The organism is Streptomyces sp. NPDC059743, from assembly GCF_042732975.1.
Classification (GTDB): Bacteria; Actinomycetota; Actinomycetes; order Streptomycetales; family Streptomycetaceae; genus Streptomyces.
In genome coordinates, this window is sequence record NZ_JBHWGS010000003.1 from 1 (window position 1) to 48,114 (window position 48,114).

The 48,114-nt window shown below is 70.0% G+C and carries 39 protein-coding genes and 1 pseudogene; 26 read left to right on the top strand and 14 right to left on the bottom strand.

Translation table 11 applies throughout. The features are described from left to right. Positions 1-133: 133 nt before the first annotated feature. Entirely contained in the window at positions 134-1,432 is a 1,299-nt protein-coding gene (locus ACFV6H_RS05775) for an alpha/beta fold hydrolase (protein WP_385539005.1), read from the bottom strand. A 215-nt stretch (positions 1,433-1,647) separates the two neighbouring features. On the opposite strand from ACFV6H_RS05775, the gene ACFV6H_RS05780 reads away from it, so the two are divergent. After that, a complete protein-coding gene (locus ACFV6H_RS05780; RefSeq protein ID WP_385539007.1) occupies positions 1,648-2,811 on the top strand; it encodes a betaine/proline/choline family ABC transporter ATP-binding protein in 1,164 nt (387 codons plus the stop codon). Between the two features lie 24 nt (positions 2,812-2,835). Here ACFV6H_RS05780 and ACFV6H_RS05785 read toward each other — a convergent pair whose 3' ends face one another. The 5 genes from ACFV6H_RS05785 to ACFV6H_RS05805 form a co-directional block, all read right to left on the bottom strand. Further along, a complete protein-coding gene (locus ACFV6H_RS05785; protein ID WP_385539009.1) occupies positions 2,836-3,792 on the bottom strand; it encodes an ABC transporter substrate-binding protein in 957 nt (318 codons plus the stop codon). Then, entirely contained in the window at positions 3,789-4,463 is a 675-nt protein-coding gene (locus tag ACFV6H_RS05790) for an ABC transporter permease (RefSeq protein ID WP_384985848.1), read from the bottom strand. The genes ACFV6H_RS05785 and ACFV6H_RS05790 overlap by 4 nt, the downstream gene beginning before the upstream one ends. Continuing rightward, positions 4,460-5,140 carry an ABC transporter permease gene (locus ACFV6H_RS05795; RefSeq protein ID WP_384985846.1) on the bottom strand — a complete coding sequence of 227 codons (681 nt, stop codon included), beginning with the start codon at positions 5,138-5,140 and terminating at the stop codon, positions 4,460-4,462. Before ACFV6H_RS05795 ends, ACFV6H_RS05790 begins: the two co-directional genes overlap by 4 nt. A gap of 79 nt (positions 5,141-5,219) precedes the next feature. Next, a complete protein-coding gene (locus ACFV6H_RS05800; protein WP_385539012.1) occupies positions 5,220-6,422 on the bottom strand; it encodes a cytochrome P450 in 1,203 nt (400 codons plus the stop codon). Between the two features lie 70 nt (positions 6,423-6,492). Continuing rightward, entirely contained in the window at positions 6,493-7,539 is a 1,047-nt protein-coding gene (locus tag ACFV6H_RS05805) for a cation diffusion facilitator family transporter (RefSeq protein ID WP_385539014.1), read from the bottom strand. Positions 7,540-7,673: 134 nt separating this feature from the next. Between ACFV6H_RS05805 and ACFV6H_RS05810 the strand changes: the two genes are divergently transcribed. Further along, entirely contained in the window at positions 7,674-8,033 is a 360-nt protein-coding gene (locus tag ACFV6H_RS05810; RefSeq protein WP_384985839.1) for an ArsR/SmtB family transcription factor, read from the top strand. Between the two features lie 81 nt (positions 8,034-8,114). Here the strand turns inward: ACFV6H_RS05810 and ACFV6H_RS05815 are convergent, their stop codons facing one another. Beyond that, entirely contained in the window at positions 8,115-9,251 is a 1,137-nt protein-coding gene (locus ACFV6H_RS05815) for a glycoside hydrolase family 19 protein (RefSeq protein ID WP_385539017.1), read from the bottom strand. A 232-nt stretch (positions 9,252-9,483) separates the two neighbouring features. Here ACFV6H_RS05815 and ACFV6H_RS05820 point away from each other — a divergent pair, with 232 nt between their 5' ends. The 3 genes from ACFV6H_RS05820 (at position 9,484) to ACFV6H_RS05830 (ending at position 15,406) form a co-directional block, all read left to right on the top strand. After that, complete coding sequence (locus ACFV6H_RS05820; RefSeq protein WP_385539018.1) at positions 9,484-10,887, top strand: M20/M25/M40 family metallo-hydrolase; 1,404 nt, start codon at positions 9,484-9,486, stop codon at positions 10,885-10,887. 228 nt (positions 10,888-11,115) lie between these two features. Next, the gene (locus ACFV6H_RS05825) at positions 11,116-12,840 is read left to right on the top strand and encodes a ThuA domain-containing protein (RefSeq protein WP_385539749.1); all 1,725 of its coding nucleotides are present in this window, start codon (positions 11,116-11,118) and stop codon (positions 12,838-12,840) included. Positions 12,841-12,907: 67 nt separating this feature from the next. Further along, positions 12,908-15,406 carry a carbohydrate-binding protein gene (locus tag ACFV6H_RS05830; protein WP_385539020.1) on the top strand — a complete coding sequence of 833 codons (2,499 nt, stop codon included), beginning with the start codon at positions 12,908-12,910 and terminating at the stop codon, positions 15,404-15,406. Between the two features lie 65 nt (positions 15,407-15,471). Here ACFV6H_RS05830 and ACFV6H_RS05835 read toward each other — a convergent pair whose 3' ends face one another. Next, the gene (locus tag ACFV6H_RS05835) at positions 15,472-16,254 is read right to left on the bottom strand and encodes an SAM-dependent methyltransferase (protein WP_384985831.1); all 783 of its coding nucleotides are present in this window, start codon (positions 16,252-16,254) and stop codon (positions 15,472-15,474) included. Positions 16,255-16,448: 194 nt separating this feature from the next. Beyond that, positions 16,449-18,161: a PucR family transcriptional regulator gene (locus ACFV6H_RS05840; protein ID WP_385539022.1), complete on the bottom strand. Its 1,713-nt coding sequence runs from the start codon at positions 18,159-18,161 to the stop codon at positions 16,449-16,451. Positions 18,162-18,423: 262 nt separating this feature from the next. On the opposite strand from ACFV6H_RS05840, the gene dnaK reads away from it, so the two are divergent. From dnaK to ACFV6H_RS05900, 12 genes and pseudogenes are all read left to right on the top strand, one after another. Next, the gene (gene dnaK / locus ACFV6H_RS05845; RefSeq protein WP_385539024.1) at positions 18,424-20,328 is read left to right on the top strand and encodes a molecular chaperone DnaK; all 1,905 of its coding nucleotides are present in this window, start codon (positions 18,424-18,426) and stop codon (positions 20,326-20,328) included. Positions 20,329-20,337: 9 nt separating this feature from the next. Continuing rightward, the gene (locus ACFV6H_RS05850) at positions 20,338-20,817 is read left to right on the top strand and encodes a nucleotide exchange factor GrpE (protein ID WP_384783780.1); all 480 of its coding nucleotides are present in this window, start codon (positions 20,338-20,340) and stop codon (positions 20,815-20,817) included. A 6-nt stretch (positions 20,818-20,823) separates the two neighbouring features. Further along, positions 20,824-21,783: a DnaJ C-terminal domain-containing protein gene (locus ACFV6H_RS05855; RefSeq protein ID WP_385539027.1), complete on the top strand. Its 960-nt coding sequence runs from the start codon at positions 20,824-20,826 to the stop codon at positions 21,781-21,783. After that, a complete protein-coding gene (locus ACFV6H_RS05860) occupies positions 21,780-22,148 on the top strand; it encodes a chaperone modulator CbpM (RefSeq protein ID WP_385539029.1) in 369 nt (122 codons plus the stop codon). The genes ACFV6H_RS05855 and ACFV6H_RS05860 overlap by 4 nt, the downstream gene beginning before the upstream one ends. After that, positions 22,139-24,760 (top strand): ATP-dependent chaperone ClpB, encoded by a 2,622-nt coding sequence (clpB, locus tag ACFV6H_RS05865; protein WP_385539031.1) that lies wholly within the window; start codon positions 22,139-22,141, stop codon positions 24,758-24,760. The genes ACFV6H_RS05860 and clpB overlap by 10 nt, the downstream gene beginning before the upstream one ends. Before the next feature lie 131 nt (positions 24,761-24,891). After that, on the top strand, positions 24,892-25,509 hold the full coding sequence (locus tag ACFV6H_RS05870; protein ID WP_385539033.1) for a TetR/AcrR family transcriptional regulator: 618 nt from the start codon (positions 24,892-24,894) through the stop codon (positions 25,507-25,509). A 255-nt stretch (positions 25,510-25,764) separates the two neighbouring features. Next, complete coding sequence (locus ACFV6H_RS05875; protein WP_385539035.1) at positions 25,765-26,301, top strand: ParH-like protein; 537 nt, start codon at positions 25,765-25,767, stop codon at positions 26,299-26,301. Continuing rightward, positions 26,294-27,538, top strand: coding sequence for an MAB_1171c family putative transporter (locus ACFV6H_RS05880; protein ID WP_385539037.1), 1,245 nt, complete (start codon positions 26,294-26,296; stop codon positions 27,536-27,538). Before ACFV6H_RS05875 ends, ACFV6H_RS05880 begins: the two co-directional genes overlap by 8 nt. A gap of 146 nt (positions 27,539-27,684) precedes the next feature. Beyond that, positions 27,685-28,122, top strand: coding sequence for a helix-turn-helix domain-containing protein (locus tag ACFV6H_RS05885; protein ID WP_161230713.1), 438 nt, complete (start codon positions 27,685-27,687; stop codon positions 28,120-28,122). 314 nt (positions 28,123-28,436) lie between these two features. After that, positions 28,437-28,721 (top strand): recombinase zinc beta ribbon domain-containing protein, encoded by a 285-nt coding sequence (locus ACFV6H_RS05890; RefSeq protein WP_385539039.1) that lies wholly within the window; start codon positions 28,437-28,439, stop codon positions 28,719-28,721. 599 nt (positions 28,722-29,320) lie between these two features. Next, positions 29,321-29,899: pseudogene (locus tag ACFV6H_RS05895) on the top strand (transposase family protein); the annotation flags it as partial. 60 nt (positions 29,900-29,959) lie between these two features. Next, complete coding sequence (locus ACFV6H_RS05900) at positions 29,960-30,556, top strand: cadmium resistance transporter (RefSeq protein WP_384985933.1); 597 nt, start codon at positions 29,960-29,962, stop codon at positions 30,554-30,556. A 633-nt stretch (positions 30,557-31,189) separates the two neighbouring features. Here ACFV6H_RS05900 and ACFV6H_RS05905 read toward each other — a convergent pair. Next, positions 31,190-32,413, bottom strand: a complete 1,224-nt coding sequence (locus tag ACFV6H_RS05905; protein ID WP_385539041.1) for a helix-turn-helix transcriptional regulator — start codon at positions 32,411-32,413, stop codon at positions 31,190-31,192. A gap of 171 nt (positions 32,414-32,584) precedes the next feature. On the opposite strand from ACFV6H_RS05905, the gene ACFV6H_RS05910 reads away from it, so the two are divergent. Continuing rightward, a complete protein-coding gene (locus ACFV6H_RS05910; RefSeq protein ID WP_385539043.1) occupies positions 32,585-32,809 on the top strand; it encodes a hypothetical protein in 225 nt (74 codons plus the stop codon). 893 nt (positions 32,810-33,702) lie between these two features. Here the strand turns inward: ACFV6H_RS05910 and ACFV6H_RS05915 are convergent. From ACFV6H_RS05915 to ACFV6H_RS05930, 4 genes are all read right to left on the bottom strand, one after another. Continuing rightward, positions 33,703-35,010, bottom strand: a complete 1,308-nt coding sequence (locus ACFV6H_RS05915) for an MFS transporter (protein WP_385539045.1) — start codon at positions 35,008-35,010, stop codon at positions 33,703-33,705. Positions 35,011-35,019: 9 nt separating this feature from the next. Continuing rightward, on the bottom strand, positions 35,020-37,704 hold the full coding sequence (gene lanKC, locus ACFV6H_RS05920; protein WP_385539047.1) for a class III lanthionine synthetase LanKC: 2,685 nt from the start codon (positions 37,702-37,704) through the stop codon (positions 35,020-35,022). A gap of 108 nt (positions 37,705-37,812) precedes the next feature. Continuing rightward, positions 37,813-37,983 (bottom strand): hypothetical protein, encoded by a 171-nt coding sequence (locus ACFV6H_RS05925; RefSeq protein WP_385539049.1) that lies wholly within the window; start codon positions 37,981-37,983, stop codon positions 37,813-37,815. 96 nt (positions 37,984-38,079) lie between these two features. Further along, on the bottom strand, positions 38,080-38,244 hold the full coding sequence (locus tag ACFV6H_RS05930; RefSeq protein WP_161230492.1) for a hypothetical protein: 165 nt from the start codon (positions 38,242-38,244) through the stop codon (positions 38,080-38,082). A gap of 318 nt (positions 38,245-38,562) precedes the next feature. Between ACFV6H_RS05930 and ACFV6H_RS05935 the strand changes: the two genes are divergently transcribed. The 8 genes from ACFV6H_RS05935 (at position 38,563) to ACFV6H_RS05970 (ending at position 48,005) form a co-directional block, all read left to right on the top strand. Then, a complete protein-coding gene (locus ACFV6H_RS05935; protein WP_385539051.1) occupies positions 38,563-40,461 on the top strand; it encodes a BTAD domain-containing putative transcriptional regulator in 1,899 nt (632 codons plus the stop codon). 133 nt (positions 40,462-40,594) lie between these two features. Beyond that, positions 40,595-41,686 (top strand): radical SAM protein, encoded by a 1,092-nt coding sequence (locus ACFV6H_RS05940; protein ID WP_385539053.1) that lies wholly within the window; start codon positions 40,595-40,597, stop codon positions 41,684-41,686. Beyond that, complete coding sequence (locus ACFV6H_RS05945) at positions 41,683-42,444, top strand: iron-containing redox enzyme family protein (RefSeq protein ID WP_385539055.1); 762 nt, start codon at positions 41,683-41,685, stop codon at positions 42,442-42,444. The genes ACFV6H_RS05940 and ACFV6H_RS05945 overlap by 4 nt, the downstream gene beginning before the upstream one ends. Next, positions 42,441-42,686: an aroma-sacti cluster domain-containing protein gene (locus tag ACFV6H_RS05950; protein WP_385539057.1), complete on the top strand. Its 246-nt coding sequence runs from the start codon at positions 42,441-42,443 to the stop codon at positions 42,684-42,686. Before ACFV6H_RS05945 ends, ACFV6H_RS05950 begins: the two co-directional genes overlap by 4 nt. A gap of 74 nt (positions 42,687-42,760) precedes the next feature. Then, positions 42,761-46,174, top strand: a complete 3,414-nt coding sequence (locus ACFV6H_RS05955) for an adenylate/guanylate cyclase domain-containing protein (RefSeq protein ID WP_385539059.1) — start codon at positions 42,761-42,763, stop codon at positions 46,172-46,174. Further along, on the top strand, positions 46,171-47,088 hold the full coding sequence (locus ACFV6H_RS05960) for a S8 family serine peptidase (RefSeq protein ID WP_385539061.1): 918 nt from the start codon (positions 46,171-46,173) through the stop codon (positions 47,086-47,088). Before ACFV6H_RS05955 ends, ACFV6H_RS05960 begins: the two co-directional genes overlap by 4 nt. 38 nt (positions 47,089-47,126) lie before the next feature. Further along, positions 47,127-47,735: a GAF domain-containing protein gene (locus tag ACFV6H_RS05965; RefSeq protein WP_385539752.1), complete on the top strand. Its 609-nt coding sequence runs from the start codon at positions 47,127-47,129 to the stop codon at positions 47,733-47,735. A gap of 120 nt (positions 47,736-47,855) precedes the next feature. Further along, positions 47,856-48,005, top strand: a complete 150-nt coding sequence (locus tag ACFV6H_RS05970; protein ID WP_384985790.1) for a hypothetical protein — start codon at positions 47,856-47,858, stop codon at positions 48,003-48,005. The last annotated feature ends 109 nt before the right edge of the window (positions 48,006-48,114 follow it).

A 48,114-nucleotide genomic window follows, 5' to 3' on the forward strand; every position in this document is an offset into this window, starting at 1 on the left:
CTGGGCCCGAACAGTCCGGGCGGGCCGCCCGGCGGCCCGAACAGTCCGGGCGGGCCGCCCGGCGGCCCGAACAGTCCGGGCAGGCCGCCCGGCGGCCCGGAGCAGAGCGGGCGGAGAGCACAGCGGGCGGAACTCAGTCCTCGCCTCGCGCGAGCGCCAGGAGCCGGTCCAGCACGCGCGGCGCGCCCGCGCGCACTCCGTCGTGCTCGTACTCGTCCGTCACCCAGGTCCGCAGCCCGCGGATCGCCCGCGCGGTGCGCAGGGAGTGTTCCGTGTCGACATACATGTCGTCGTGGTAGACGACGGCGGCGACCGGCACCTCGTTGGCGGCGAGCCGGCCGGTGTCGTACAGCGCGGGCCAGTCGCCGCGGGCGGCGAGCAGTTCGGCGGTCTCGCGCAGCGGGCGCAGCGCCGGATCGGACTCGAAGTGCCACGGGTGGATGCTCTCGCCCGTGAAGTACAACGGGCCTTCGCCCGCGAGGGCCTTGGCCGCGTCGAAGCGGGTGAACTCGGCGCGCACGCGCTCGGCCGCCCAGTCGGTGGGCCGGCCGCCCTGGGCGTAGATCACCTCGTGGAGCACGGCGTACAGCGGATGTCCGGCGTACGAGAGGGCCGCCGCCACGCCCTCCTGGAACGCGTCGGAGAGCACCGGGCCGCCGGGCGCGGCGACGAAGGCGTTCTCCAGCAGATAGTGGAGCTGGTGGCTGCCGTCGCCGCTGCCGAGCAGGATACCGAGGGACTGGAACGCCTCGGGCGTCAGGACATAACCGCTCGGAAGTACGGGCCGGTGCTCGGCGACATGCTCGGCGATCCGGCGCGCCCTGCCGATGTCCTGCGGATAGCGGGCGTAGTGGGCCTCCACCTTGCGCGCGATCCGCGGATAGGCCGCGCGGTAGACCTCGTCGGCGGTGGCGTCCAGGGAGGGCAGTCCACCGGTGATCAGTACGGTACGCAGGCCCTCGGGCGCGGTGGAGAGATAGTGCGTGGCGCAGAAGCCGCCGAAGCTCTGGCCCAGCAGGGTCCAGGGCGCGCCGCCGGTCAGTCCGGGCCGGATGGTCTCGCAGTCGCGCACGATCGAGTCGGCGCGGAAGTGGGCGAGATAGTCGGCCTGCTCACGCGGACCGCCGCGCAGCGGCAGGCTCTGCCGGTTGGCCGGCGTGGACAGGCCCGTGCCGCGCTGGTCGAGGAGGAGCACCCGGAACTCCTGGAGGGCGCGGCCGAGCCAGGCCTGCCGTCCGGTGAAGCGGCGGACGCCGAAGCCGGGACCGCCCTCCAGATACACCAGCCAGGGCAGGTCCGCGTCCGCCTTGGCGCTCGCCACGACCTCGCGCGCGAAGAGTTCGATCCGCTCGCCCGACGGATCACCGTGGTCCAGCGGGACCGAGAAGTGGTGGTCGGTGAGGACGACGCCGGGCTGGCGGTAGCTGGTCACGGGTGCTCCTGTTCTCGCTCGTCCCTGCCGGGGACGGTCACGGCGGACAGTTCAGCACACCGGCCCACGGGCGCTCGCGTACGGGCCCTCGCGTACGGGCTCCTCACGTACGGTCCCTGCCACGGCTCCCGGAGCGGGCGCACGGCCGTGGCGCGCCCGACTCGGACAGTCCCGGTCCGTGTGCGCCGGGACGCGCCCGCTCCTAGCGTGAGGACATGATCCGGTTCGAGCAGGTCACCAAGGTCTATCCGGACGGGACGGCCGCGGTACGGGATCTCTCCTTCGAGGTGGCCGAGGGCGAGCTGGTGACTCTGGTGGGGCCCTCGGGATGCGGCAAGACGACCACGATGATGATGGTGAACCGGCTGATCGAGCCGACCTCGGGCCGTGTCCTGGTCGAGGGCCGTGATGTCGCGGGCGTCGATCCGGTCGCCCTGCGCCGCCGTATCGGCTATGTCATCCAGCAGGTCGGGCTGTTCCCGCACCGGACGGTCCTCGACAACACCGCGACCGTGCCCGCCCTGATCGGCTGGAAGCGGGCGAAGGCCCGCGCACGGGCCACCGAGCTGCTCGAACTGGTCGGGCTCGATCCCGCGATCCACGGTCCGCGCTATCCGGCGCAGTTGTCGGGCGGGCAGCGCCAGCGCGTGGGAGTGGCACGGGCCCTGGCCGCCGATCCTCCGGTGCTGCTGATGGACGAGCCGTTCGGCGCGGTGGATCCGGTGGTGCGCGAGCGGCTCCAGAACGAGTTCCTGCGGCTCCAGGCGACGATGCGCAAGACCGTGCTGCTGGTGACGCACGACATCGAGGAGGCGGTGCGGATGGGCGACCGTATCGCGGTGTACGGAGAAGGGCGCGTCGAGCAGTACGACACGCCGGCCGCGGTCCTCGGCGCTCCCGCCACCGCGTATGTGGCCCGCTTCGTCGGCGCGGACCGCGGGCTGAAGCGGCTGTCGGTCACCGCCGTCGAACCGGCCGATCTGGAGGAGCCTCCGGTGGCCAGGACCGATGAGCCGGCCCGGGACGCGGCGGCCCGGATGCGCGGACAGGGCGCCCGCTGGGCCGTGGTCCTGGGCGCGGGCGGCGAACTCCACGGCTGGGTCTCCGCGGACGCGCTGGCCGAGGCCGGTGAGCGCGGTTCCGTCGGCGATCTGGCCCGCCGTATGGAGGCCTGGGTGCCGCTCGGCTCCCCGCTGAAGCAGGCGTTCAGCGAGATGCTCCAGCACGACGCGGGCTGGGTGGCGGTCCTCGACGGCCCGCGCTTCCTCGGCGTACTGACTCCGGCGAAGCTCCATGAGGCCCTGCGCCGCTCGGTGGACGCGGACGCCCAGGGCATCGGACGCAGCGAGGTGGACTTCGACTCGGTGTCCGACGCGTAGGTCCCATCAGTGCGTACAGCCCGGTCAGCCCGAGGCGATCAGGCCCTTGGACTTGAGATACGCCGTGGCGACGTCCTCCGGCAGTCGGCGCCAGCTGTCCACCTGTTCGTTCATCGACGCCAGGTCCTTGGTCGTCAGTACGGTGTTCAGCTTGGACAGTGCGCCGGTCACACCGGTGGCACCGGCCCGGGAGCGGTTGACGACCGGGACGATGTAGTCGGCGTTCTGTAGATGCCTGTCGTCCTCAAGGATCACCAGACCGAACTGGTCGAGCGTGGCGTCGGTGGTCGTGGTCAGCACCATCTGGTCCTGGCCGTCCTGGACGGCCTTCTTGGCCGGTGTCGTGCCCACGCCCTTGGGATCGATGCCGGTGATGTCGATGCCGTATGTCTTCCGCAGCCCGGGCTCGCAGTACGGCCGCTCCACGCATTCGTCGCCCGCGGCCAGTCTGACGGGCAGCCCGGACGCGCCCAGATCGCTCAGCGTGCGCAGCCGGTGTTTCGCGGCGAAGGAGGCGGCGACGGCGAAGGCGTTCTGGTCGACGGCCCGGCCCGGATCGAGCACGGTGAGCCCGCGCGGCGCGGCCAGCGCGCGCAGCGCCCGCATGGTCGCGGCGAGATCGGGCGAGCCGACGGGCTTGGCGCCGGCGCCATGGGCCCTGGCGTTCAGCCAGTCCGCGAAGGTCGCCGCGTACTCCGGTACGACATCGATCTGGCCGCTCTCCAGGGCCGGTTCATAGATCTCCCGGTTGGTGACGGAGAGGATCCGGGTGTGGTAGCCCGCGCGGTTCAGCAGGAGCGCGTACATCTGGGCCAGCAGATCGCTCTCGGTGAAGCCCGCGGAGCCGATGGTCAGATGTCTGCTGTCGCCGGGCGGCGCGGTGATCTCGCCACGGTGCTCCAGGGACGGGCCCGTGGTGCAGGTGGTGACGGCCAGCAGCAGGAGGCCGGCGACGGCGACACGGATCCGGAAGCCTCTCATCCGGCGCCGTCCCTGGCCCATCGCGGTCCCAGCCGCCGCACCGTCTCGAACACCGCCTCCACCAGCAGCGCGAACACGGCCACGAGCACCGCGCCCGCGACCACCTGCGCCGTGTCGGCGAGATTGAAGCCGGCGGTGATGATCCGGCCGAGCCCGCCGCCGCCCACCAGGGCCGCGAGCGTGGCGGTCGCCACGAGCTGTACGGCGGCGATCTGTACACCGGTGAGGATCAGCGGCAGCGCGAGCGGCACCTCGACGCGCCGCAGGAGCTGACTCCCGGTCATTCCCATGCCACGCGCGGCCTGTACGACATCGCGGTCGACGCCTCGCATCCCTACGTAGGCGTTGGTGAGCAGCGGCGGGATCGCGAACAGGACCAGCGCGATGATCGTCGGCCAGTCTCCGTACGTACCGATCGGAGTGAGCAGCAGCAGTACGAGGACGGCGAAGGTGGGCACGGCCCGGCCGGCGTTGGAGATATTGACCGCGAGCGCGCCGCCCTTGCCGAGATGGCCCAGCACCAGGGCGACGGGCAGCGCGACGGCGCAGCTGAGGGCGAGACAGACAACAGTGAGGAAGAGATGTTCGCCGAGCCGGTGCCAGATGCCGTCAGGGCCCGACCAGTGCGCGGCGCTGGTGAGCCAGGACCAGGCGGCGGAGAGTGTGTTCACGCGCGCGCCGCCCTCGTCCAGGGAGTGAGCAGCCGCTGGAGTCCGAGCAGCAGCAGATCGGCGAGGACGGCGATGAGCACACAGAGGACGGAGGCGGTGAGCACCTGTGCCTTGAAGAAGGTGTTCATCCCGGCGTAGATGAGATTGCCGAGCCCGCCGTGGCCCACGATCGCTCCGACGGTGACGAGCGAGACGGCCGAGACGGTGGCGATCCGCAGCCCGGCCATGGCGGCGGGCAGGGCGAGCGGCACCTCGACGGCGAGCAGCAGCCGCAGCGGTCCGTATCCCAGACCGCGGGCGGCCTGCCGGGTCTCCTCGGGCACGGCGCGCAGTCCGGCGAGGATGTTCCGTACGAGCAGCGTCAGCGAGTACAGCACCAGCCCGGCGACGACGAGCGAGGCCGACAGCCCGTACAGCGGCAGCAGCAGGGAGAACATCGCGAGCGACGGGATGGTGTAGAGGACGGTGGTGATCCCGAGCACGGGCCCGCCGAGCCAGCTCCAGCGGCGGGCCGCCAGGGCGAGCGGAACGGCGATCAGCAGGCCCAGGAGCACGGCGAAGAAGGTCAGTTCGAGATGTTCGAGCACCGCGTTCCAGAGGATCTGGCGACGGCTGGTGAGGTAAGCGCCGCAGATCCATTCATTGCGCGCGAGGCAGTCGTCCGGAGGCGCGGTCACGCGTCCATTGCAGCCTCGTGGGACGGCTGACCGCGCGTCGTGTTGGACCGTACGGGGCGGCCGTGACCGTTCGTACCGCTCATACCGTGACGGGCAGTGCCGCCAGCCCTCGGATGACAAAGTTGGGCTTGCGCGCGGGCTCGCCCGCCGGGCTCAGTCCGGGCGCCAGATCGAGCAGCGCGGCCATGGACGCGGCCAGTTCGATACGGGCCAGCGGCGCGCCGATGCAGTAGTGGATGCCCGCGCTGAAGGAGATATGAGGATTGTCGCGGCGGGACAGGTCCAGGCCGTCGGGGACGGTGAAGACCGCCGGATCGTGGTTGGCGGAGCCGAAGAGGAGAGCGACCTCGGCGCCGCGCGGGATGGTGGTGCCGCCGATCTCCACCGGATCGAGCACCCAGCGTTCGAAGAGCTGGAGCGGCGTGTCGTAGCGCATCAGCTCCTCGACGGCGGTGGGCAGCAGGGCCCGGTCCGCGCGGAGGGCGGCGAGCTGCGCGGGATTCCGGAAGAGCGCGTGCCAGCCGTTGACGGTGGCGTTGACCGTCGCCTCGTGTCCGGCGTTCAGCAGCAGCGCGCAGGTGGCGACCATCTCGGCCTCGGTGAGCTTCTCGCCTTCGTCGTGGGCGGCGATGAGTCCCGAGATCAGATCTTCGCCGGGCTTCTCGCGCCGTACGGCGATCAGCTCGCGCAGATACGCGGAGAACTCCAGCGAGGCGGTGACCGCGCGGCGGGCCGTCTCCTCCGGCGGGTTCAGCTCGTACATCCCGCAGATCGCCGCCGACCAGGGCCGCAGCAGCGGGCGGTCCGTCGCGGGGACACCGAGCATCTCGGCTATGACGGCGACCGGCAGCGGCTCGGCGACGGAGGTCAGCAGATCGCCGCCGCCCTCGGCCACGAGCCGCTCGACCAGTCCGGCCGCGAGCGCGCGCACATACGGCTTGAGCCGGTCGACCGTACGCGGTGTGAACGCCTGCGAGACCAGGCGCCGGATACGGGTGTGGTCCGGCGGCTCCAGTTCCAGCATCCCGTGGTCGTTCAGCTCGTGGAAGGGCTCATGGCCGGAGGGCGGCGCGGTTCTGCCGAACTCCTCGTGGCTGAACCGGTGCCCGTAGGAACGGCCGAGCCGCCGGTCCCGCAGCAGCGCCGACACATCCGCGTGGTGCGGTACGAGCCACTGGTCGCTCGGCTCGTAGTAGTGCGCCCGGCCACGGGCCCGCAGCTCGGCGTAGACGGGATAGGGATCGGCGAGGAACGCGGGCGACGAGGGATCGAAGTCGGACATCCCAGGACGGTAACCGGCCCGTGGAGGAGGAACCAGAGGTCTCGTGTCCCGTGGGCGAGGAACCAGACGTTCACGCGGCTCGTGCCAGGTGGTGGGCCAGCTTCCGGTGCGGGTCCTCGGTGCCGGGCGTGGCGGCCGGATCGGTGTGGACCAGCGCGGCGGTGAGCCGGTGCACCGAGTGCAGCAGGGCGTGTTCGACCTCGACGGCGACCGCGTGCGCCTGCCGGACGCTCAGCGCGCCGTCGACCACGACGGTGACCTCGGCGCGCAGCCGGTGGCCGATCCAGCGCATCCGCAGATCCGTCACCGACAGCACGCCGGAGACCTCGCGCGCGGCGGCTTCGCCCGTATCGATCAGTACGGGATCCACGGAGTCCATCACGCGCCGGAAGACCTCCCGGCAGGCGTCCTTGAGCACCAGCAGAATGGCGGCGGTGATCAGCAGACCGACGACCGGATCGGCCCAGCGCAGACCGAGGGCCGCGCCGCCCGCGCCCAGCAGGACGGCCAGGGAGGTGAAGCCGTCGGTCCTGGCGTGCAGACCGTCGGCGACCAGCGCAGCCGAGCCGATCCTCTTCCCGACGCGGATGCGGTAGCGGGCCACCCACTCGTTGCCGATGAATCCGACGACCGCCGCGACGGCGACGATGCCGAGATGGGAGATGTCACGCGGATCGAGCAGCCGCGCGACGGCCTGGTACGCCGCGAACGCCGCCGACGCGGCGATGGTGAGCACGATGGCGAGGCCGGCCAGATCCTCGGCCCGGCCGTAGCCATAGGTGTACCGGCGTGTCGCCGCGCGCCGGCCGAGCACGAACGCCACGCCGAGCGGCAGTGCGGTCAGCGCGTCCGCGAAGTTGTGGACGGTGTCGCCGAGCAGGGCCACGGAGCCGGACATCACGACGACGACGGTCTGGAGGAGCGCGGTGACACCCAGAACGGCCAGAGAGATCCAGAGAGCCCGCATTCCCTCGGCCGAGGACTCCATGGCGGAGTCCACCTTGTCCGACGCCTCATGGGAGTGCGGCTTGACGAGGTGCGCCGCCCGATGCTTCAGCCGCGCCGTCCGACCCGAGCCGTGGTCGTGGTCATGAGGGTGCGCATGAGGAGCGTTCATATGTGGCTCTCCTGTCGGGAAGATCGCCGGGAGGGACAGTCACCGTGGAAGTGCGTCACTACTCATATGTATTTAAGCGCGCACCAATGCACCTGTCGAGTCGGCGGTCTCCGCCGTGGTCCTACGATGGGGAGATGCCAGCGAGCAATCCGCCCTCAGTTGCGCCCGAGTCGCAACGGCACACTCCAGGCGCCCCGCAGTTCGACGCGGCGGCCGGCGTCTTCGCCCTGCTCGCCGATCCCACCCGGCTCCACCTGGTGTGGTCCCTGACCCAGGGCGAGGCCGATGTGAACACGCTCACGGACAGCTGCGGCGCGGCCCGCCCGGCGGTCAGCCAGCATCTGGCGAAGCTGCGGCTCGCGGGACTGGTCCAGGTGCGCAAGGACGGGCGGCGTTCGATATACACGCTGCGGGACGGCCATCTGCGGAGGCTGGCGATCGAGGCCCTCAACCACGCCGACCATCTGGTGACGGGAACGCCGCCGCACGACTGACAGTGCAGCAATGCAACAGCGCAACAGCGCGGTGCGCGGTCCCGGAGGCTCCGGAACCGCGCACCTGGCGATGGCCCGCCGTCAGCAGTAGAGGTTGTTGCCCGGAGCGACGCCCAGGATCTGGGTGAAGCGCTGGTAGTTGGTCACCCGGCTCTGGACCTGCGCCGGGTTGCGCCCGTCGCACTCCAGCGAGCCGTTGATGGAACGGATGGTCTGGCCGAAGCCGGCCTGGTTCACCATCGCGTTGTGCGGCGTCATCGTGCCCGGACCGTTCTGGGTGTTCCAGTACCAGAGACCCGTCTTCCAAGCCACAGCCGACTCACGCTCGACACGCCACGGGTCGGCGAGGAGGTTGATACCGAGCGCGTCGCCGGCCGCCTTGTAGTTGAAGTTCCAGCTCAGCTGGATCGGACCACGACCGTAGTACGCGGCCTGACCGGCCGGGCAGCCATAAGGCTGGTTCGGGTCGCAGTAGTGCGGGTAGTTCGCAGTGTTCTGCTCCACCACATGCACCAGACCACCGGTCTCGTGACTCACATTGGCGAGGAAGGCCGCGGCCTCCTGCCGCTTCACCGTGTCACTACCGGTGTTCGCGAAACCCGGATACGCGCTCAGCGCCGCCGTCAGCCCACTGTACGTGTAGAACGGATTCCGGCCCGGGAACATCTGGTTGAACTGGGACTCGCTGACGACGAAGCCCGACGGTGACGGGTTGCCGCCGCCGCTGGTGCCGGCCGCCGTCCACTTCTGGTTCGTCTGTCCCGTACAGGTCCAGATCTGGAGCCGGGTTCCGTTGGCGGTGCTGCGGTCCCTGACGTCCAGACACTTGTTCGCCTGCGGATTGACGATGTCCCGGGCGGAGTTGACGACCCACTGCTGGTTCGCGCCGCCGCCGCAGTCCCAGAGCTGTACGGGCGCGCCGTCGGCGGTGCTGCGGTCGACGATGTCCAGGCACTTGCCCAGCGCACGCAGCGTGCCGTCACTGGCGACGGTCCAGTTCTGGGCGCTGCTGCCGTTGCAGTCGTAGAGCTGTACGGGAGTGCCGTTCGCGTTGCTCGCACCGGCGACATCCACGCACTTGCCGCCCAGACCGGTGATCCGGCCGACCGGATCGGCGGCGGAGGCGGGCACGGCGAACAGGGTGGCGAGAAGCGCGCCGACAGCGAGGACCACTGCGGAGCGCGCGAGCGAGAGACCTCTGAAGGTTTTTCCTGGCATCTGCGGTTGCTTTCCCCTCTTCGCGCCGACGGCGCCTCTGACGGTTTCGCTTGGATTGAAGGGGAAGGTCTAGACCTTGTCAAGTACCGCACAAACCGGGCCAGTTGCTGCCGCAGGGCGGCCCTAGGGCCTCCTTGTGCCATGGTTGGCCTGTCCATGACCATGGAGCGCCAGTGTCATATCACCGAAGCAGCCGTGGAAGGGACCCGTCATGCCCCAGCACCCCACAGGCATGCCCCGGAGAGCCGTCCTGTCCGCCACCGTCGCGACCGCCGTGGTCGGCGTGCCGGCGGTGGCCCAGGCCGCTCCCGTGGCGGCCCCGGCCGGGCGGGGAAAGGAAGACCGTGCCGCCACCGCCCAGGCTCCGGGCCGGGAGTTGCGGGAACTGCTCAAGGAGATCGACCGCGACCGGATCGAGGCGACCGTACGCCGGCTCGCCGCGTTCGGAACGCGCCACACGCTCTCCACCCAGGACGATCCCGAGCGCGGTATCGGTGCCGCCAGGGACTGGATATACGAGGAACTCAAGCGGTACGCGGCGGCCTCCGGCGGCCGGATGACCGTCGAACTCCAGTCGTACATACAGGAACCCGCCTCCCGGATCCCGGTGGCGACCCGTATCACCAATGTCGTCGCGACGCTCCGCGGCTCGGTCGATCCCGAGCGCGTCTATGTTGTCTCCGGCCACTACGACTCCCGTGCCAGCGATGTCATGGACGCCGTGAGCGACGCGCCGGGCGCCGACGACGACGCCTCCGGTGTCGCGGTGGCCATGGAGCTGGCCCGGGTCATGGCGCGCCGCCGCCCGGCCGCGACCATCGTCTTCGCGGCCGTCGCGGGCGAGGAGCAAGGGCTGTACGGAGCCGCCCATATGGCGGAGCAGTTCAAGGCCGCGGGTTCGAATGTCCTGGCCATGTTCACCAACGACATCGTCGGCAGCCCCAAGGCCGACGACGGCACTCGCGACCCGTACACCGTGCGGCTCTTCGCCGAGGGCGTGCCCACCGCCGAGACGCCGGCGGAGGCCAATGTCCGCCGCTCGGTCGGCGGCGAGAACGACTCACCGACGCGTCAACTCGCGCGGTTCGTCCGTGATGTCGCGAACAACGACGCCACGGGCATGAATGTCCGGGTGATCTACCGCCGCGACCGCTATCTGCGCGGCGGCGACCACATTCCTTTCCTCGAACGCGGTTACGCGGCGGCCCGGTTCACCGAGCCGACCGAGGACTTCGCCCATCAGCACCAGGACGTACGGGTGGAGGACGGCCGGCAGTACGGCGATCTGCCCGAGTTCTGCGACTTCGGCTATATCGCCCGGGTGGCACGCGTCAATGGCGCAGCCCTGTGGACACTCGCACAGGCTCCGGCCACTCCGCGCGGAGTGAAGATCGTCACCAGCTCACTGACCAACGCCACCGAACTGGTGTGGGACGCGGGCGCGGAGACCGATCTGACCGGGTACGAGGTGGTGTGGCGCGAGACGACGGCGCCGGAGTGGACCCATCTGGCCGAGGCCGACGGCGCGACGAGCCACACCGTGGATCTCTCCAAGGACAATCTCTTCTTCGGCGTACGCGCCGTGAACCGGGCCGGCCATCGCAGCCCGGTGGCGTTCCCCGTACCGCAGCGCTGACCGGCGCCCGATCCCGCCGCGCCCGGCCCCGTACAGGGCCGGGCGCGGCTTTGTCATGCCCGGCGCGAAACAAGGAGCGGCCAGAGCCCTTGACCCCTTGAAACCTCCGATGTTCACTACGTCTGACGCGGCCACTGTGCCGCCTCGTTCCGCCACGCACTCGTACCTCAGCCGGCGCCTCCGAGCGCTCCGAGAGAGGACTGGATCGTGCGCCTTGTGTCCCGCACCATGATCGCGCTCGTTCTGCTGGCCCTGTCGCTGGTCGCCGTACCGCACGCACCGGAGACCGTACCGGCGTCCGCCGCCACCCCCGCCACCCCCGCTTCCGCCGCCGCGCCGCTCTCCAAGGTGCTGGTGTTCTCCAAGACCGCCGGATTCCGGCACTCGTCGATCCCGGCCGGGATCGCCGCCGTTCAGCGCCTCGGCGCGGCCAACGGCTTCACCGTCACCGCCACGGAGGACGCGGGCGCGTTCACCACCGCCAATCTGGCCCAGTACCAGGCGGTGATCTGGCTCTCGACCACCGGTGATGTGCTCAACGCCGCGCAGCAGACCGCCTTCGAGTCGTACATCGGAGCGGGCGGCGGCTATGTCGGCGTCCACGCCGCCGCCGACACCGAGTACGACTGGCCCTGGTACGGCGGGCTCGTCGGCGCGTACTTCGCCTCGCATCCGGCCACACAGCAGGCCACCGTCAAGGTCGAGGACCGGTCCTCCGTCTCCACCGCGCATCTTCCGCAGCGCTGGACGAGGACCGACGAGTGGTACAACTACCGCGCCAATCCGCGCTCCGCGGTGAAGGTGCTCGCAAGCCTGGACGAGTCCTCTTACTCCGGCGGCAGCATGGGCGATCATCCGATCACCTGGTGCCAGAACTACCGCGGTGGCCGCGCCTGGTACACCGGTCTCGGCCACACCGAGGAGTCGTACGCGGATCCCGCGTTCACCACCATGCTGCTCGGCGGTATCCAGACCGCCTCGGGCGCGCGGGCCGCGGACTGCCGCCCGGAGAACGGTTACACCTCGCTGTTCGACGGTACGCAGGCGAGCCTGGACCGCTGGCGACAGGCCGGGCCCGGCGGATTCACGCTCGCCGACGGCACTCTCACCTCGGTCGGCGGCATGGGACTGCTCTGGTATCCGGTGACGCCCTTCAGCGACTACTCGCTGAAGGTGGACTGGATGATGCCGGGCGACGACAACGGCGGAGTGTTCATCGGCTTCCCCGATCCGCAGGGCGATCCATGGAAGCCCGTCGATCTCGGCCATGAGATCCAGATCGACGCGACCGACGCCGATCCGTCCCGGACGACCGGCAGCGTCTACAGCTTCCAGGCACCGGACACCGCGGCACGGGCCGCCGCGCTCAATCCGCCGGGAACGTGGAACAGTTACGAGATCGCGGTGCACGGCCGCCATGTCGAGATCCATCTCAACGGTGTGAAGATCAACGACTACACCAGCACCCGTGATATCGCGGTCGGGCATATCGGCGTCCAGAACGACGGCGCCGGTATGGACATCAACTACCGCAATATCAGGATCAAACAGGACGGGACTCCGGCCACCGATCTGGCACGCGGCCGTCCGGTCTCGGTCTCCAGCGTGGAGCCCGGCAGCCCGCATGTGGGCGCCAACGCCGTCGACGGCGACCTCGCCACGCGCTGGGGCAGCGCGTACTCCGATCCTCAGTCGATCACCGTCGACCTCGGCTCCGTCCGTACTCTCCAGCGCGTCCGGCTGAACTGGGAGACCGCCTACGGCAGGGCGTACACCGTCCAGACCTCACCGGACAACGCGACCTGGCGCACCGTCAACACCACGACGGCGGGCGACGGAGGCATCGACGACATCGCGGTGAGCGGCACCGCCCGGTATGTACGGGTCCAGGGCACGGAGCGAGCCACGCAGTGGGGCTACTCCCTGTGGGATCTCGCCGTGTTCGGAAGCTGAACGAGCACGTTCCGCACGTCCCGGCACGACATCTCCCACCCGCGCTCGGCCTCTGGAGGTACCTGCTGTGCTGTCCCGCGCCGTTTCCTTACTCGCCACACTCTTCACCCTGTCCGCCCTGCTGCTCGCGCCCGGAGCCGCCGCCGCGGCTCCACAGGCCGCCTCGCCACAGGCCGCCGCCTCGCCAAAGGCCGCCGCCGCTCCTCCGCCGACGAGCGGATTCGAGAAGGTCAAGCTCGACGGCGGGCTCCAGATGGGCGAGCCGATCGAACTCGCCGTACTGCCGGACCAGAAGGTCCTGTACATCAACCGCGGCACCAGTGCCTCGGGCGGTCAGGTACGGCTCTACAACCCCGCGACCGCGTCGACAACAGTGGCGCTCACCCTGCCGCTGGACGCCCGGTTCGAGGACGGGCTGATCGGCATCACCCTGCATCCGCGCTTCGCCACCACCGGCTGGGTGATGCTGTTCTACTCGCCGAAGGTCACTCCGCTGGTCAACCGGATCTCCCGGTTCACCTTCGACCGCGCCACCAACATACTCTCGCCGGCCAGCGAGGACGTGATCATCGAGTGGCCGACCGAGCGTGAGCTGTGCTGTCACTCCGCGGGCTCGATGTCCTGGGACACCGCGGGAAATCTCTACTTCGCGGTGGGTGACAACACCAACTCCGGCGGTGACTCGGCGGGCATGGCGCCCATTGACGAACGCACCTCCCGCAATCCGCAGTACGACGCCCAGCGCACCTCGGGCAATGCCAACGATCTGCGTGGAAAAATCAACCGGATCCATCCGGAGGACAACGGAACGTACACCGTTCCCGACGGCAACCTCTTCGCCCGCGGGACCGCCGGAACGCGCCCGGAGGTCTACATCATGGGCGTACGCAATCCGTACCGTGTCTGGGTCGACAAGAAGGCCAACAACACTCTGTACTGGGGCGAGGTCGGCCCGGACGCCGGTGCGACCATTCCCAACCGGGGCCCCGCGGCATACGACGAGTTCAACCGCGCCACCGGTCCCGGCAATTACGGCTGGCCCTACTGCGGCGGGCCCAATGCGGCCTACAACGACTGGGACTTCGCCGCCAACGCACCGCGCGGCTGGTTCCCGTGCGGTGGCACGACCGGGCCGGTCAACAACTCTCCGCGCAATACCGGTATCCAGCAACTTCCGCCCACCAAGCCCGCGTTGGTGTGGGAGCAGCACGGCGGCAGCAAGGAGTGGCCGCAGCTCGACAATCCGGGCGGCTGCGGTTCGCCCAATCACACCGAGGTCTACCACTACGACGCGAACCTGGCCTCCGACGTCAAGTGGCCCCAGTACTACGACAACAAGCTGCTGATCTCCGAGTACTGCCGTAACTGGATCAAGGAAGTGCAGTTCAACAACGGCAATCCGGCGACCGGCACTCCGACCGCGATCGAACCGGTGCTGGACGGTATGCGCTTCGTCCACCCGATCGACTCGGAGTTCGGCCCGGACGGATCGCTGTATCTGCTCGAATACGGCAGCGGCTACTTCTCGGGCGCCGAGGACGCCGGGCTCTACAAGATCAACTACGTACAGGGCGGCCGGTCACCGCTCGCCAAGGCATCGGTGAACAAGGACAACGGACTGGCGCCACTGGCCGTGACCTTCTCCAGCGCGGGCAGCAGCGACCCGGACGGCAATCCGCTCACCTACGCCTGGGACTTCACGGACAACGGCAGCACCGACTCCACTGCGGCCAATCCGTCCTTCACCTATCCCGCCAACGGCAGCTTCCAGGCCAGACTGACCGTCAGCGACGGCACCGGACGGACCGGTACCACGACCGTCCCGATCGTGGTCGGCAACAACCGTCCCACGCTGACGATCTCCTCCCCACCGGACGGCGGTGTGTACGAGTGGAACGAGAACGTCACCGTGACCGCGTCCGCGACGGATCCGCAGGACGGTCCGATCGACTGCTCGAAGGTGATCGTACGGATCGCACTGGGCCACCAGGAACACGCGCATGAGGTCGCGGAGGGCACCGGCTGCTCCACGACGTTCAACACCGGGCCGATCCACTCCGGACTCGACGCCACACAGTTCTATGTGGTGCGCGCGACCTACACCGACAAGGGCGCTCCGGGAACGGTGCCGCTGACCGGCGAACAGCAGCGGACGCTGTGGCCCAAGCGGTGGCAGGCCGAACACTTCGCGCAGTTGTCGGGACCGCAGATCATCACCGCCGCGGGAGCGGAGGGCGGGAAGCGTCTCGGAGACGTACAGAACAACGAGTGGGTCCGCTACCACCCGGTGAGTCTCAAGGGCGTGACCGGGATCAGGGCCCGGGTGTCCTCGGACAAGGCGGGCAATGTGGCCACCTTCCGCTACGACTCCGTGACCGGGCCGGTCCTCGCGCGGGTGACCGTGCCGAACACCGGCGGCTGGGAGACCTACACCGAGGTCAGCGCTCCGGTCACCGGCGCCGAGGAACGGACGCGTGATCTCTTCGTGGTCTTCACCGGTGGCTCGGGAGCCATTCTCGATCTGGACAGCTACACCTTCACCGGCCCGGGTATCAGCACTCCCTGACAACGCCCACGGCCCAACGGCCGCGGCATGGGCCCGAAGCCCGTGTCGCGGCCGTTCTCCGTCCGTCAGCGGACGTGGGCGATTCCGGCGTAGAGGAGTTCGGTGCTCGTGTCGTTCTCCGGCGCGGGCGTGTCCTTGTACCAGCGCGTCACCAGACCGGGTTCGACCATGTCGAGTCCCTCGAAGAACCGCTCGACCTCCGCGCGCGTACGAGGACGCAGATTGATCCCGCTCGAACGGTACGCGTCGACCTTGTTCTGCTCCTCGGTGAGGAAGTCTCCCGTCAGATGGGAGAGCACCAGACAGCTTCCGGGAGCCAGGGCGTCGATCAGGGTGCGGGTGATGCCGTACGGGTCGTCGTCGTCCGGGACGAAGTGCATGAGGGCGATGAGGGACAGCGCGACGGGCCGGTCGAAGTCCAGCAGCGTACGGGCGTGATCGAGGATCGCCTGCGGCTCGCGGACATCGGCCTCTATGTAGTTGGTGACGCCCTCCGGCGTGCTGATCAGCAGGGCCTCGGCATGGCGCAGAACGATCGGGTCGTTGTCCGTGTAGACGATCCGGGCCCTGGGATCGATCTCCTGGACGATCTGGTGGAGGTTCGGCGCGGTCGGGATACCGGTGCCGATGTCGAGGAACTGGTCGATACCGCTACGGGCCACCCAGCCGACCGCACGGTGCATGAAGGCACGGTTCTGCTGGGCGCCTTCGCGCGCCTCGGCCGTCAGCCGCGAGGCCAGCGCCTGGTCGACCGGATAGTTGTCCTTGCCGCCGAGGAGGAAGTCGTAGATACGGGCCGGATGCGGCTTGCTGGTGTCGACCTGGGACTTGGGCGTTCCTGCCGGCATAAAGGGCTCCATGGAAGTCTGATCGTCATACAGGAAAGAGAGACGCGAACCAGCACACATCTCCCCCTGCGGATCATCGCCACCCCGGCAAATACTGCCACAGCAACGCCCGTACGAGCACGCCGCATTGACGGCCCCAGCTGCCACGGCCCTCGCCGCCACGGGAGCCGCCACAGGACCGGCCGGGCCACTGGTCAGGGCGTGCCGCCCAGGACCTTCCAGACCCGTGTCGCCACATGAAGATTGAGACGGGTCTCGACATCGCCCAGGTCATGGCCGCCGATCTCACGCAGCCGCTGGAGCCGGTAGCGCAGAGTGCTGCGATGGATACCGAGGACGGCGGCCGTGTTGTCGTAGTTGCCGCCGGCCTCGAAGTACTGGGAGAGCGTGGAGACCAGATCGGTGCGGTGGGCCGTGTCGTAGTCGAGGAGCGGGCCGAGCCACTCGCGGACGTATCCCTCGATCTCCCGGTAGTCGTCGCCCGTCCCGATGATCCGGTACAGGCCCAGATCGTCGAACGAGGTCGCGCCGTGCGGCACCCGCGAGCACTGGCGTACCTCCAGCGCGCGCAGTGCCTCCTGGTACGAGCGCGGGATCTCGGACGGTGAGTCGCAGCGCCCGCCGAGGCCGATGGCGCCCGCGCACGAGTCCAGCTCCCTGGCGACCGCCCGGTACAGCTCGTCGCCCTTGGGACGTCCCTGGACCACCAGCACCGCGCGGCCCGAGCGCCGGGCCACCAGCGACCGCAGCCCCAGGCCGGCCGCCGCCGCGGCCACCGCGTGGACGAACGCGTCGTCGGCGGCCGTCCCGGTCCATCCCACGGCGACGACATGCTGTGGGCCGTGCAGGTCGTGGCCGACGGCCGCCGCGCGGGCGAAGGCGCTCTCGTCGTCCGTACCGTTGATCAGATCGTCCACCAGTTCACGGCGCAGTCGCAGCTCCATCTCGGCCAGGCTGCGCAGATGCGCCATCTCCAGGGCCAGCGCCTCACAGGCGCGTGCGAGCGCGAACTCCTCGTGCTCGCCCGCACGCGCGTCGGGATCGATCAGGGACACCGTGCCGAGGATCTCGCCGCGACGGCGGGCGACGGCGACGAGCCGGTGTCCGAGATATACCGGGTGCGCGTTTCTGGCGGCTTCGAGGATCAGCTCCTCCTGTCGTCCCGGATCGGGCTTCGGATACGGATCGGGACAGCCGGGCCCCGCCCAGGCACGGAGATTGCCGAACCGGTCCTCCACGACGGCGGGAAAGCCGGTCAGCCGGTGCACCGTCCTCGCGATGCCCGCCTCGGTGTCGCCGGTGGCCGTGGCACCGCTGAGCGCGTCGTGCACCGACCGCTGGTATCTCAGCTCGGACTCCACGGCGACGAGCCGGGCGCGGGCGGCGGCGCCCTCCTGCCGGGCCCGGTCCAGCTCCACCGCGTGCTCACGCTCCCGGCGGCGGGCCGCGGCGCCGGTCAGGGCCGCTCCGGTCTGCCGTGCCAGCAGACCGAGCAGGGTGATCTCGTCATGGCTCGGCTGCCACCGGGCGCTCACGACCAGATGTCCGGCCCGCCGCGATCCGGCCCGTCCGCCGGGCTCCCGCAGGGCGAACGCCCATGACCACACGCGGTCGGGAAGCCGGACGGCGCCGTCCCGGTCGCCGAGTTCCGCGATCTGGGCGTCCAGCGACCGGCTGGTGGCGGAGCAGCCCATCGGGAGATGGACCAGCCGTCCGGCGGCCGGCAGATATCCGGCCTCGGTACGGCACGGGCCCAGCCGCGCGACACAGGCGGCGGCCAGCCGCATCACCTCGTATTCGTCGCGGCCGTCGAACACCGCGCTCGACAGTGCCATCAGCCGGGGCAGCCGGGAGGGCCGGTGGCCCGGAGGCCCCGGAGGTCCGGTTCTTCCGGCGGCCGTGCTCATCGCCCTGGCCCGACACCTTCCTGGAGCGGCCCCCATCACACAACCTTACCGAGCGACCGCGCTCGTGCATCCGGTCCATGTCTCCGGCCCGGCCGGCCGCCGGGCCTGTGCCGGCAGGACCAGCGGCGATCCGGATTTCGACCTCCCAGGTGCAGGAATCGGCCCGGTGTGCCCGCCAGCCTTGGACCGACGGACTCTGCCCCGAGGACGGACCCGCGGACCCGAGGACGCCGGAAGACGTCGTGCACGTAAGGAGCACCTCATGGCCAAGGCAGTCGGTATCGACCTGGGCACCACCAACTCGGTGATCGCCGTGTGGGAGGGCGGTGAGGCCACGGTCCTGCCCAACGCCGAGGGCTCCCGCACCACTCCTTCCGTCGTCGCCTTCACCGACTCCGGCGAGCGGCTCGTCGGCCAGTTGGCCCGCCGCCAGGCGATCCTCAACCCCAAGGGCACCATCTACTCGGCCAAGCGCTTCATCGGCCGGCACTTCGACGAGGTCTCGGCCGAGACCAAGACGGTGACCTACGACGTCGTGGCGGGCGAGAACGGTGTGGCGCGGTTCGACATCCGGGGCAAGCAGTACGCGCCGGAGGAGATCAGCGCGCTGGTGCTGCGCAAGCTCGCCGACGACGCCGGTAAATCGATGGGAGAGCGCGTCACGGAGGCCGTCATCACCGTACCCGCGTACTTCAACGACGCGCAGCGCACGGCGACCAAGGACGCCGGCCGGATCGCCGGTCTCGAAGTGCTGCGCATCATCAACGAGCCCACCGCGGCGGCCCTGGCGTACGGCCTGGACAAGAAGGAGCACGAGACGGTGCTCGTCTTCGACCTCGGCGGCGGCACCTTCGACGTGAGCATCCTGGATGTCGGCGACGGTGTGGTGGAGGTACGGTCCACGGCCGGTGACACCCATCTCGGCGGGGACGACTTCGACCGCAGGTTGGTGGACCATCTCGCGGACACGTTCCAGCGGGAGAACGGTATCGATCTGCGCGGCGACACCCAGGCGCTGCAACGACTCTTCGAGGCGGCGGAGAAGGCCAAGACCGAGCTGAGCTCGGTGACCCGGACCCAGGTCAGCCTGCCGTTCATCACCGCGGACGCCACCGGGCCCAAGCATCTGACCGAGTCCGTCATGCGCTCCACCTTCGAGCAGATCACCGCCGATCTGGTGGACCGCTGTCTGGGCCCGGTCAAGCAGGCGATGTCCGACGCGAAGGTCACCGACAGCGACATGGACGAGGTCATCCTGGTCGGCGGCTCGACCAGGATCCCGGCCGTCCAGGCGCTGGTCCGGCGGATGACCGGCGGCAAGGACCCGAATATGAGCGTCAATCCGGACGAGGTGGTGGCGCTGGGCGCCGCCGTCCAGGCCGGTGTCCTCAAGGGCGAGGTCAAGGATGTGCTGCTGCTGGATGTCACACCGCTCTCGCTGGGTGTGGAGACACGCGGCGGTGTGATGACGAGGATCGTCGAACGGAACACCACGATCCCGGTCCGCCGCACCGAGACCTTCTCCACGGCGGAGGACAACCAGCCCGCCGTCGATGTCGTCGTCCTCCAGGGCGAGCGCGAGCGCGCGGCCGACAACCGCGTACTGGGCCGCTTCCAGCTCACCGACATCCGCCGGGCGCCACGCGGCGAACCGCAGATCGAGGTCACCTACGACATCGACGCCAACGGCATTCTCAATGTCACCGCGCGTGACAAGGACACCGGCAAGGAGCAGGGCATCACGCTCAGCGAGGGCTCCAACCTCGAACCCTCCGAGGTGGAGCGCATGATCGCCGAGGCGGAGCGCAACCGTGGCGAGGACCAGGCGCTCAGGCAGGCCGTGGACGCGCGCAACGAGCTGGACGCCGTCGCGTACCAGGTGGAACGGCGACTGGGCGAGCTGGGCGAGAGCGCTCCCGAGCACGAGCGGGCCCGTGCCCAGCTGCTGATCGGCGACGCGCGCCAGGCGGTGAAGGGCGAGGCGCCGCTGGACCGGATCAGGTCGCTGACCTCCGAGCTCCAGCAGGTCTATCAAGGTCTCGCCGCCCGGCAGGCCGGTCCCGCAGGGCCGTCGGAGCCCGGGGCCGCGGGTCCTGGGCCGGGACAGGCCGGCGGTACCGGCGGTGGCGACGACGATGTCGTGGACGCCGACTTCGACCGGAACTGAGGTCATGCCATGGCCACCCAGCCGGAACCGGAAGCGGTACCGCCGCCGGACGGCGCGGAGCGGGAGCTCGCCGAGGTGCAGGACGCCTGGCGCCGCGCGCTGGCCGATCTCGACAATCTGCGCAAGCGCTACGCCAGAGAGCTGGAGCAGGTACGGCGGACCGAACGGGCCCGTACCGCCGCCGAGTTGCTGCCCGTACTCGACAATCTCGATCTGGCCCTCACCCATGCCCGCGCCGATCCCGCCTCGGTCCTCCAGGGCGTCGAGGCGGTACGCGACCAGGCCGTCGACGTACTGGAGCGGCTCGGCTATCCGCGCCAGGAGGAGAAGGGCGTGCCGTTCGACCCGAGCCGGCACGAGGTGGTCGGTGTCGTGGACGATCCGGACGCCGAGCCCGGCACGGTCGTGAACGTCCTGCGTCCCGGATACGGGCTCGACGACCGCCAGTTGCGGCCGATGGCCGTGACGGTCAGTCAGCGGCGGGAGTGACGGCCCATGGCGCGGGACTACTACGCGGTGCTCGGTGTCTCCCGCACGGCGAGCGACGAGGAGATCCAGCAGGCCTACCGGAAGCTGGCCCGTCGCCACCATCCCGACATCAACAAGGATCCACGGGCCGAGGAGCGCTTCAAGGAGGTCAACGAGGCCTACAGCGTCCTGGCCGACCCGGACACCCGGGCGCGCTACGACAGGTTCGGCCCGGACTTCCGCAAAATCCCTGAGTACGCCGAGTACGGCGAGAGCGCCGACGAGCGAGTGGCTGCGGCCGGCCGCGGCGCCGGTGGCTGGACCACTCCGGGCGGCGGTGGCGTGCGCTTCGGGCAGGGCCCGCGCGGCGCCTACCAGGACGTGGACTTCGAGGATCTCTTCGGCGATCTGTTCGGGGCCGCAGGACGCGGCGGCGCACGCAGGACCGTGCCCGGCGCCGACCAGGAGGCTGAGCTGGAACTGACCGTGGAGGAGGCCTACCGAGGCGGACGGCGCGCTGTCGGTCTCGCCGGACCGGACGGCCGCCGTGACTACCAGGTCACCGTGCCCCAAGGAGTGACCGACGGACAGCGGATCCGGCTGGCCGGCGAGGGCGGCCGTGGCAGCCGTGACGCGCCCGCCGGTGATCTGTATCTCCGGGTGCGTATCAAGCCTCATGACCGGTACCGGCTGGAGGGCCGTGACATCCATGTCCGGCTTCCGGTGGCGCCCTGGGAGGCGGCGCTCGGTGCCACCGTACCGCTGCCCACTCCGGGCGGCAGCGCCAAGGTCACCGTCCCGCCCGGCTCCTCCAGTGGCCGCCGGCTGCGGCTGCGCGGCGAGGGCATGCCCAATCCGCGCGGCACCGACGGCGATCTCTACGCCGAGCTCCGGGTGATGGTCCCGCCACGCCCGACCGACCGCGAACGCGCACTGTTCGAGGAGCTGGCCGCCGCGTCCGACTTCGACCCGAGGAGGCCGCGATGACAACCGACCGACAGTGGCAGCAGCACTGGCAACGGCCGGAGACACGGCGGATCCGGGTCTACGAGCTGGTGCCCGTCCGCCGGCTCGGCCTGGAAGAGGTGGCCCGTCGCTCGGGCCTCCATCCCGACCTGGTCCGGCGGCTGGTGACGCTCGGTCTGGTGGAGGCCACCCGTGACTCCGCAGGCCGACTCTGGTTCGACCGCTCGGCCCCGCGCACGCTGGCCCGTGTCCAGCGGCTGCGGGCCGGGCTTCCGCTCAACTACGCCTCCATCGGTCTCGTACTCGATCTGCTGGACCGGATCAGCCAGTTGGAGGCGGCGCTGCGCCGCACCGGCGCGAGGAGTGACGACCTGCCATGGACATGAATCGGCTGACCCAGAAGTCCCAGGAAGCCCTGCAAGAGGCCCAGAGCGCGGCCGTGCGCCTCGGGCAGACCGAGGTCGACGGTGAGCATCTGCTGCTCGCGCTGCTCGACCAGCGTGACGGGCTCGTACCCCGGCTGCTCGGCCAGGCCGGTGTCGATCCGCCCTCCCTGCGCGAGGCCGTGGAGAGCGAGGTGTCGCGCAGGCCCAGGGCGACCGGGCCGGGCGCCGCGCCCGGCCAGGTGTTCGTCACCCAGCGGCTGTCGCGGCTGCTGGAGACCGCCGAGCAGGAGGCCCGGCGGCTCAAGGACGAGTATGTCTCCGTCGAGCATCTGATGATGGCGCTGGCCGACGAGGGCTCGGCCTCCGCCTCGGGACGTCTGCTCAAGGAGTACGGGCTCACCAAGGAGGCGTTCCTCGCCGCGCTCACCCGGATCCGCGGCAATCAGCGCGTCACCTCCGCGACTCCGGAGGCCGCGTACGAGGCGCTGGAGAAGTACGGCCGCGACCTCGTCGCCGAGGCGCGGGCCGGCACACTGGACCCGGTGATCGGCCGGGACGCCGAGATACGGCGGGTGACCCAGATCCTCAGCCGCAAGACCAAGAACAATCCGGTCCTGATCGGCGATCCGGGCGTCGGCAAGACCGCGATCGTGGAGGGACTCGCCCAACGGATCGTCCGCGGCGATGTGCCGGAGGGGCTCAGGGACCGTACGATTTTCGCGCTCGACATCGCCTCACTGGTGGCCGGTGCCAAGTACCGCGGCGAGTTCGAGGAGCGGCTCAAGGCGGTGCTCGGGGAGGTCAAGGCGGCCGGCGGCCGGATCCTGCTCTTCCTCGACGAGCTGCACACGGTGGTCGGCGCGGGCGGCGCCGAAGGAGCGGTGGACGCCGGGAACATGCTGAAGCCGATGCTCGCCCGGGGCGAGCTGCATATGATCGGCGCGACCACGCTGGACGAGTACCGCAAGCGCATCGAGTCGGACGCCGCGCTGGAGCGCCGCTTCCAGCAGGTCCTGGTGGACGAGCCGAGCGTGGAGGACACCGTCTCCATCCTGCGCGGACTGCGCGAGCGGCTGGAGGTCTTCCACGGTGTGAAGATCCAGGACACGGCGCTGGTCGCCGCGGCGACGCTCAGCCATCGCTATATCTCCGACCGCTTCCTGCCCGACAAGGCGATCGACCTGGTGGACGAGGCGTGCGCGCGGATGCGTACCGAGATCGACTCGATGCCCGCGGAGCTGGACGAGCTGACGCGGCGGGTGACCCGGCTGGAGATCGAGGAGGCGGCGCTCGCCAAGGAGACCGATCCGGCCAGTGTGAACCGGCTGGAGGAGCTGCGCAGGGAGCTCGCCGATGTACGGGCCGAGGCCGATGCCGAGCACGCCCAGTGGGAGTCCGAGCGCCAGGCCATCCGCCGGGTCCAGGAGCTGCGCCAAGAGATGGAACGGGTCCGTCAGGAGGCCGACGAGGCCGAGCGCGCCTACAACCTCAACCGCGCCGCCGAACTGCGCTACGGGACGCTCACCGAGCTGGAACGCCGGTTCGCCGCCGAGGAGGAGCAGCTGCGCGTCAAGCAGGGCGAGACCAGGCTGCTGCGCGAGGTGGTCACCGAGGACGAGATCGCCGAGATCGTCGCCGCCTGGACCGGTATCCCGGTGAGCCGTCTCCAGGAGGGCGAGCGCGAGAAGCTGCTCCGGCTGGACGAGATCCTCCAGGAGCGCGTGATCGGCCAGGACGAGGCCGTACGGCTGGTCGCCGACGCGATCATCCGGGCCCGGTCCGGGATCCGCGATCCGCGCCGGCCGATCGGGTCGTTCGTCTTCCTCGGCCCGACCGGTGTGGGCAAGACCGAGCTGGCGAAGACGCTCGCGGCGGCGCTCTTCGACACGGAGGAAAGCATGGTCCGTCTCGACATGAGCGAGTACCAGGAGCGGCACACGGTGAGCCGGCTGGTCGGCGCGCCTCCCGGCTACGTCGGATACGAGGAGGGCGGCCAGCTCACCGAGGCGGTGCGCCGCAGGCCCTACTCGGTAGTGCTGTTCGACGAGGTGGAGAAGGCACACGCCGATGTCTTCAACACGCTGCTCCAGATCCTTGACGACGGCCGGATCACCGATGCCCAGGGCCGTACCGTCGACTTCCGCAACACCGTCGTCATCATGACCTCCAACATCGGCTCCACCTATCTGCTGGACGCGAGTGTGAACGGTGAGATCAAGCCCGACGCGCGGGCACAGGTGATGGCCGAACTGCGTTCGCACTTCCGGCCGGAGTTCCTCAACCGCGTGGACGACATCGTGCTCTTCAAGCCGCTGGGCCTGGCCCAGATCGAGCGGATCGTGGACCTCCAGTTCGATGAGCTGCGCCGGCGTCTCGCGGAGCGCAGGATCACCGTGGAGCTCACCGGGCCGGCCCGTGAACTCATCGCCCACCAGGGCTTCGACCCGGTGTACGGAGCCCGGCCGCTGCGCCGCTACATCTCGCACGAGGTGGAGACGCTGATCGGACGCGCGCTGCTGCGCGGCGACGCGCAGGACGGCTCGGTCATCAGGGTGGACGCCCAGAACGGCGAACTGGTCGTGACGTACCCGGAGCTGCCCGAGGGACGTTGACTGTACGGACGTTGACTGTACGGACAGCCAGTGTATTTTTGACGTGTACACAGTTCGAGTGCGCGCCGGTCGCGGCACCGAAGCAGGGCGGGGGGACCGTGTCGCCGCGATCGGCGCATACGAACGAGGAAATGCGTGAGCAGTCGCGGGAGAAGATTCTCGCCGCCGCGCTGACGGAGTTCGCCGAGAAGGGCTACCACGAGGCGAGCATCTCCGACATCACGGCCCGCGCCGGTGTCTCGCGCGGTCTGATCAGCTACTACTTCCCGGGCAAGCAGGCGCTCGTGGACGAACTCCTCGACCGCTATCTCGACGGCGTCGTCGAGATCTCCGAGGTGACCGGCAGCCCCGACGAGCGGCTGGCCGCGATCCTGGACGGCGTCCTGCTCGCCGCCGTACGGACCATTCCCGTACAGCGCATGGCGCTCAGTCTGGTCGTCGGCCCGGCCACACACGGCCTGTTCGCACAGGTCGAGGCCCGCAAGGAGGAGCGGATCGTGAAGCTGGAGGACCGGCTGCGCGAGATGTTCGCCGCCCGTGGCGCGGCCGATCCGGCGCTGGAAGAGGTCTTCTTCCGCAGTGTGCTGGAAGGCGTGATCTTCAAGACCGCCGTCTACGCGGGCCAATACCCCATGGAGCGCGTACGGAGCCGACTGTACGAGCTGTACGGTCTGCCGGCGCCACAGAACCCGCTGATCCTGCCCGACCCGCCGCCCGTGGGCCGGATGCGCGCCGCTCCCGCCGGCTGATCCGTGGCACGCCCGTCCCGGTCATCCGCTTCGCCCGCTACGCAAGGAGATGAGCCGAATGGACGCCCAAGCAGCGCCGGCCCAGGCCGCCCGTGGGACACGGCCGTCCGCCAGGGCCCGCCAGGACGGCGACGACGGTGCCGAAGGGCCTGCGAGAGATACGACGGGAAAGCGCAGCCGATTACGGGTGGCGCGGCGCGGCCGTCCGGTGCCCGCTCGTCACAGCCGACGCGCGGGTGCCGAGAGGAGGCACGCGTGAACCGGGGCCGCGCCGAGCGGCGTATCTGGCAGCGGACCCGTCGTATCGCCGCGTCACTGACGCTGCCACGGCCGTTCACGCCGGAGGCGTTCATCGCCGCCCTCGCGGAGCAGCGCGGACGGCCCATCGAGATCCTGCCCGTCGCCATGGGACATTCGCTGCCCTGCGGGCTGCTCGTGACCACCGACCGCGCCGACTACATTCTCTGCGCCGAAGGCACCACGGCCTTCCACCGGCGGCACATCCTGCTGCACGAGGCCGCTCATCTGCTGTGCGGTCATGACCGGGCGCCGGCGGCCGACTCGTCGGCGGCACGTCTGCTGATGCCGGGCCTCTCGCCCGCGCTGATCCGCCGGGTCCTCGGCCGGACCGTCTACACCGAACCGCAGGAGTGCGAGGCCGAGTTGCTCGCCTCGCTGATCCTGCACCGGGTGGCGCGGGACGAGGCCAGGCCCGCGCGGCCGGCCCAGGGCCATGGCGAGGCGGGCTGGCTGGTGGGCGCCGTGGACGGCGAGGGATCCGGCCGTGGATGAGGTGCTGGCGTACTGCCCGGCCGGTCTCGCCATCGCCGTCGGCTGGTACGAACTGCGGCTGGCGCGGCGCGGCGGATCGTCCTCGGCGGTGCGGCTGCTGTGCTGGTTCGGACTGACCATGGGCGCGGCGATGGTGCTCCTCGCCCCGGCCACGGTGGCCGCGGCCCAGCTCGTGTTACCGGGAGCCGCGCCGGGATTCCATCTCGTCGGACGTGAGCTGGAGATGGCCGCGATGGCCTTTCTGCCTCAGGCCGCGCTACGGCTGACTCCTCGGCCACCGGCGCGGCCTCGGCCTCCGGCGCGCATGGCCGGGCGCCGGCATCTGGGCGCGACCGCCGTCGTCCTCGCCGTATGCCCGGTGCTCTTCCTCGTCGCACGGCCGGAGGTCGTCGGAGGTACGGTCACCACGGACGCGTCCGGGTGGCCCTGGTTCGCCGCGTTCGACTCGGTCTTCACGCTGTACACGCTCTTCTGCCTCGGCCTGTTCACCGTGCCGGTGGTCCTGCACGCGCGAGGTCTGCCGCCCGGGCCGCTGCGCACCGGGCTCCGGCTGATCTGCGCCGGCGCCGTGGTCGGTCTGGCGTGGGGGCTCTGGGGCCTGGCGGCCGTCGTCAATATGGTCAGTACACACCGTCAGGGCGTCGGCCTGGATCCGGTGGCGGTGTCGCTCGGGACGGGCTGTCTCGTACTCGCGGCCCTGGGCGTGACCGCCGCCCGCTGGGGTCCCGCACTCGCCGCTCCGGCCGGCTGGCTGCGCCCTTACCGCGATCTGCGCGCCCTGGAACCGCTGTGGTCGGCCCTGCACGCCGTGGTTCCCGGCACGGCCCTGGGCGTCTCCTGGCGATGGGCGGGCCGAGTCGACCCGCGCGCGGCCGAATTCGCCCTCTACCGGCGGGTGGTGGAGATCAGGGACGGCTATCTCGCGCTGCGTCCCTATCTCGATCCGCGGATCGAGCTGTGGGTGGAGGGCGCCCTCATCCGTTTCCCGGTGCCTCCCGCCGGTGTCGCCGCCACGGTCGAGGCGGCGACCATCGCGGCGGCGCTGGAATCCGCCCGCGCCGGGCGGACATACGGTGATGGTGCCGCCGGTACCGGCGCCGGGCTCGCCTCACCGCCGGCCGAGGACACCGTCGACGCCGAGGCCGCCTGGCTGATCAGCGTGGCCGAGGCCTTCACCTTCTCCGGCGCGGTGGAGTACACCCGCCGACGGGCCAGGGACGAACTGACGCGCCCGTGAAGGAACTGGGCAGGCCGCGTCCGCCCTCCTCCGCCTCGATGGGCCATGAACTAGGATGAATGAGCAAGGACGGACGAGCAGCCGGAAACAATCCGGCGAGCCAGGGACCGGGATCCACCGGGCGGGCCCAGGAGGTGACGGACGCGATGGCCGACGAGGAGGCCGCTCCGTCGACACTGGCCGGGAGGATCGACGCCCTGTTCCGTGTGGTGCGCCGTCCCAACCGTGAGCAGTACAGCCACGAGGAGGTCGCCCGGGCGTGCCGCGAGGCCACCGGCGACAGCTTCTCCGCGACGTATCTGTGGCAACTGCGCACCGGGCGCCGGGACAATCCGACCAAACGCCATCTCGAAGCCCTGGCCCAGTTCTTCCAGGTACCGGTCGCCTACTTCTTCGACGACGACCAGGGCGCGGCGGTCGCCAAGGAGCTCGAACTGCTCGGCGCGCTGCGGGACGCGCAGGTACGCAGCATGGCCCTGCGCGCGGTCGGCCTCTCTCCCGAAGCGGTGGGCACGATCAGCGACATGATCGATGTGATCGCGCGACGGGAGCGGGAGCACGGCGCGGCGGACGACACCGCGTGAGCGATACCGCCCGCCGCTGACACTCCCCCGCCTCTTCCCCCAGTAGGTCCAACTCTCTGGGACTTGCTCGGGCAGCGGACCGTTTCCGCTGGTCACAGGGGGTATCCCAGGGCGACAGGCACTCAGGTCATGGCACGCAGGAAACCTCTGGTCTCCCGGGAGACCATGAAGAAGACCACCGAACGGGGCACAGCCCCTGTCCCTGCCGCATGCGACAACCGCCCCGAAGTGGACCTGTTGCTCAGGAAGTCCAAGGTCGTCCGCGAGGGGGAACGCACGCGGTCCGCTGCGTCACAGCCGATGTCCTGCCACAGATGATCCCCGCCGATCTCGCCGCACGCGCCCGCCGGCTCGTCTCCGGACACCAGATGCTCAACACCGCCAAGCCCCAGACGGAACGCCGAGTCCACCCGCTCACCGGGCTACCACGGTGCGCAGACTGCGGGCACTCGATGTCGTACGGCGGCGGTTCCTACGAGTGCCAGTACTACTCAGGCGGCGGCGCGTGCAACAAGCCTGCGTCCACTTCCCGTCCCCCGCTGGAGCGGTACATCGTTGAGGCATGGGCCGCACGGCTCCGGGCGTGGGTGCTGGCATGATGACGTCCATGACTGCATACCGAAAGGCCGATGCCGCGTAGACGGCCTGGCGCCCTGCGCGTCGAACAGCATGGTCCTCGCGCCTGGGAGGACCCGCCGCCGAATCGGATCCACGGGTTCTCTGCCCGCACCAGCCTCGCGATACATCGAGTAGAGGGGCTGTCGGCCGACTATTACGTCTATCCCGGTGCCACGGACCGTGCGCTGCGGCGTTACCAAGCGTTTCTGGAACCGCCTGGACGTCGGCCTCTCTATCCGCAGGACGCGGAGTGCTCGTGCCGCGGCTGTTCCTTTGACGACGTGAGGCATGCCCGCGACGTGCTCGAGCTGGTCCTGGAGCAGCTGCCTGTCCGGGCTCGTGCCGAGCTGGAGCGCCAAGTGGTCTCTCTGGACACTGTGTACCTCAAGCGCACCCTTCCCGACCCGTTTGCCGACCGCCGGCAGTGGCGCTCTGACCTTTGGTGGCGTCGTCGGCTCACGGGCGGCAGGGAGCCTGGGTGAAGACCCGAGGTCCAGCGCGTCAGCAGTGAAATGATCACAGCGCGGCTGGTGTGATCACGGCGTCGGCGCCATCCTGGACAGTGCCCTTCAGCGGGCTGATGACCGCTGTGCGGCGTCAAGGTGCAGACGCCGCACGTCGGGGTCGGCCGTGGGGTCTGCCGCTGGAGGACCGGGTGCTGCTAGTTGCCACGTACTGGCGTACCAACTTGACGCTGCGTCAGCTCGCCCCGCTGTTTGGGGTCTCGAGGTCTTCAGCCGACCGTATCGTCGGCCACCTCGGCCCTCTGCTCGCACTCCGGCCCCGCAAGCGGTTCCGCAAGGACACCGTGCCCATCGTGGATGCCACTCTTGTTCCAACCCGCGATCACACGGTGGCCGAACAGTCCAAGAACTATCGGTACTCCACCAATCACCAGGTCGTCATCGATGCGGACACTCGGCTGGTCGTCGTGGTCGGCCGGCCGCTTCCCGGCAATCGAGCCGACTGCAAGGCATGGGAGGAGTCTGGCGCCAAGGCCGCCGTCGGCGGCACCATGACAATCGCCGATGGCGGCTGTCCGGGCACCGGCCTCGTAATGCCCCACCGGCGCCGCAAAGACGAGGAACTCCTCGACTGGAAGCAGGCGCACAACAGGTCCCACAAACAGGTCCGCGCCCGCGTCGAGAGACCAGTGGCCATCGCGCTCCCGTACAGTCGTTCCACTCGGATCGGTACAACTTGTTGGGCGGGCAGGTCAGTGGACCTAGGCATCATCGGTCAGGCGGCGGGACTGTTCGCGGTCACGAACATTGACGACATCCTGATCTTGTCTCTGTTCTTCGCTCAGGGGGCCGGGCACCGTGGTTCAACGTCACGGATTGCGGCCGGTCAGTATCTCGGCTTTGTGGCGATCCTCGCCGTAACCGTGGCTGCTGGATTTGGCGCTACGTTCCTGCCCGAGTCGGCGATCCCATATCTCGGTTTGCTTCCGCTCGCTCTCGGGATCAAGGCGGCTTGGCAGGCGTGGAAGCATCGGAATGGCGAGGGCGAGGAGGGCGAAGCCAAGACGAGTGGGCCCAAGATCCTTGAAGTGGCCGCAGTTACCTTCGCCAACGGTGGCGACAACATCGGCGTTTATGTCCCCGTGTTCGCCACCGCCGGGATCGGCGGTATGAGCGTGTACGTGGTCGTTTTCCTTATCCTGCTAGCCGTGTGGATATTCGCGGGCTGGTTCTTCGCCACCCGCCCGGCCATTGCCCGTGCACTCAGCCGCTGGGGTCACATCCTGTTGCCCGTGGTTCTCATTGGTATTGGTCTGCTCATCCTCATTGAGGGTGGAGCGTTCGGCCTGTAAGTGCCCGCGTTGTTGATCGGCCCCGGTTCAGGCAGCCGGGGCTTTTCCATGCCCAGCCCGCCGAATAGAGGTGAGCTCCCATGCCCCGAAAGCCTCGCCCCCGTGTTCGGTACCCGGGTACCCCGAGCTGACCACGGGTGGCTGCGGTGCCAAGCGCGAGCGCGAGGCCGAGCAGCAGCGTGGGACGAGTGCAGAGCCGGGCTACACCACGCGTTGGCAGCGTGTTTGTAAGACATACCTGTACCGCAACCCGTGGTGTCTGCTGTGCGTTCGCACGGCCACGGTTGCCGGTCACTTCCCTTTGTCTCGGCGTGAGTTGCTGGCTCAAGGTGTGGCCAAGCCGGAGGCGTTCAATCGTCTCCGTCCGCTGTGCACGCAGTGTCACAACAAAGAGACCATTCAAGAGTCCCCCATTCTTGACCGCCTGCCGCTTATCCAGGTTGAGGGCAGTGCGTACAAGTACAACGAGGAATCCACATTGCCCGGAGTGGCAGGGCAGCAAGAAGCCCCGCCGCTCGGGGAGAGGGGTAGGGTTCTGTGCGTCTGTGGCAGCCCAGTCAGGAAGCGTCCGAATGGCCCTCCCGGACAGCCCCGACGAAGGCCGCACAGCATCACATACGCTGAGCGATATTGCTACTCTCCGGCCTCTAGCGCCTTGAGACCCTGGTAAGCCTCGCGAAGATCCGGCGCTTCCGGCAGTTGCCGTGTCTCCACTGCCTTGACGACTTCCAATGCACGCCAATGGTTTGAGGGCACGATACGGCCGGACAATATGGCGCGTTGAGCCGCATTGCACGCTTCGTCCATACGGTCGCCACCGAGCAAGGCCAAAGCCAAATCAATATTGGCTGACGCGACCCGGCGAGGCCATTTGTGAATATCCTCAGAAGGGGCCAGCCTGGCAATTACCTCGCGCGCGTAAGTTTCTGCGGACGGGTCTCCGATCCATGCAAGCGTTGTGGCGGTGTAGGCCAGCGACTTACCGGGGTCGTATTGGAAATGGTGCTCCGTTCCTTTCCATGGCACCATTGCCCCAGACATTCGTTGAACCTTTTCAATCGCCGCATAAGTCGCTGCGTTTTCTCCGAGGCGCGCCCGTGCCCTTCCTTCTTGAGCTGTAGCCTGAATTTCTACTGAACTTCCGGTCGGTGCTAGTTGTTGCGCCACCTGAGACAGTTCGAGCGCACGGCCGTAGTCGCCATCCGTAAGCACTCGCCAAGCGTCTGTTTCGTAACACCACGCTTCGATTTCTCGGTGCCCGGCGTGCCGAGCAAGGCTTGCCGCTGCCTGCAAACGGGCCGTTGCGGCGTGCTCCTGGTTCAGATCGATATGGAGCGTCGCGCCCAATAGTTGGAACCAGCCTCCGACGACGTAAAGCCGTTGCTGTTCGCTTAGTGTCATGCGAGCGTCCATGAGATGCGCCACGTACGCAGAATGCTTCCGCACACGCTCCAAAAGTTCCTGTGGCGGAGAAACTGGATACTTCATGGCCAACTCATCGAATGAGTTTTCTAGCCGGCTCAACGTCTCCTTCCCCACGTCGCTTGCCGAGACCCGCCGCGCCAATTCGAATGCATCGAATTCATCATCGGTTGTAGGGTGCGCAACCGAAAGCCACAAGCCAGGCGGTTGGGGCAGCGTGTACGCGTCGGGAATTAGAAGCGCGTCAAGCTCGTTCGCTGTGACTCCTAGCGCTTTAGCGATCTTCGGCCGTTGCCAGGGCTGAGGGCCGGTTTTCCCATTTTCCCAGCGCTGAACAGTGGAACGGTCAACGCCTACCGCTTCCGCGAATTCCTCTTGATTCAATCCACGTGCTTTGCGGCGCTCCGCGAATCTCCGCCGCCTAGTGTCGGTCATCCTGCCCGTCCCCTCTCGTCCGGGTGCCGTCCGCCCTGGTCAGCGTATCCAGTGCGGCCAGAGTGCGGCAGGACTGCGGCCTTTCTGCTGTGGTGCCGAGCCCTTCGCCACGCTTCTCTAGGTCAACACTCGACAGCATCAACGGTCTTGATGAACAGCGGGATGGTGGCCATGGCATACGAACTACCGAAGCGGTTACTCCGCAACGGCGCGGCAGAGCTTGAAGCGGCCGTCACCCGACACGAGTTCTACCGGCTGACGCCGGATGAGACGTGGCACAGCAAGTGGGCGTTGTGGCCGGCCGGTACCCCCCGTGGGCCGTTTCGCAAGCCGACCCGCACGATTCTCCATCGGGTCATGGCCGGACTGGAAAAGCGGTTGAACTGTGACCAGTGAGACCACGACAGCCGTGGACGTGCCCACGCCGGACCTTGAGCCCGTGGCCCGGCCCGAGTGCGACATCTGCCGTGCGGCGGACCGGAGTCGAGCCACTGCTCACACGGTGGGCAGCCCTGTGAGTGTCCGAAGCGCCAACGACACCATCCGGCAGCACCCGCACGGGGCGACCGATCAGAAGGACGGGACGGAGTGAAGGAGAACCGCGAGATCCCTGTACGGTCCCATCTGGCCGCATGGGACCCGTGCCAGTGTGGAAGACCGGAATGCCCCGACGCCGTTGCCGACGACGAACCGAAGCACAGTCGAGCCGACGACCGGTCGCACAGTCCCACCATGGAGCGCATCCGGCCCCTCATCCATCAGGACACCGCGCAGCGCCGTCACGAAGTCGGCTTTCTGGGGCGGCGGCTGTGACCGACAAGCCCGCCCCGGTAGATCTCCCGCGAAAGCCTTTGCGGACTTCAAGCAGTGCCACTCCTACCAAGGAAGCGACTACCACTCCTTTGGCCCGTGATCCACGCCCACGCATCACCTTTCATGACGGGACGCCGCGCTGCTACGCGTGCCACTGGCCCGTGGAACCGGAGGAACCTCACCGCAGGGTGTACTGGGACGCTCCTTCCGGCCCCGGCTGGCACGTGCCCGTACACGAAGACTGCTTCAAAGCCATTGAGTACGAACAACGTGACGGCCACGAGTAGTCACGGGAAGACAGGCCCCGGCTGGGTATTCAGTACCTGCGCCAGCTCAAGGGGCAATTCGGCCCCGCCCATGAGTCGCCTTGGCGCATGGGCGGGGCTCTTTCACGCCCTGACCTGCTGATTTCCTAACTCCCAGGGTGTACGGTCTTCCCCGCGGCTCCTCCCCCACTGCTCCTTCCCCGCCTGCCGTTACGTCGGCCGCTCCGCGTCCAGAGGCGCGTCCCGTACGGCCGCCGCTTCCCGTTCGGCAGCCTCGCGCAGGCGGCGGGCGGTGCGCAGTGCCCGTGGCAAGGTCGTCAGCACACCGGCCAGCCCGGCCAGGGCCATGGCCCACAGCGCCTCGCGGATCCCCCACCGGCTGCCGAGCGCGCCGCCCAGGAGCGCGCCGGATATCCCGGCCGCCGCCGTGCACACCTGAAGTGCCGCCATGGACCGGCCCAGTACGGCTTCCGGTACATCGGCGACGAGCACGGAGGTCACGGCCACATTGGCGATGGCCCCGAAGAACACCGGAAGCCCGATGCCCAGAGCGGCGCTCGGCGCGGCGAGCGCGAGCGGTCCGGCGGAGAGAGGCAGCAGCAGCGTGCACGCGGCGGCCAGTGTGAAGGTGAGCAGCGCCACCCGGCGCGCGTCGCTGCCCGGCCGCAGCAGCCGCGAGGCCACGGCCGATCCGCCGAGGCCCATGACGCCGGAGAGCGCGAAGACGGCTCCGAACGCCTCCGTGGGCAGTTCCAGGGTCCGCAGCAGAAAGGGACCGGTGAGCGCGGTGAGCGCCGCCGCCGTACAGGTCGGTACGACGACGAAGACCGCGAGCGCCCGGTGGAAGGGATCCTTGGTGAAGAACCGCAGTCCGTCCGCCGCACCGCGCAGCGTGGCCGCCAGTGGCTGTCCGGCTCTGGGCGGCATCCGGTCCGGTTGACGCATGCTCAGCAGGGCCACGGCGCTCAGCAGATAGCTCACGGCGTCGAGCGCCAGGGCCGACGCACCGCCGAGCACGGCGACGGCCGGGCCCGACAGCAGCCGCCCGATGAGCGAGGCGCCGTACTGACCGGCCTGGAGCTTGGCCCGCGCGGGACCGATTCCGTCCGCTCCCGTCAACTGTTTGAGATGCAGGAAGTAGACGGCGGTCGTGAGCGTGGACATGGCGCCCAGGGCGGCGCTGAGGCAGGCCAGCCAGACCACCGTGACGATGTCCTGGGCCAGCCCGAGCGCGACCGCCGCGACCGTCGCGGCGGAGACGCAGTCCAGCGCCAGCAGGGCCCGCCGTGGCCGGGTGATCCGGTCGGCGAGCGCGCCCGCGGGCAGCCCGAAGAGCAGCACGGGCAGAGTGGCGGCGGCGCTCAGCAGACCGACTTCCATGGCCGAGGCGCCGAGATGGACCACCGCCACGATGGGCAGGGCGATCGCGGTGAACACCGAACCGAAGGCGGAGGCGGTCTGGCCCCACCAGTACAGAGTGAGATCACGGCGGCGTGGAGTGTGCTCCGGTTCATCCATGGCGGTGCCTCACCGGGTGGTCAGGTCGGATACGGCGGTGGGCACGGCGGCCGGGAGCGGGCTCTCCGTGAGCAGGGCGCCCGGGCGCGGGTCGAGCAGCTGCGACAGGAAGAGCAGGACTCCGGCGGAGCCGCTCCACAGGTCGGCGCTGAACCGCAGCAGCCGGTCGCCCAGGAAACGCACACCGGTGGTGTGCGGAACGGCGAACTTGTAGAGCCCGCGCGCGATCCGGATCGCCTCCTGGCGGCTCGTCCCGTCCCCGGTGAGCTCGGCGTGGTCGGCGAGCGCGAAGCCGAGACCGGCGAGTCCCTGCTGGAGCCCGGACATCGCGGGAGCTCCGGAGCGCAGGGCGGTCAGCAGCCTGGGCAGTGCCTCGGCCAGCCGCCGGTCGTCGACGACGCGCAGATAGCGGGCGACCGTGTACGCCGTCCCGGCCGAGCCGCAGTAGAGATAGGGCAGGCTGCGGCCGTCCGCCGCGGAGATGGGGAAGTACATCCCGGGCGCTCCGGGTGCGGAGTCCCGGTCGAGTTCGGCGTGCAACAGCCGTATCCCGCGCCGGAGATGGTCCCGCTCGCCGGTGACACCGGTCAGTTGACACAGCATCAGGGCCACTCCGCAGCGGCCGTGCATCAGACCGGTGGCGTCGTCGGGACCGAGCAGAGGAGTGAGTTCCTCGTCGGGAGGCAGGGCCGCTGCGAGCGCCTGGGCCCGGTCGATGTGGTGCTCGTCGCCGGTACGGCCGTACAGGGCGAGATGGGCCAGGGCGAGCCCGGCGGAGCCGCCGTACAGCGTCGCCGACGCGGCGCCGGTGGTGAGCGGATGGCGGTCGGCCACCGTGAGCAGTTCGCGGGCCTCGTCCAGCAGACCGCGGTCGGCGAGTGTCCGGGCGATGCCGGCGAGACCGACGTACAGGCCCGGCGCCAGGTCGTTCCTGGCGGCGAGGGCGTCGCGGCGCAGCCGTTCCAGCAGCCCGTCCGGCAGGGCCCGGCCGGCCCGGCCCAGGGCGTGTACGACACCTGCCGTGCCATAGGCCACGCACAGGGTGTTGGTGCGGTAGCCGTCCGGGATCGTCGGGAACACCCGGTCGGGATGGCCGAGATCGGTCATCGCGAGCAGTGCGTCCGCGGTCCGGTCCCGCAACTCCGCGAGATGACGCAGTGGTTCCGCCGCCACCGACTCGGGCGAGGGCAGCCGCTCGGACGTGGACAGCCGCTCCGGCCGGGCGGGCACCCCCGTCGCGGTAGCCGGCCCGCCCGGCCGGTGGTACTTGGTGGCGCGGTTCCACAGGACCTCGGAGACCGGGGCGTACGCGGTCAGCTCATGGCGCAGATGGGCCAGTACATCGGGGTTGTGCCGGATGGAATGGTGGTACGGGCCGACGAGCAACTGGGCCAGTGCCGAGACGCCGTAGTCGTCGTAGAGGGACGGATCGCCGTCCGCGTCGGCGAGGAGCGCGGCCGGCGGGGCGTAGCCGAGGGTGCCGACCGGCGTGAACGGCGTGCCCGGGCGGTGTACCGCCTCGAAGTCGACCAGCCTCACGCCGTCGCCCTCGGTCACCAGGACATTGCCGGGGCTGACGTCCACAAAGAGATAACCCGCCGCGTGCAGCCGCTCCAGGGCCTGTTCGATCCCGGCGAGGATCCTCTCGGACCGCGCGTAGTACGCGGCGAAGGCCTCCGAGGTCAACTCCCCGCCCAGCATCGGGTGGTTGTCCGCCATCCACGGCTGGAGTCCCTTGCCCTCGATCGGCTCGGTGACCAGGAACTCGTGCTCACCCTGGCGGAAGTAGGCGACCGGTACCGGCGCCAGTCCCGGCGCGGTGGTCCGCAGCTCCTGAAGGACCCGCCACTCTGCGCGCAGATAGTCCGGCGCGGTGGCGCCGTTCGGGGCGACACCGGAGTGCGCCCGCGCCTCCTTGATGAACACCGGGCGTCCGGTGGCCTCTTCGCGCCCTTTGTAGACACCGCCGCCATTGCTGAACTGCACGGCTTCCTCAAAGACGTATCCCTGGAAGGAGAGTTGCTTGCCCGCGCCTGCGGATCCGGACCGGACGGCGCGGCGGGCGCCGGCCGTGCGCTCGGCGAACGGGTCCGAGACGCCCTCGGGCAGGACGAAGGACATCCCGCGCCGGTCCTCCGTCTCCCGGCCGTTCCCGTCGCGGACCAGCAGCAGGTCCGTGCCGTCGGGCCGGACACGGCTGCGGCGCGTGAACGCTCCGTAGCGGTAGTGGACCGTACGGGAGTCCTTGTAGCGGCGGTCGGTGAGGATGCGCGGCCCTTCCTCGTCCGCGAGGGCCACGCGCAGCTGTTCCATCAGCGCGCCCGCGGCCTCGGCGCTCCTGGGGTAGGCGGCGATGAACTTGCCGTTCGCCTGCCGGGCCGCCTGCTTGTGATGGGCCCACAGATAGAACAGCCGGCAGGACAGATGCTTGAACGTCACGTCCTGCTCGAAGCAGATCCCGGCGACGGTGTCGAGCACCTGTGCAAGCCGGTCGGGCCGGGCCGAGACATGGACCTTCCAGCCGTCCTCGACGCCCGGCTTACGGTCCTCCCTGTACCAGGTGGTCCAGATCCCGAAGTCGAGGTCACGCCAGCCCTCGGGCGGGCTCGAAGGCCGGAAGACCTCGCCCCGGTCCCGGCTGTTCTCCAGCGGTGCGTAGAACTCTCGGTCCGCTACGGCGAAGGCGACGGGCACGTCGGTGAACCTCTCTCGGGCGGGACTTCGGGTGGGACCGCGATCGGTGCGCGTCCGGCCGGACGGTGACGGCGGCCGGCCGGAACACCATCGATCGCGGAGAGCGCGTCAGCAGAGGGCGATGCTGCTGGTGCTGGTACCCGGCTGGTCCAGGTCCTTGCCGGGAAAGCCGCTGTCCAGCTCCTGGAGCTCCAGCGGAGACCCGGCGTGCGCCTCGACCTCGGCCTCGGTCTCCGCCTGCTCGGTCGACTCGTTCGTGGGCTCGGTGTTGTCGGCCATGACTCCTCCTCGGATAGCGAACCGTGTCCGGCGACGGGAGTGTGTCCGGCCGCGCGGTGACAGCGGCCGGACACACCCTCGGTCACATGGAGCCGATCAGCAGAGGGCGACGCTGATGTTGCTGGTGCCCGGCTGGTCCAGGTCCTTGCCGGGGACGGCGCCGTCCAGCTCCTGGAGCTCCAGCGGCGACTCGGCGTGCGCCTCGACCTCGGCCTCGGCCGGCTCGGTCGACTCGTTCGTGGGCTCGGTGTTCTCGGCCATGGCTTCTCCTCGGATAGCGAACCGTGTCCGGCGACGGGGGTGCGCCGGCAGCACCAGAAGCTAGAACAGGCCGATTCACAGATGCCCAAAGAGCGGTATGTGTCCGGTATCCCCGCATACCAGAGAGGTGGTACGGGCCGGGCGGCCCGTGGTGAACCGGCCGCCGCCAGGTGCCTCTTGCGTCCGCCCTAGCGGAGATTAATGATGTATCCGCGCTTATTCATCTCAGCTTACGACCGCCGGGCAGACGTGGTCGCCCTGTGCTCCCGCGCCGCCGGTCGCCGACACGCCGCCTCGACCCCAGGAGGTACGAACGTGATGAACGGCATCGCCGAACCGCGGACCGGCGGCATACGGTTCTCCGTCCTCGGCCCGCTCTCGGTTCATTTGGGCCCACAGGCCCTCCCTCTCGGCCCGTTGAAGCAGCGTCTGCTTCTGGCGATGCTGCTGTGCCGGCCGAACAAGCCGGTCTCCGTCGACACGCTCACCGACGCGCTGTGGGCCGATATGCCGCCTCGTACGGCCCGTAAGAACCTCCAGGTGTATGTCTCGGCCCTGCGCAGACTGCTGGACGACGCCGGAGCCCGGGACCGGCTGGAACACCAGGCCGGCGGCTATGTGCTGCGCGTGGGCGAGGACGAGCTGGACTCGCTGCGCTTCCACCGCCTCGTACGGTCGGGCAGGGACGCGCTGCGCCAGGGCGCCTCGGTCCCGGCCGCCCGGCTGCTGCGGGAGGCACTCGACCTCTGGCGCGGTCCGGCCCTGCCCGAACTCCTCTGTTCCCGGGCGATCCTGGACGAGACCGAGCGGCTGAACAGCCGTTATCTCCAGTTGTACGAGGACTGGGCCGAGGCCGAGCTGAGCCTCGGCAACGCACCGCGTATCGCCGAGACCGTCGCCGATCTCGTGGAGCAGCATCCGCTGCGGGAGCGGCTGCGGGCGGTCCAGATGAATGTGCTGTGCCGACTGGGCCGGCAGACCGAGGCGTTCGCCGCGTACGAGGGACTGCGCCAGCTTCTCGCCTCCGAACTGGGACTCCAGCCGAGTCCCTCGCTCCAGGCGCTGTACCGGTCGATGCTCGACGGCGGTCAGGACGGCACCGGCGCTCCTCCAGGGCCGGGCGTGCCATCCGTCACCGGAGCCGCGCGCAGGAGCGTGCGCTCTCTTCTGCCGCAAGATCCGGCGGACTTCACCGGCCGCCGCGACCAGGTGCGCGAACTGATGACGCTGCTGGGCGAGGACGGCCATGCGGAACGGCGGGTCGCGGTCCTCACCGGCCCGGTCGGCATGGGAAAGACCGAGACGGCCGTGCATGTCGCGCACCGGCTCGCCGACGCGTTCCCCGACGGCCGGCTGCTGGTACGGATGCGCGATACCGCGGGTGTCCCCCGGCCCTGGCCCGCTGTCCTCGCCGAACTCGCCCGGCTCGTCGGCCTCGCCCTCCCGATGCCGGGCGGCGCGGTACCGGACGGCGGCGCGGTACCGGACGATCCGGACGAGGCCGCCGCCGTATGGCGGGCCTGGCTGGCGCACCGAAGACTGCTGCTCCTGCTGGACGACGCCGCCGCCGAGGCCGATGTCCGGCCGCTCCTGCCGGATGCCGGAGCCAGCGCCGTGGTCATCACCGCCCGCTCCCAACTGGGCGGACTCGCACCGGCCCACCGGCTCGCGCTGGCGCCGTTCTCCATGGCCGAGGCCCTCGACCTGCTGGCGGGCATCATCGGGCCCGACCGGCTGCGCGCCGACCTGGGCGCCGCCGAACGCATCGTCGCGGCCACGGGCATGCTGCCGCTCGCCGTCCGGGTGAGCGGGCTGAAACTGGCCGTACTGCGCCATCTCCCGCTCGGTGAGTACGCGGCACGGCTGGCCGACGACAGCACTCTGCTGGACGAACTCACCGCGGGCGACATGGACGTACGCCCTCGGCTGTCCAAGTGCTGGAGCGAGCTGCCCGAGACGAGCAGAACGGTGCTGCGCCGCCTCGGGACTCTTCCGGGGCCCGTCTTCACGCTCCATGAGGCGGCGGCCGTGCTCGCCCATGGGCAGGACCAGGCCCGCAGGGAGCTGGAGTCCCTGATGGACGCGGGAATGATCGCCCTGCCGGACAGCGAGGTCACCGCGCACGCGGTGCTCTACGAACTCCCGCGTCTGCTGCATGTCTACGCGCGGCAACAGTCCCTCACCGATCCGGCCGGCGCCCGTCACGCGATGGCCTGACCGGCGTTCACGCGCCGCCGGCCTGCGGATTTACCGATTTCCAGGCGTCCGTGACCGAGGTTTCGAACCCGTCGCCCGGAGACTTTCCGTACACCACGATCCGCCGTGCACCGCCGAGAGAGGAGGAACCGCCGTGGAGCTCGCCGAGCTGATGAGTCTGCGCCCGCTGCCGGGCGCCGGGCTGCTGCTGAATCTCACGCGCCGCTGCCCGCTGCACTGCGCCCACTGCTCCTCCTCGTCCACCATGGAGTCCGAGGAGCCGGACGGCGGCCGGCTGCTGCGCTTCGTCGGCTCGTTCCGCGCGGACGACCGTCCCGATGTGCTGATGATGTCCGGCGGTGAGCCTCTGCTGCGACCGGATCTGGTGGCGGCACTGGCCGGGCGGGCCCAGCGGGCCGGTACCCGCTGCGCGCTGCTCACCGGCGCGTTCTTCGCTGCGGACACCGACTCCCGGGACACGCCGATCCCGGCGAAGATCCTGCGTGCGATCACCGCGGTCGACCACTTCTCCGTGAGCGTCGACGCCTTCCATGAACGGGAGGTTCCGCGCCGGGCCGTCTTCCGTACGGTACGGCGGGTGCTGGACGCCGGAGTGCCCGCCAGTCTGCATCTCGTCGGCTCCGGGCCGGACGATCCGTATCTCACCGACCTTGTCGCCGAGGTCCGCCGGACCTTCGCGGACCGCGTGCCGATGCTGGTGAACACCGTACGGGCCGTCGGCCGCGCGGCGTCCTGGGCCACCGCCCGTCCGGTGGCGCCCGATCCGCGACGCGCGCTCCCGTGCTCGATGGCCGCCTGGCCGGTGGTCGCCCACGACGGAACGGTCCTCGCCTGCTGCAACCAGCAGACGGTGGACACGCGCCCGCCGCCCGCTCATCTGACGCTGGGTCATATCGCCGTGGACACCTGGGAAGAGATCCGGGAACGGTCGTCCTCCTCACCGGTGCTGCGGATGATCAGAACGGTGGGACCGGCCAACCTGCTCCACAGGTCCGCGCCCGGCGCCACCGCGCGCGGCTACTGCGCGGGCTGCCGACGGCTCGGTGAGCATCCCGAGGCACTGGCCATCGCGCACAAGGTCGCCTCCGGAGCCGCTGGCGCGCTGCTCGACCGGCACGCGGCCCGGCTCCAGTCCGAGGCGGGCCCGGTAGCGCTCGTACGACGCCATGGCAGCGCCCGCCACGCCGACTTGGTGTCCCTCGGTGGGCGGGAGGCACCGCGATGAGAGCGGCTGCGTACCCAAAAACCGACGCGGGCACCGCCGTTCTCGCCGGACAGGCGCTACGGGCCAGGCTCGCGCTCACCGCTCCGGCGCTCGGCGCGTCGACCGCCCGGCTGTGGCGTGCGCCCGGACTCCGGGAGCGGTACGCCGTCTACGTACAGGCCATGCACGGCGTGATCCGGGCGTCCGTACCGCTGATGGAGCGTGCGGCGGCGCGCTGCGCCGAACTCGGCCCGCGCGACCGGATCGCCGCACCGCTGGCGAGCTATCTCCGGGAGCACATCAACGAGGAGCGCGGCCACGACAGTTGGCTGCTGGCCGACTTCGCCGCCCTCGGCGGAGATCCGCAGACTCTTCTCACCACGCTCCCCCAGCCCGCTGTCGCTCGTCTCGTGGGTGCGCAGCAGTACTGGATCGAGTACCACCATCCGGTGATGCTGCTCGGTTATATCGCGGTCCTGGAGGCCGGTGCTCCCGCGCCCTGGCTGGCGGATCGCATCGTCTCCGTGACCGGTCTGCCGGAGGCGGCCGTCACCACCGTCCGCGAGCACGCCGGTCTGGACACCGGGCACGCGGCGGAGCTCTTCGCCCTGCTCGACCGGCTGCCGCTGAGCTCTTCCATGAGTTCCGCCGTCACCGTCAGCGGGCTGCACACCCTGGACGCGCTCATCGAACTGTTCGGATGCGTCGACCGTGACGCACGTACCGCACGTACCGCACCGCGCCCGTACGGTCCCACGGCAGGAACGGACACGTCATGAACGAGCCCGAAGGCCCTCGCCCCGGCCGGCCCGACCGGCCCGGCCAGCCCGCACCCGACGCGCTGGCCGCCCTCGAAGAGCACGGTTTCCCGCTCTCCGAACTCACCGACGAACAGCGCCAGGTGCTCCGCGGTCTCACTCCGGACGAGGTCTTTCTGCTGCTGGACATCAAGGCACGCCTTGACGAGGTGGGCCCCGAGGTCCAGGCACACAGCGAGATCGCCGGCGGCGCCCTCTTCTGACGTCTCCCGCCCAGGTCTGATGCCTCCCTCGCAGTTCCGATCTCTCCCTCCCAGAGCCGAAAGGACAACGATCCATGCGGTGTGCCTCGTGCGAAGGCCTGCTGCCGCAGAGCGCGCGGTTCTGTCCGCTCTGCGGAACGACCGTCGCCGCACGCCCGGCCGCGCAGGCCGAGGAGCGGAGGACGGTGACCGTCGTCTTCTGCGATCTCGTCGGCTCGACAGCGCTGTCGGGGACGCTGGATCCCGAGGCTCTGCGCGCCGTGACTCTCCGCTACTTCGGGCTGATGCGGGCCCGGCTGGAGGAGTTCGGCGGCACCGTGGAGAAGTTCATCGGTGACGCGGTGATGGCCGTCTTCGGCATTCCCGAGATGCACGAGGACGACGCCCTGCGGGCGCTCACCGCCGCACTCGCCATGCTGGACGCGGTGGAGGAGCTGAACGACACGGAGCTCGAACCCTCGCTCGGGATCCGGCTCCGCGTCAGGATCGGTGTCAACTCGGGCCCTGTGGTGAGCGGTACGGATGTCAGCGCCCGTCAGGCCCTCGTCTCGGGCGAGACGGTCAATATCGCCGCCCGGCTCGAACAGCACGCCTCGCCCGGTGAGATTCTGCTCGGCCCGGAGACACGGCTCGCGGCCGGAGCGGGCGCACGGACGGAGAGCGTCGGTCCGCTGACACTGAAGGGCAAGGCCGGCCCGTTCACCGCCTATCGGCTCTGTGGCATCGGCGAGGACGCGCCGGAGCTGCTGCGCCGCTTCGACGTGCCGTTCGTCGGGCGCGAGCGGGAGCTGACGGAGCTGGGCCTGGCGCTCGCCGATGTGTCCGACGGCCATGGCTCGTATCTGGTCACCGTCTACGGCGACGCGGGGATGGGCAAGACGCGTCTGCTGCACGAGTGGCGCGAACGCGCCGCGTCGTCGGTGGTCTTCGGCTCGGGACGCTGTCGCCCGTACGGGGACCACGGCAGCCTAGCGCCGCTGGCCGAGGCGGTCACCGCGCTCCTGGACCGGAGCGCCGGGACAGGGACCGGTACGGGGACCGGAACCGGGACCGATGAGCTCACCGATCCGGCCGAACGCGCCGTGTGGAGCGCCGCGTTGGAGGTGCTGGCGGCCGGTCTGCTGAAGGACGGCACACCGAATCCCTCGGTCGGCGAGACATGCGCCGCCGTGGTCGCTCTGCTGACCGTTCTCTCCCGGCACCGGACCGTCGTGGTGATGATCGACGACTGCCACTGGGCGAGCGATCCGCTGCTCGGCGTACTCGACCGTCTGATCGAGGAACTGGACCTGTCCGCCGTGCTGTTCGTCTGTCTGGCCCGTCCTGATCTGCTCGACCGGCGGCCCGGCTGGGGCAGCGGCCGGCTGCGCTCCCGTGCGCTGATGCTGCCACGGCTGACGGCGGCCGAGTCCGAGACGGTGGCTCTCGCGCTGACCGAGGTGAGCGCCCACTGGGCCGGTGAGGACGGCAGCGCGGTGCCTGCCCGAGTGCTGGAGGCGGCCGGTGGCAATCCGTTCTATCTGGAGCAGCTTCTCGCCACTGTCTCGGAGCCGGAGTCCGCGTACGGCGCCGACGGGCGCGGCGATCTGCCGCCCACGCTCCAGGCGCTGCTCGGCGCGCGTATCGACGCGCTCGGCGGCCCGGAGCGGGCCGCGCTCGACCTCGCGGCCGTCGTGGGACGGGAGTTCACCGCCGACGATCTGACCGCGCTCGCGGCCGTCTGTCCGGAGGGCGCGCCGGGCGGCCCGCTGCACGGCGGTCCGGCTTCGGCGGGCGCGGGGGCAGGCACGAGTACGGACGGCCGTCCGGAGGAGCCTGTCCGCTCGGCGCTGACGCGGCTCTGCCGACGCCGTCTGGTGCAGCCGGTGGGACGTACCGCCTCCGGTCGCGCTCCGCTCCGGTTCAGCAATGTCATCGTGCACGAGATCACCTACGAGTCCATGGCCAAACGGGTCCGGGCCGAGCGGCACGAGCACGCCGCCGAGGTACTGCCGGCCCGGACGGACGGTGAGAGCGGCGCTTCCCGGCACGCGACTGCCGAGCGTCCGTCTCCTGAGCGTCCGTCTCCTGAGCGCCCGTCTCCCGAGCGGGACGCGGCCGTGGCGGGCCATCTGGAGCGCGCCTTCCGCTACCGCGCGGAGCTCGGCGTACTCGACGCCCGTACGGAACAACTACGCCGCCGCGCCGCCCGGTTGCTCATCGCGGCCGGCTCCCGGGCGCTCGCCCGTTCCGATCTCGCCTGGGCCGGCACGCTGCTCGCACGGGCGGTGGAACTCTCGACGGGAACGGAAACGGGAAGGGGAACGGGAACGGGGACACGGGCAGGGACGGAGCCCGAGTGGGCCGAGGCCGCACGGCGCCTGGGCGAGGTACGGCTCGCCACCGGCCGGACCGACGAAGGCCGTGGCCTGCTGCTCGCCGTGCTCGACAACTCCCGGGAAACCGAGGGGAGTACGGGCACGGCGGACGTCCCGGCCGTGGAAGCGGCCCATGCCCGGCTCGCGCTGGCCGCCGCGCCTCCCGCCGATATGCCCGCAGACATCGCGGAGACGGCCCGGCTCACCCTGCCCGTGTTCGAGCGGGCCGGTGATGAACTGGGCCAGGCCAGGGCATGTATCCGGATGGCGCAGGAGCGCCAGCTCCAGGGCCGGCACGGCCAGGCCGACGCCCTGCTCACCCGCGCTCTCGACCACGCGGTGCGCCACGACGCCGAACCGGAGCGCGCCCTGGCACTCGGCGCCATCGGTGTCTCGCTGTGGCGAGGGCCCGAGCCGGTGCCCACGGCGCTGACGCGCGGCTGCGAACTGCTGGCCGAACACGGCGGCCCGCGGCCGACCGTACAACTGACGCTCAACTGTCCGCTCGCGGTCCTCGTCGCCCTGCGCGAACAGTGGGACGAGGCCCGTGCCCGGCTCACCGACGCCCGCAGGATCGCCGCCGAACTCGGCTATGCGGAGGGCGCTGTGGTGGTACCCATGTTCGCGGCGGCGGTGGAATCGCTCGCGGGCCGGGACGACCGGGCGCTCGATCTGCTGGACGAGGCGGCGGAGGCCGGACGCGGGCTCGGGGCCGGCGGACTGCTCGGAACGGTGACCCGCGAGGCCGCGCGTGTACTGCTGGACGCGGGCCGCGTGGACGAGGCCGAGGAGCGTCTCGCCTCGCACGCCACCACTGCCACATCCACGGCCACCACCGATCTGCCTCGCTCCGACGCGGCCGATCTCTACGGCGTCCTCGCCCGTATCTCCGCCGCGCGGGAGCGCGCCGAGGAGGCCCTCGCGCTGTCCGCACGCGCCGTGAGCGCCGCCGACGCGACCGACTCACCGGTCGTCCAGGCGGTCGCCCTGCTGGATCGCGCCGAGGTGCTGGGACGGCTCGGCCGTCGGCCGGAGGCACGGGAGGCCGCGGAGCTGGCGCGCGGACGGTTCGCGACGAAGAAGCATCTGCCCGGTCTGCGCCGGGCCGCGCGAACGGCGGAGTCGGTATGAGCGACAGCTACGGCGGGACCGGCGACCGGTACGGCGAGAGCCCGGGAAGCCGCACGACGGACGGTGCCAGAACGAGCGGCGACGGGACGGCGCACCGTCCCGGCCTGGTCTGGAGTCTGCGCGGCGAAGGCCCGCGGGATGTCCGGGTCACCGCCGACGCGCCGGCCATGCCCGCACCGTCCACCTGGGCCGGTGCCCGAGGGCGCGGGATCAAGGTGTGCGTCGTCGACTCCGGTGTGGAGCGGGACCATCCGCTGATCGGCGCCGTCGACGGCGCCTGGGCCGTCGTCCAGGACTCCGACGGGATCACCGTGGAGCGCACCGAGAGCGGCGACGCCTGCGGACACGGCACGGCCTGCGCGGGAATCATCCGCGCCACGGCGCCCGAGTGCGAGCTGTACAGCGTCCGGGTGCTGGGCAAGGGCTTCTCCGGAACCGGCGACATCATGCTCGCCGGTCTGCGCTGGGCCGTCCGCCAGGGCTTCGACGTGATCAATCTGAGCCTCTCCACCACCCGTACGCGCTTCGCGCCGGAGCTGCACGCCCTCGCCGACGAGGCGTACTTCCGCAGGACCGTGATCGTGGCCTCGGCCCACAACACGCCGGTGGAGAGCTTCCCGTGGCGGTTCGCCTCCGTCATCTCGGTCGGCAGCCACCGCGAGAGCGATCCGGAGCTCTATCTCTACAATCCGCGCCCTCCCGTGGAGTTCTTCGCGCCGGGCCAGGACGTACGGGTCGCCTGGCTCGGCGGCACCACGATGCGGACGACGGGCAACAGCTTCGCGACGCCGTACATCGCGGGCCTGTGCGCGCGGATCCTCTCCGAGCACCGCCGGATGACCACCTTTCAGCTCAAGACCGCTCTCTACCTTTCCGCAGCAAACGTCGAAGTCGCCGCCAGGGGTGCGCAGTGAGGGAAAGCAGTGCAGGGAACGAGTCCGCCGAGTCCACGGTGTCCGGCGCGTCGGCCGTGTCCGGCGTCGATCCGGTCGATCCGCTCTCCGCGGAGCTTCTGCGGTCCGTGGTGGATGTGGCGCGGGCCATCTTCGGAGCCGAGGCGAGTTCGGTGTTCCTGCTGGACGAGGCCGCGCACGAGCTGGTCTTCCAGGCGGTCTCGGGACGCGGCGAGGCGTTCCTGGTGGGACGGCGCTTCCCGGCGGACAGCGGTATCGCGGGCTGGGTCGTCACCTCGGGCGAGCCGATGATCGTCGCGGATCTGTCGCGCAGCGCCGCGTTCGACCGTGACTTCGCGAAGTCGACGGAGTTCGTGCCCGACGCGCTGATGGCGGCGCCGCTGATCCATGGCGACCGGGTCCTCGGCGTACTGGAAGTACTCGATCCGGCGCCGCAGGCCCGCTCCAGCCTCGGTGAACTCGATCTGCTCGCCCTGTTCGCCCGGCAGGCCGCCACGGCCCTGCGGCTGGCGGACGACCGCCGCGGGCCCGCGCGCACCGCGAGACCCGCGGATCCCGCTCCTTCGCCGGATCTCGCCGAGGGCCCGAGGTCCCGGGCGCTGGATCTGCTGGAGGACCTGCGGAGCGTCCTCCAGTCGCCCGTCTGACGGCGGGCGGCCCTTCCAGGACAGCCCTTCCAGGACGGCCCTCCAGGACGGCCCCACAAGCTTCCGGCCCCGGATCCCCGGAGCCGGACCGCGATCGACACCCAGAAGGAGGTGAACACCATGCAGAACACCATGAAGAAGACCGGATCCCTCAAGAAGATCACGGTGCGTGTTGCCGGCCCCGTCCGTCTGACGGCCGCCGCCAGCGCCATCTACGGCAACACCTGCGACCCGGGCACGCCCACCTTCCCGCCGCTGTTCCCGCACTGATCCGCCGGGGGGTGGGGGGGGCCGCCCCCCGGGGCCGCGCCCCCCCCACCGCGCCGAGCCACCGCAACTAGTTGGCGGTAGAGTAAAAAAAACGCGACGTGGGAATAGT

Excerpts from the sequence above, each read along its gene's own strand:
- ACFV6H_RS05820 (WP_385539018.1), top strand. The coding sequence starts at position 9,484 with ATGCCCCGGAGAGCCGTCCTGTCCGCCACCGTCGCGACCGCCGTGGTC.
- ACFV6H_RS05825 (WP_385539749.1), top strand. The coding sequence starts at position 11,116 with ATGATCGCGCTCGTTCTGCTGGCCCTGTCGCTGGTCGCCGTACCGCAC.
- ACFV6H_RS05970 (WP_384985790.1), top strand. The coding sequence starts at position 47,856 with ATGCAGAACACCATGAAGAAGACCGGATCCCTCAAGAAGATCACGGTG.
- ACFV6H_RS05885 (WP_161230713.1), top strand. The coding sequence starts at position 27,685 with ATGGCCGACGAGGAGGCCGCTCCGTCGACACTGGCCGGGAGGATCGAC.
- ACFV6H_RS05810 (WP_384985839.1), top strand. The coding sequence starts at position 7,674 with ATGCCAGCGAGCAATCCGCCCTCAGTTGCGCCCGAGTCGCAACGGCAC.
- ACFV6H_RS05835 (WP_384985831.1), bottom strand. The coding sequence starts at position 16,254 with ATGCCGGCAGGAACGCCCAAGTCCCAGGTCGACACCAGCAAGCCGCAT.
- ACFV6H_RS05935 (WP_385539051.1), top strand. The coding sequence starts at position 38,563 with ATGAACGGCATCGCCGAACCGCGGACCGGCGGCATACGGTTCTCCGTC.
- ACFV6H_RS05800 (WP_385539012.1), bottom strand. The coding sequence starts at position 6,422 with ATGTCCGACTTCGATCCCTCGTCGCCCGCGTTCCTCGCCGATCCCTAT.
- dnaK (WP_385539024.1), top strand. The coding sequence starts at position 18,424 with ATGGCCAAGGCAGTCGGTATCGACCTGGGCACCACCAACTCGGTGATC.
- ACFV6H_RS05840 (WP_385539022.1), bottom strand. The coding sequence starts at position 18,161 with ATGAGCACGGCCGCCGGAAGAACCGGACCTCCGGGGCCTCCGGGCCAC.
- ACFV6H_RS05925 (WP_385539049.1), bottom strand. The coding sequence starts at position 37,983 with ATGGCCGACAACACCGAGCCCACGAACGAGTCGACCGAGCAGGCGGAG.
- ACFV6H_RS05910 (WP_385539043.1), top strand. The coding sequence starts at position 32,585 with ATGGCATACGAACTACCGAAGCGGTTACTCCGCAACGGCGCGGCAGAG.
- ACFV6H_RS05955 (WP_385539059.1), top strand. The coding sequence starts at position 42,761 with ATGCGGTGTGCCTCGTGCGAAGGCCTGCTGCCGCAGAGCGCGCGGTTC.
- ACFV6H_RS05870 (WP_385539033.1), top strand. The coding sequence starts at position 24,892 with ATGCGTGAGCAGTCGCGGGAGAAGATTCTCGCCGCCGCGCTGACGGAG.
- ACFV6H_RS05860 (WP_385539029.1), top strand. The coding sequence starts at position 21,780 with ATGACAACCGACCGACAGTGGCAGCAGCACTGGCAACGGCCGGAGACA.
- ACFV6H_RS05785 (WP_385539009.1), bottom strand. The coding sequence starts at position 3,792 with ATGAGAGGCTTCCGGATCCGTGTCGCCGTCGCCGGCCTCCTGCTGCTG.
- ACFV6H_RS05950 (WP_385539057.1), top strand. The coding sequence starts at position 42,441 with ATGAACGAGCCCGAAGGCCCTCGCCCCGGCCGGCCCGACCGGCCCGGC.
- ACFV6H_RS05890 (WP_385539039.1), top strand. The coding sequence starts at position 28,437 with ATGATCCCCGCCGATCTCGCCGCACGCGCCCGCCGGCTCGTCTCCGGA.
- clpB (WP_385539031.1), top strand. The coding sequence starts at position 22,139 with ATGGACATGAATCGGCTGACCCAGAAGTCCCAGGAAGCCCTGCAAGAG.
- ACFV6H_RS05960 (WP_385539061.1), top strand. The coding sequence starts at position 46,171 with ATGAGCGACAGCTACGGCGGGACCGGCGACCGGTACGGCGAGAGCCCG.
- ACFV6H_RS05780 (WP_385539007.1), top strand. The coding sequence starts at position 1,648 with ATGATCCGGTTCGAGCAGGTCACCAAGGTCTATCCGGACGGGACGGCC.
- ACFV6H_RS05855 (WP_385539027.1), top strand. The coding sequence starts at position 20,824 with ATGGCGCGGGACTACTACGCGGTGCTCGGTGTCTCCCGCACGGCGAGC.
- ACFV6H_RS05945 (WP_385539055.1), top strand. The coding sequence starts at position 41,683 with ATGAGAGCGGCTGCGTACCCAAAAACCGACGCGGGCACCGCCGTTCTC.
- ACFV6H_RS05805 (WP_385539014.1), bottom strand. The coding sequence starts at position 7,539 with ATGAACGCTCCTCATGCGCACCCTCATGACCACGACCACGGCTCGGGT.
- ACFV6H_RS05815 (WP_385539017.1), bottom strand. The coding sequence starts at position 9,251 with ATGCCAGGAAAAACCTTCAGAGGTCTCTCGCTCGCGCGCTCCGCAGTG.
- ACFV6H_RS05850 (WP_384783780.1), top strand. The coding sequence starts at position 20,338 with ATGGCCACCCAGCCGGAACCGGAAGCGGTACCGCCGCCGGACGGCGCG.
- ACFV6H_RS05915 (WP_385539045.1), bottom strand. The coding sequence starts at position 35,010 with ATGGATGAACCGGAGCACACTCCACGCCGCCGTGATCTCACTCTGTAC.
- ACFV6H_RS05905 (WP_385539041.1), bottom strand. The coding sequence starts at position 32,413 with ATGACCGACACTAGGCGGCGGAGATTCGCGGAGCGCCGCAAAGCACGT.
- ACFV6H_RS05930 (WP_161230492.1), bottom strand. The coding sequence starts at position 38,244 with ATGGCCGAGAACACCGAGCCCACGAACGAGTCGACCGAGCCGGCCGAG.